The organism is Deltaproteobacteria bacterium (assembly GCA_016709225.1).
Lineage (GTDB): Bacteria > Myxococcota_A > Polyangia > Nannocystales > Nannocystaceae > Xiheibacterium > Xiheibacterium phototrophicum.
This window is the reverse complement of sequence record JADJEE010000001.1, coordinates 2018503-2076173: the sequence shown is the minus strand read 5'-3', so window position 1 is coordinate 2076173 and position 57671 is coordinate 2018503. Positions and strand designations below refer to the sequence as shown.

Sequence of the window (57671 nt, the reverse complement as noted above, 5' to 3'; positions counted from 1 at the left end):
GCGATGGGCTGCAGCTGTGCCGCGAGCTGCGGGCCACGGGGCGCCCGATCGGCATCCTCGTGCTGAGCGCGGCCGGGGCCGTGACCGCGCGCGTCGACGGCCTCGATGCCGGCGCCGACGACTACCTCGTGAAGCCCTTCGCGGTCGCGGAGCTGCGCGCACGGGTGCGCGCGCTGTCACGCCGAGCGGTGCGAAGCGCGGCCGCACCACCATGTCGGCGTGCCGACGTCGAACTCGACTTCGCCAGCCGTCGGGCGCGACGTGCCGGCCTCGAGATCGCACTGACGGCGCGGGAGTGGTCGATCCTCGAGGCCATCGCTGCCGGGGAGGGTCGCGTGGTGGCGCGCGACGTGTTGCTGCGTCAGGTCTGGGGCGAGGTCAGCGACGCCGCGGCTGCGTCCTTCGGCGTGCTGCTGGTGCGGATCCGGCACAAACTCGGCCGCGACTTGATTCGCACCGTGCGGGGGCAGGGGCATGCGCTCGGCTGAGCCCACGCTGGCGCGGCGGCTGATGTGGACGCTCGCGCTGTCGGCCAGTGCGGCCGCTGCGATCGCTCTGATCGCGGTGTCGCTGTTGGCCGACGGACTCATCCGCCATCGCGTCGAGCAGGGCGTGGTGGCCGCGGCGGCGGTCCTGGTCGCGGAACTCGACGAGGAGCCGCAGTTGGCGGCAGAGATCGAGGAGGAGGCGCGCGAGCTGGGCATCGATGGCCGCGTCGCCCTCGCGCGGCAGGGGCAGCTCGAGTACGGCGACGCGAGCGTCGTCGCGCCGCCCCAGCGACCCTGCGGCGCAGCCGAGCAGATGCTGATCTGTGTGCAGGCGTCGACCCACGATCCGATGCTCGAGGTGCGCGTGGCCGTGCCGGCGTCGCGGGCGTTCGGGCATCGGCGGCCGCTCGCACTGGCGGCCGCGGCGGTGCTGGTCGTCGTGGTGTCGGGCGCGATCGCGTTCGGGGTGCTGCAGGCCCGACGCGCGATCGCACCGCTGACGCGGCTGCGTGTGGCGGTCGAGCAGATCGCGGTCGCGCGGCCCGAGCGATTGCAGCTGCCAGCGCGCGTGGGGTTGCAGGAAGTCGATGCGCTGCGCGATACCTTGGCCGACCTGCTCGCGCGGTTGTCGTTCGAGCTCACGCGCGCGCGGCAGTTCTCGGCCGACGCGGCTCACGAGCTGCGCACGCCGCTGACGAAGCTGAAGGCCGAGCTCGAGCTGGCCGCGGAGACCGTGCCCGTCGACGCGGCGATCGCCGAGGTCATCGCACGGCTGCGACGCACGACCGAGCAGCTCTCGTTGCTCACCGAGCGCTTGCTGCTGCTCGCGACGCCGGGTGAGGCGCTGTCGAGCAACGCCGGCACGTCGATCGCCGCGCTGGTGCTCGCGCTCGGTGATGCCGGCGGTGACGTGCGCCGTCCCGCGGCGGAACGCGAGCGATTGGTGCCGCGGGTCGACGAGGTCGACGCGCTGGTGCGCGGCGACGCCGTGCTGCTCGCGGCGATGCTCGACAACGCGGTCGACAACGCGCTGAAGTTCTCGTCGTCGTCGGTCGAGGTCGGTGTCACGGCGGTGTCGGACCACGTGATCCTCACGATCGATGATCGAGGCCCGGGGGTGCCCGACCGTGAGCGCGTGGTGTTGTTCGAGCCATTTCGCCGCGGCGCCGACGCCCGTGCGAAGCCGGGCCACGGCCTGGGTCTGGCGTTGGTTGCCCACATCGCCAGGGCCCACGGCGGCGACGCGGCCTTCTGCGATCGCGACGGTGGCGGCACGCGCCTGCGGATCACGCTGCCGCGCCATCGCGGCGCCTCCGCAATGGACGCCTGACGGACACCGCGGTCGGACTCAGCCGTCGAGCTGCACGCCGGTCAGCCGCGTGAACTCGCCGCTGCGGACCCACTCGTCGATGTGCTTGGCTCGCATGATCGGGAACGGGTGGGTGCGAAATGCGGTCAGCAGCACCTTGTACATCTTGTTCAGTGTCGACTCGTCGGCGTCTTCGTAGGCGCGGATCTGTCGCAGGAACTCCTGCTGGTTCATCTGCTCGTACATCGTGGTGCTGCCGCCGGCGAGCTTCATCAGCACGCGCATGGGCACGTCGGCATCCTGCACGCACAGCATGCCCGCGCGGTCGGCCGACAGCTCGGCCTTGCGGTACCAATCGAACAACGGCAGGGCGAGCCCGAAACCCAGCAGCTGGCCGAGCCCGAGCGTGGCCTTGCCGATGATCTCGAGGATGGTGACGATGTTGCGCGCCAGCACCGTGTAGAGCACGTGGCCGAAGCGAACGTGGCCGAGCTCGTGCCCGATCACGAACAACAGCTCCTCGTCGTCGAGCATGTCGACCAGCCCCGAGGTCAACACCACGAACGGCCGCGTGTGGCCGTAGGTGTACGCGTTGGGCACGGGGTCGGTATTGACGTAGAGCTCGGGCTCGGCGACCCCGAGGATCTTGCACGCCCACAGCAGCAGGCGATGCAGTCGCGGGAACATGTGCTCACCGACGCGGACGTTGTCGGCGACGTTCTCGAGGTAGAACACGCGCTCGAAGCCGTACTCCATCACCTTCTTCGTCAAGGTCTCGAGCCCGGGTACCTTCTGCAGCGTGCGCGTGGCCTGCACGTCCCACGGGTGCATCACGGTCGCGACGTCGAGCTCGGGGAAGGTCTTCAGCTTGCGGCGGGCCTTGGCGCCGCTGGCGGGTTCTCGATCGTTCATGGTGTCGCTCCGTCGGGCCCGGCGCGTCGGCTACGGGCGTGGTTTGGCCTTCGCGATCGCACGCACGCCGTCGTCGAGCGCGTCGTCGAGGTCGCGGTGGATCTCGGGGGTGATGACATGGCCGACGCCGGGGTAGGCGTGCAGCTCGATGGGCCAGCCGTGCTTGCGCAGCTCGTCGACCGCCCGCTCGGTGGGCTCGAACTTCACCGCGCCATCGTCGGTGCCGTGGAACGCGACGATGCGTGGCGCCTTCGCGGCGGCCGCGGTGGTGGGCCACAACGGCGGCGGCAGCCAGCCACCGATGGGCAGCGCGAGCGAGATCGACTCGGGGTGCCGTACCGCGATCGCGAAGCTCAGCATGCCGCCCTGGGAGAAGCCTGTGACGATCGGCTTGCCCGCGGTCGGGCGCGTGCGCGCGAGCGTGTCGATGGCGACCGCGAGGCGGTCGGCGGCCTGCGCGATGCCCTGCGCGAGCGCGGCAACGTCGGGATCGCGGGCCCGCAGCGGGAACCACGAGTAGCCGCCGGCCTCGCGCGACTCGAGGCCGCGGGGCAGGATCAGCCGCACCGGCGACGAGAACGACTCGAACAGGTGGCCGAAGTTGCGCGGGTCGTCGCCGAGGCCGTGGATCGCCACCACCATCGGCAGCGTGGCGTCGGCCGCTGCACCGCCGAGCACGAGCTCGACGTAGTGGACGTCGCCAGCCTTGGGATCGTCGACGACGGGCGCCGGCGGCTCGGCGGTGGGTGGCTCCGCGGCGGGATCGGGTGCCTGCGTCGAGGCCGGCGCCGGCGGGGGCCCACCGCTGCCACCGCGGGCGGCATACGGCTCACTGCACGCGAGCCCAAGCGAGATCCCGACCAGCGCGAGCAGGGCACGCATCGACGCGGAGAAGCTTGCATGCTGCGCGGCCGCGCTTCAAGCCCGCCGCGCGCTTCCGTGGCCGGCGCACGCGATCGTCGGGGTACGCGAAGGCGTGATCGAAGGCCGGGGCGTACACCGCCGACAGCACGCCGAGCAGGGCCAGGTAGCGCTTGTAGAGCGCGAAACCCTCGCTGACGCACAGGTTGTGGGCGACCTGCTGCGCGAAGCCTGGCCGTGGTGCCCACTGCCGCGGCAGCGCGGCGAAGCAGCGCCGCCAGATCGCCAGCGCGCGACGGCCCCGCGGGCTGTCGCGGCGCGCGTCGAGGTACACGATCACCGTCGGGAACGATGGTGGGCGGCTCATCGCGCGATCGATGCGCGCCAGCTCGATGCGATCGACGGCGCCGTCGGGGTCGTCGACGATGCGCGCGGCGGCCTCGGCGAAGCGCCCGAGCTGGCTCGGTGGCAGGTAGCCGTTGCAACGCAACACGCGTTGCAGCGGTCGCGGCAGCGCGACGAAGGGCGTGATGGCACCGGGCGCCACGCTGCGCAGCGCGGTCAGCATACCGCCGGCGAGGCGGTGCTCCGCGCAGGCGAACAGCGCGGTCGCATGCTCGATGCCGCGGAGGTTGACGCGTCGCGCGATGCAGTCGCGCCACGCCGTCAGGCACGCCTGCAACCGTTCGTCGTCGGGGGCCCGCGTCGCGACGATCTCGCTGCACGCCGCGAGCAGCCCGGCGTCGGCGCGGTTGAGCGGTGCCGTCGCCTCGGCGATCGCACGCACGCGGTCGGCCACCTCGTGTCGCCGCGGGATCAGCAGCTCGACGTAGTTGTTCGGGACCGGTGGATGGAACCCGGCCGCGAGCATGTCGGCCAGCCCGTCGGCCGCGAGACGCTGCCACGGCGACGACATGGCTTCAGGCCGCCAGCACCGCGCGGGCGCAGGGCTCGACCAGCTGCGCGAGCCCATCGCGCAGGATCGCGGCGACGCGGTGGTGCGGCAGCAGGCCGTGGGCGACGACGCCGACCCGTGGGCCGCGCGCGCCGTCGGCACGCGCGCGGGCGAAGGCCGAGCGGACCGCGTGCTCGACGGGGGCGCCGCCCGCCGCGAGCGCCCAACGCAGCGTCGCCCACGCCAGCTCCGCGTGGGCGGTCTCGTCGGCGGCGATCTTCGCCATCGCGTCGCGCACCTGCGGATCGCGGGCGTCGTGGTGGATCTCGTGGGCCAGCCACGCGGCCAGCGTCTCGCCGATGCAGCCCTCGACGACGGTGTTCACGGCCAGCTCCGCGAGGGTGCGGGCCACCGGCGCGGCGTCGGGGATCGGCAGGCCCGTGGGTCCCAGCGGCTCGCCGGCGTAGCGCGACGCGAGCGCGAAGCAGGCCTGGGCGTGCTCGAGCTCCTGCTGCGCAGCGCGGCCGGCCGCCGCAATCAGCGACGCGGGCGCGCCGTGTCGCAGCAGGTCGAGTGCGAAGCGGTGGAAGCCGGCGATCGAGGAGTGCTCCGAGAGCGCGGCCTCCGACCAGAACGCCACCAGCGCGGCGCGGTCGTCCGCGAGCAACTCGTCCAAGGCCGCCGATGCGCCGCGCGTGATCGACCAGCCGTCGGCCGGCGTGGCCGTGGCCAGGCAGACCTCGGCGTTCGCGACGAACGGCCGGCCATAGCAGCCGCCGCAGTCGAACTGCGAGTGGTCGATGCCACTCTCGGACCCGGCCTCGCCGCTGCTGCCGGACGACGTGTCGCCGGCGGAGCCGGTGCCCGTCGAGGTGCCGGAGTCGTCGAGGCCGCCGCCGCCGCTGCTGCCCGTGTCACCCGTCGCGCCACTCGAGCCACTCGAGCTGCCCGCGTAGCTCGAGCTGCCCGCGTCGCTCGAGCTGCCCGAGTCGGTGGCGGCGTGGGCCCGCGAGATCACGCGGCCGGAGGTGAAGGCGACGCCGGCGGCGACGAGCAGCCGCAGACGAACACGTTGGATGCGTCGATGGGTCATGGACGCGACGTTGGTGCCCCGCACCCGCCCGACGATCACCGCGCTCGTGAAATTGTGCAGCGGCGCGCGGCCGCGGGCGCCGCCTGCTGGGCCTCACACCGCGACGCGGCGGGTGCCGAGCGAGATGCGGCGCGAGAACAGATCGAGCAGCAGCAGCGGCAACAGCAGCGCGATGAGCACGTGGGGCCACAGCGGCAGCACCCGCAGTCGTCCATCGGGGTCGCCCTCGCGCTGCACGATGTCGTCGATCGCACCGTCGTGGGAGCCGACCGGCAGCTGCGCGAGCCACTGCGGCTGCCACTGCAGCTGCTCGGGCTGCAGCTCGGCGGGGTAGGGCACCGAGACCTGCGCGACCGCCTCGGCGACCAGGCGCGGTGGGTCGTCGCGATCGTCGAGCTTGGCGCGGATGACCCGCTGACCCGAGCGTACGTCGTGCAGCTCGGCCTCGTAGCGCCCTGGTGCGGTGAGCTCGAGGGCGATCGTGCGGGTGCGCGCAGGGTCGTCTTCGGGCAGCTCCGGATCGAGCACCTCGATCACGCCGTCGAGATCGTTGGCGAAGCCCTCCGGCGCGTCGACGTCGACCACCACGTCCCAGCGGCTCGGATCCTCCCCGGGGCTGATCGCGATCGTGGCGCCGCCGAGCAGGGTCGCGCCCTGGCGCATGCTGTCGCGCGCGATCTGGGCCCACAGCTTGGGGAAGCCGCTCCAGCCCAGCCACGACGCGGCCCAGCGGTTCTTGGCGTCGCTCGCGAACGCGACGGTCTGACCCAGCCCACGGCGGCCACGGACCAGCAGCGGCTCGCCATCTTGCGTGCGCAACAACAGCTCCGACAGCGGCTTGGGCTTGATCGGCACCAATCCGCGCAGGCCGGGCGCGCGACCGAAGTCGATGCCACGCAGGGCCTGCACGCTCTTGGCGACCTTCGCGAAGTGCAGCCGCTCGTCGACGGCGTTCTTGGTCGCCTCGCGGGTGTCGCGGCTGAAGATCCGCGGCACGTCGGTGCCGTCCTGGCTGAAGTAGAAGCGCCCGCGGCCGCGGCTCGCGACCCGCCGCAGGAAGTCCTTGCCCGCACCGGCGCCCACGCCGACCGCCGACACCGTGATGTCGGCGTCGCGCATGTCGCCGAGCAGCGCGTCGACCCCGGACTCCGGCGACTGCCCATCGGACAGCAGGATCACGTGCTTGACCAGGGCGTTGCTGCCCGACAGCTGCAGGTAGGCCTCGCGCAGCGCCGGCAGGGCATTGGTGCCACCGCCGGCGGCCAGTCGGCGGATGTCACCGGCGATGCGGATGCGGTTGCTCGACTTCTGCAGGCGCACGAGCACATGCGGCCGCGAGTCGAATGCGATCACGCCGAGCTGATCGGACGGCTCGAGGGTCGAGGCGGTCGCACGCGCGGCCTCCTTCACCAGGTCGAGCCGGTCCTCGGTGCTCATCGAGCCGCTCTTGTCGATCACGAGTACCAGTGCCAGCTTGGCCTGCTCGCGCTGTCGCTGGCCCTCGAATCGCACCGGCAACACCCGCTCGATCGGCGTGCCCGACCAGCCGCCGACGCCGAACGAGTTCTCGCCGCCGACCATGATGAAGCCGCCGCCCTGCTTCTCGACGTAGCCCTCGATCGCGAGCTGCGCCGCGGTCGGCACGGTGCGGCCGCCGACGTCCGAGACGATCACGAGGTCGTACGGCCGCAGCGCATCGACGGTCTGCGGCATGGCGCCGGGGCCGATGGTCTCGACGTCCAGGTGATCGGCCCGCAGGGCGCTGGCCAGCGCGCCACCGCCGTCGCTGGAGGCGAGCAGCACGCGCGGGCGCCCTTGGACGTCGCCGGCGACGGCGGCGCGGTCGTTGCCGTCGGTGCGGTTCTCACCGGCCGCGAGCGCGGCGGTGTCGAGCGTCGCCGCGAAGACCACCGCGCCCGGCTTCGACACCCGCGCGGGCATCTTCACCTGCGTGCGACCGACCCGCACCGTCACCACCTGCTCGGCGGCGAGTCCGTTGGGCGCGCCGTTCTGGTCGAGGCGCAGCGTGAGCTCGTGCTCGCGCGTCGACCACAGGTCGATCGCAACATCGAAGCTCTGTCCGACGCGCAGCTCCTTGGGCAGGTGCACCGCCTCGACCGCGACATCCTCGCGGGCGTCGGGCGCGAAGCTCCGCGTGTGGACCCCGAGGCCGGAGGCGGAGAGCTCGGTCAGCGCGCGGGCGAGGTCCTCGCGCTCGAGTGCGCTGCCGGTGGCATCGGTCACGAGCACGAGGCGCCCCTCGGTGCGCGGGTCGACCAGCGCCGCGCCCAGGCGCATCGCGCCGGCGTGATCGCTGCCGAGCGCGAGCTCGCCCTGCGCCGGCTGGAGCAGCGCGCCCACGTCGGTGTCGGCGTCGATGGGATGCACGTCGGCCCGCACCGCGTAGGTCACCAGGCCCAGGCGCGTGCGGTCCTCGCGATCGAGGTCGGCGGCGGCCTCGGCGACCAGCTGCGCCTGTGCCTGCTCGACCAGCGCGCGGGCCTTCGCGAGCTGCCCGGCGTCGACGCTGGCCGAGGTGTCCACGACGAACACGACGGTCTTGCCCGCGATCGGACTCTGGAGGCTCGGCATCGTCAGCGCCAACGCCACCGCACCGAGGGCACCCAGCCGCAGCAGCAGCTGGAGCGCCAGCTGCCAGCGCGGCGCGTCGACCAGCGAGCGACGCACCACCACCACCAGGAAGGGCAGCACGGCGATCGGGAACAGCCACAGCGCGGCGGGTCGCGCCAGGGTCACCAGATCCTCACCACCGCTCGAGAGGCGCTGCGCCAAACCGGCCGGAATCCGCACCGTCCACGCAGGGGTCGGCGGCCCCAGCATCGCGAGCGCGGCCGCGGCACCGACACCCACCGCCAGCGCGAGCGCACCGACGAGCCAAGGGCGTTCGCGGGCGGGCGTGTTCATGCGCACAGGGTCACGGGGGGTCGGCCAAGCCTAGCACTGGTCCTCGCAGAACTCGGGCGACGCGACCCGGGGCGGGGCCCCTCGCGCGACATCCCGCCCGCTGCTCACGCACGAGGCGTCAGCCGGGTTCCCCGGCGCGTCGCGTGCCGCCCGACCGAGCATCGCGCCGCGGGTTCGGGCGCGGGCCGCCGCGATGCCGCGTCGCGGCGGTCGGTGGCGGGCGAAGGGACCCGCGACGATCGACCTGGCGAAAAGATTCTGGGTCGTCGAAAAAAAATTGAAGTCCACGGCGAATCGGGTCGTAGGAGCTGGCGTAGCGCGGGCTTCGAGAGGTCGCGACGATCGTCGACGCGATCCCGTGGCGCGTGCGACGAGGTCACCACCTCACGGTTGGGCAAGCTGCTCAGCTTGGGCGGATTGCGTTGCCCAAGATGGGAAGTCGCGTCGGTGGGTTGGGATCGGCGATCGCAGGGGTGTGGGACAAGCCTCCGCGATCGCGAGAATTAATCGTCAGGCCCGTGTGTTGCGATGACCGACATCGACCATGGACCTCCAGCCCTGTGTGACTCCAGAGACCGTCGACGCCCCGGTTGTGACACTCGACATCACGTCGCTGTATCGCGATTGCCACCGCCGGGCCTATGCGATCGCTTGGGCCTACCTCAAGGACGAAGAGGAGGCGCACGACGCGGTGCAAGAGGCCTTCATCAAGGTCTACCGCGCGCAGGACACCTTCAACGGTCGCTCGAGCGCGCAGACATGGCTGTCGCGCATCGTCGTGAACGTGTGCCTCGACATGCGCCGGCACAAGAGCCGTCGCCCCGAGCTCCAGCTCGACGACGTCGAGGTCTGCGATCCGACGCCGCGCGCCAGTGACTGCCCCGAGCGCGGGCTCGAGCATCGCGAGCTGCGCGAGGTGATCACCGCCGGGCTCGATCGTCTCAACGCCGCGCACCGCGAGATCATCATCCTGCGCGAGATGACCGGCTTGAACTACGAGCAGATCGCCGAGCGCGAGGGCTGCCCCAAGGGCACCGTGATGAGCCGGCTGTTCCACGCCCGTCGCCTGCTCCGCAACGTGCTGGGGCGCAAGCTCGGCGGCTCGTACAAGGCCCTCGCCGCGTGTCCGCAGGGCCGCAATCGGAGCACCCGTGCGGTCACGCCGACTCCAGTCGTGCGAGCGCCCGCTCGACCTCGCGCGCCTCGGAGAAACGCCGGCACCGCGCCAGCAGCTGGCACAGCTCGGCGATGACGTCGCGCGCCCGCGTGCCACGGAGCTCGGCGGGGTCCATGGGTTGGCTGAGGATGAACGCGTCGCCGAGCAGCGCGACTGCGTCGTAGATGAGCTCGAGTCGCAGTGCGATCCGACCGGCCTCCCAGTAGGCGCGGAACAACAGATCGAGCTCTCGGCCGTGGGTGGCCGCGGCGATGGCGTGGCGATGGGATGCGAGCGCTGCCGGGGCGGCGTCGGTGCGATCGTGGGTCGCTGCTGCGGCGAGGTGAGCGAGCGCCGCGAGCCGCCACAGCTCTGCCGTCGACGCCCGCGCGGCGGCGCGGTCGAAGGCCTCGATGGCCAGCGCGGCCTGCCCGAACTCGACCAGGTACGCGCCGAGGACGAGCTCCATGTCGATCGCCTCGCGCACGCGATCGTGGGCAATGCAGAGATCGCGTGCGGCGGCTTGCTCGCTCACCGCGGTGGGGCCGTCCTCGCGTCGTTGCGCCAGCACGGCGCGCTTGAGGTGCAGTCGCAGCCGCGCGTCGACGCTCGCGGTCGGGGCATCGTTGGCGGCGGGCTCGACCGCTGCGGCCGCGGTGGGTCGCGGCTCGAGCTCGGCTGCGGCCACGGCCGGTGGTGCGTCGGTGGGCGCCGGCGCGGGCGATCGCAGCCACGGACGCGCGGGGGGACGCGCGGCCGCTGGCCAGGCGCCGGCCTTGCCCACGCCCATGCGCGACTCGGCGTCGATCTCGGCCGCGAGCTCGGCGATCGCGACGGCGCGCTCCACCGCGCAGACGTGATGCATGACGCCCGCCGCGATCTCGGGCGCGAGCGCGCCGTGCCACGCAGCCACGCCGGGGTCGCGCGGCAGCAGGACGATGGACTTCGCGGCCGCCAGGCGCGGACTGCCGAGCATGTCGCCCACCCGCCCCAGCCACGCCAGGTCGAACGCGGTCGGTGTCGGCAGCCACAGGTACAGCAGGCCTTGCGCCGGCGCGCGCACGGTGCCGAGGCACTGCAGCAGCTGCGCGGCCAGGCTCGCCGAGCCCTGCGATCGCAGCGGCCGCTCGGCGAGCGGTGCGAGCGGGGCACCGGCCTCGCGCAGCTGCTCGTGGGTCTGGCGCAGCATGTCGGTGGCCTGCTCCCAGTCGCCATCGAGATCTCGGCAGCCGGGCAGTCGCACCGGCACGAGCGGGCTGCGGTTGTCGGCGAGGTGTTCGGCCGCCATCGCGATCATCACGGCGCCTTCGCGCACGGCGGCGTCGACCTCCACGCACAGCAGGCGCAGCCCATCGCTGCGTACGAACCGCTGCGTCGCGTCGCCGAGCCGCTCGAGCGGCTGCGTCATCGAGGTCGGCGGCATGGCCAGCTCAGCCGTTCCCGTCCGGCGGATCGATGTCGAGCGTGCCGGTGCGGATCTGCGTGCGCGCGCCCTGCAGCACCAGCTGCTGACCGTTGACGAACAGCCCCTGCGGCGTGAGGCGCAGCTCGGTGGTGCCGCAGCGCAGCACCACGCCCTGCGGCACGTCGACCACGTAGCTGCCGCCGGCGAGGGTCGCGGAGCCGCCTGCCTGATCGCGCATCTGTGCCCGCGGCCCGCGGAGGCTGACGCCGTCGGCGTCGGCGCCCACGCTGCTCGGCCCCGAGCTCACCGCCGCGCCGCCGAGGCACTCGAGCAGCGCAGTCTTGCCCAGCGAGAGCGCACCGCCAGCGGCCGGCCCCGAGCCGCCACCGATGCCACCGACGCCGATGCTCACGCTGCTGGCGACCACCGTGAACGCGCCGCCGACTGCATACCGGCACGAGCCGCCGGTGACGCGCGTGCTGCGATCGCCGCTCATCACGTTCTCGCTCTTGCCGCCCTCGATCACGCTGGTGCTGCCGCCGTGGCAGGTCGTGCTGAGCCCGCCGGCGTAGCTGAGGCTGCTGCGGCCGCCGACGTCGAGCGCGAGGTTGCCCTTGACCGACAGCGAGTGGTTGCCGGTGACCTTCTCGTTGCGATCACGGCCGACCGACTGCGTGTAGTTGCCCGCGACCGTCTCGTCGAAGTCGTTGTCGACCTTGCGGCGCTCGTCGTGGACGATGTGGGTCTGGGAGTCATGGCCGATGTCTGCGCGCCAGTCGTAGGGCGCGTTGAAGAACATCATCTCCGCGCCGGCGGTGACGTCCATGCACAGCATGCTCTGGCGCGACTTGTCGCCGATGCTGGCGTGGTTCCAACCCAACCACGAGGCCGCGGTCGGCAAGGTCTGTGCACGCTCGGGCGGGCCCATGGTCGGCGGCGTGTTCTGCTTGTCGTAGAGCGAGCCCAAGATGATCGGCCGCTCGAGGTTGCCGCCGATGAACGACACCAGCACGCGGTCGCCGGCGCGCGGGATGTACTGCGTCCCGCCGTGGGTGCCAGCCATCGACTGCAGCACGCTCACGTAGGTGGTCGGGACCTCCTTCTGCTGCTGATCCCAAGCGAAGCGCAGGCGACAGCGCAGCAGCCCGTCGACGTCGACCGGGTCGTTCTCGATCGCCACGACGGTTGCGCGCACGATCGCGGGCACCTTCTCGTCGGGGGGCGCCGGCGCCCGGATCTGCACGGTCTCGCCGTTGTCGCCCTTGGTGGGCACCAGGGTGAGCGAGTTGCTGTAGTCGGCACCGGGCGCCGCGAACGAACGGCCACCCGCGCTGACCCCCATCACGATGAACTCGCGGCTGTCCCCGCGTTCGAGCTCGATGCGATAGCGTCGACCGGCGAGCGCGCCGGTGATGGTGGTGTTCACCTCCGAGCGGTTCTCTGCGGTGCCGGCGACCTCGCCGTGCAGCTGCGCGACGCGGGCGTGCTGCGCGTCGGGGTCCTCGCGCTCGTTGACGCGAAAGCCGTCGCTGACCTGGCGCTTGGCGGTGTGTCCACCGTTCTGCTTGGCGAGGCCTTTGACGGGCTCCATCGGCGTGCCGGCGACATCGAAGCCGAGGAACTCGACCTCGCTCGAGTCGAGCTGGGCGGCGCGCCGCGCCGAGAGGATCTGTTCTTCGCCGTCGGTTGCGTGCTCGAGCCAAACCGGGCGAAACGGCAGGTCCCGACGCTGGCGCTGGTTGCCGTCGAGGAAGCCCTCGTTGGTGTCGCACAGCACCAACGTCTCGACGTTGCCGTCGTGGCGGAAGTAGAAGTTGATGCCGGTGCGCGCGGCCAGCTTCTGCACGAACGCCAGCAGCGTCTCATCGGGTCGACGCACGATGAGATCGATCTCCGGGTAGTCGCGCGTGATGCGATCCTCGATCGTGCGGCCGTAGGTGGAGAGGCCCTTGCGCAGGACCTCGCGCATCACGTCGGCATAGCTGCGGTTGTGCCAGGTGCCGCCCTCGACGTGATGGGCCAGCAGCGCCATCGCGGGGACCAGCGTGAGCGCGAAGCTGTCGTCGGACTCCTCGGCGGTCGCGCGCTCGAGCGAGAGCAGCACGCCGACGATGCGGTTCTCCAGCACGAAGCCGTCGGGGAAGCGCCGGCGCATGAACAGCTCGACGTCCTTGAGTCGGCGGCTGGTGCACGCTGCACGACCGGACTCCTCGCGCGCAGCGGGGATGTTGCAGCGCACGCGCACGCTGTAGCACTGGTTCAGCGCGTCGGTGATCGCGACGTCCTGGACCAGGAACTCGCGCGGGTCTCCGCCGGCCATCGCGACCTGGTACTCGACGAGATAGTTGGTCTTGGTTCCTGCGTCGGCCATCGATCATCCTCGCTGGTTCAGCGCGTCCAGCCGGTCATCGCCCGTGGATCGAGCAGCACCAGCTCGTCGAGCAGGCGCTCGTCAGGGCCGAGGCCGAGCCCGAGACCCTGCTTGCACGCGAGGTATCCCCGCAGACACCCGGCCACCAGGCTGGGATCCCACTGCTCCACGGTCCACTTGCGCAGCTGACCTTCGAGCGCGCGGAACATCGGCAGCGCGAGCTTGGGCTCCGAGCTCGACAGGCACGCCTGCGCGAGCGCGAGGTTGCGCGCGAAGCGGTCGCGGCCGCTGCCGGCGGCTGCGATCCACGTCGATGCGCGGGTCATGGCGTCGTCGAACTTCTTGCCGCGCAGGGCGTCGACGATCTCGGTCGGCAGGGTCGTCTCTTGCTGGCCCGTGCTCGCGCCGACCTCGGCGGGGGCCGCAGCGGTCGCGGCGACGGGCGGTGGGGCGGCCGGTGTCGGCGCGGGCTCGGCCGCCGCCGCGGACGCGGTCGCGAGCTCGGGCGGGCGCGGCGTCAGCTCGCGCGCGAACCAGTCGCGGACGTCCTTGCTGGCCAGCCACTGACCCTTGCGATCGAACGACGACATCAGCGTCGGATGGCGCAGCGCCAGCGCGCAGAGCTCGGCGCGCAGTGCCCGAGCCGCGTCCTTGTCGATCACGTGCTCGGCGGCCATTGCCGAAAAGTAGGTGAGGTCGATCCACCACGGGAACTGCAACACCAACAGCTCGCAGTTGTGCAGCAGCTCCGACCAGCTCTCGCTGGCGGCCAGTGCCGCCAGCTCGCCTCGCTGCGCCGCCGTGCCGACCTCGCAGTCGAGCTTCTTGGCCGCGCCCGCCGCAGGCGGGACCATCCACAGCGCGAGCCGGCGCAGGCGCAGCGCGCTGCCGTCGGCGTGTCCGGCAGCCGAGCGACGGGTGGCCTCGTCGAGCAGGGTGCGCGCGAGGTCGTCGAGCCCCTCGGTGGCCGCGACAGCGCCGGCCGGGGCGCTCATGGGGGTCGCGGGCTTCGGCGCCGCGGTCGGGGTGGGCGCCCGCGCGACGGCCGGCTTGGCGCTCGGCTTGGTCTTGAGCCGCGACAGCGCCTCGTCGGCGATCGTGAGGCCGGAGGTGCCGTCGCACAGCGGATCGAACGCGGCCTTGCACGCCACGATCGACGCCCGCACGGCGGCCAGCTCATCGGCCGTGATGGCGGGTGGCTGCCGCACCAGCTCGGCCTGCAGCCGCTCGCCCAGCCACGTGAACGCGCCGGCGCGGGCCTTGGCGCGCCGCGGGTGCAGCTGTTCACCGAGGCCGGCGGCGTGCTGCAGCAGCGCAAAGCCATCGACCAGCCCCGCCGCGCCGTCTTGGTGGGTGCGCGCGAGCAACCAGTAGGTGATGCAGCGCAGGTCCTTGGCGCGCTCGGTGAGGATCTTCTGCGCGAGCGTGATGACCTTCGGCCACGCGGGCGGCTCGCCGGTGACGGCGCCGAGCTTCGCGATCTCGGCGCGCAGGCCCTCGAACTCGTCGCACAGCCACGGGTCGGCGCCGGTCGGATCGGCGCCCGCGATCGGGGCCAGCAGCGGATGCACGGGTGCCGTGCCGGTGTCGGCGACCGCCGCGGCGCCAGCGTTCGGAGCGACGTCGGCCGACGCAGGGTTCGCGGCCGCCGACGTCGCGGGATCGCTGCTCGTGGTGGGTTCGGACAGCACCGCCGCGAGCTCGGCCGGCAGCGCTGCGAAGGCGTGCTCGATGTGGCCCAGCGCCGGTCCGCGCTCGGGGAATCGACTGCGCGTCAGGTCGCGCAGCCGAAGGAATGCCCGCCACACCTCGCGGACGTCGTCGGCGCGGGTGCGCTGGAGCACCGCGACGAGGTCGCTGCGGAGGCGCTCGGCGAGCCACGACAACACCTCGGCCCGTGCGGCGAGCTTGTCGACCGGCGGGAACAGCTCGTCCCAGCGCCACGCGAGCAGGCCCGCCAGCAGATCGAAGCCGCGCTGCAGGCCGGCGGTGCCGTCTTGGCGGTACCACGCCAGCGCCAGCCAGGCGGCGACCTGCAGGTCCTTCGACTCGTCGACCAGCAGCAGCTCGGCGCGCGTGGTGACGAGCTTCCAGTCGATCTCCTCGGCGCCGCTGGGGCGCGCGAGCTTGACGATCTCGGCGTGGATGCGATCGAAGTGATCGCCCAGTCGGACCTCGCTGCCGCTGCGCGGCGCACCGGTGCTGCCGGTGGCCGCGGGCAGCGGCATGATCAATCGCGTGACGCGATCAGCGGGGGTGACGGCCGCGTTGTCCATGGTCGGAGCCCCGCTCTAGGTGTCGCGCGATCAACCCTTGTCGAGCTTGCCGACCAGCGACAGCGTGAAGTCGGCGCCCATGTACTTGAAGTGTGGCGTGACCTCGAGCTTGCAGCGGTACCAGCCGACCTCACCCGGGACCTCCTCGACCTCGAGGTTGGTCGCGCGGAACGGGCGCTGCGACATCGTGTGTTGGTCGAGCTTCGGGCCACTCGAGGTGTACTGCAGCAGCCACTTCTTGATCTCGTGCTTGAGATCCTGGGCGGTCTTCCACGAGCCGAGGTTCTCGCGCTGGATGACCTTGATGTAGTGGGCCAGCCGCGTGATGATGAAGATGTATGGTAGCTGGGTGCCGAGGCGGTAGTTGACCTCGTCCGCGTGGCCCTCGGGGGTGTCGGGGAACGACTTGGCGCGCTGCGCCGAGTTGGCCGAGAAGAACGCCGCGTTGTCGGAGCCCTTGCGGAACACCAGCCCGATGAAGCCCTCTTCGGCCATCTCGAACTCGCGCCGCTCGGTCAGCTGCACCTCGACCGGGAGCTTGGTCTGCAGCTCGCCCATCGCCTTGTACTGGTGGAGCGGAAGGTCCTCGACCGCGCCGCCGGCCTTGGGGCCGATGATGTTGGGGCTCCAGCGGTAGCGCGCGAACGAGTCGGCGGCGCGGGCGGCCAGCGCGAAGCTGGCGGGGCCCCAGAGGTAGTTCTCGTGCTTGTCGACCACGTCCTCGGCGAAGTCGAACTCCTTCACCGGCTTGTGATCGGCGTCGTACGGGACGCGCAGCATGAAGCGTGGCGCGCACAGGCCGATGTAGCGCGAGTCCTCGCTGTCACGGAACGAGCGCCAGCGGGCGTACTGCGGCGACTCGAACATCGCCTTCAGGTCGCGCAGACCCGGCAGCGCCTCGAAGGTGTCCTCGCCGAAGAACTTCGGCGACGCGTTCGCCAGCAGCGGCGCGTGGGCCATCGCGCTGACCGACGCCAGCTGCTGCAGCAGGCGGACGTCCTCGTGGCCGGCGTCGAACTGGAAGTCGGTGACCAGCGCGCCGTAGGGATGGCCGCCGAAGGTGCCGTACTCCGCGGCATAGACCACGCGGTAGAAGCCGGACTTCGGGATCTCGGGCGAGTCCTCGAAATCTGCGGCGAGGTCGTCCTTGGTGACGTCGAACAGCTCGACCTTGACGTTCTCGCGGAAGTCGCAGTGATCGACCAGGTACTTGATCGAGCGCCAGGTCGACTCGAGCTGCTGGAACTGCTGCTGGTGGAGGATGTCGTTGATCTGCGCCGTGATGCGGCTGTCGATCTCGGCGATCATCGAGTCCACGGCGCCGCGATCGATCTTGCCGTACTTGTCGCGCGAGCTCAGCAGCTCGCCCATGAACGCCTCGACGCCCTGGCGTGCGATGCGGTAGGCGTCGGCGTCGGAGCGCTCGACGCGGGCGTCGGTGAGCAGCTCGTCGAGCAGGGTGACGGGCGCGGTCTCGGCGGCTTTGGCGGTGTCGCTTTGGGTCTGCATGGTCACTTCTCCTCGACGCTCGGGGTCATGCCCAGCTCGGCCGACATGCGCTCGCGCGCGGTGTCATCGGTGAGGATCGCCTGGATGCGCTTGCGGAACTCGGGGCGGTTGCCGAGCGGCGACTTGAGGGCCGACAGCGCGTCGCGCAGCTCGAGCAGCTTGCGCAGCTCCGGCACCTGGTTGGCGATGCCTTGCGGCGTGAAGTCGGCCAGCGACTTGATGCGCAGCGACACCGGCAGCTCGTCCTGGCCCTCCTGCAGGCGGTTCGGCACGCCGAACTCGAGCGACAGATCGAGGCTCGCGAGCACGTCGGCGAAGTTGTCCTTGTCGACGTTGATGGGCTTGCGCTTCTCGACGTCGAGTGGGTTCTGTCGACCGGTCAGGTTGGACATCACCAGCATCTTGAACGGCAGCTCGATCTCTTCCTGACCGACGGTCTTGCTGCGGTAGACGATGTTGATGCGCTCTTTGGGAGCTACGGAACCTCGGGATTGCATGGGCTGGATCTCCTCGCGCTCGCGGCTGCGCTTGCAGTTCTGCGTTAATGGACGCCGTCCACCCACAGCCCATACAAGGAAAATGCAGGCCCACCGGGGGGCTACGCGGCGGGGCCGGCCGCAGACCCGCCGATCGCCTCGATCACGGCGCTGGCGGCCCGATCCGCGGGGTCTGCGAGCAGCTCGGCGAGCCCGGCGGGCAGCCGCTCGCGGGCGCCGCGACGGCTGTCGTCGTTGGCGGTGGTGGTGGCCCAGAGCCGCTGATAGTGCGCCTGCGCGCCCCACTGGCAGTGCAGCGCGTTGGCCTCGGGGGTCCCCAAGACCACGAGCACGCGCGCGGCCGAGACGTCCCACAGCACCGAGGGCACCCCGATCACGCCGGCGGTCGCGACCTCCACGCACGCCAGCCACAGCATCAGCTCGACGTCGCTGCCCACCGCGCGATCCAGCACCAATGGCGCCGTGACGGCGCGAGAGCGCCGCGCCGACTCGCAGGCCCGCAGCAGCAGGTCGATCGCGTAGCAGCGCGCGTCGACGTCGCCGAACAGGCCCTCGAGCACGGCAGCCGCGGGCGCGGCGTGCAGTCGCGCGCGCTCGGACGCGCACGCCTGCACGAGCGCGGCCGGGGCGGGCAACGCCACCGCGTCGAGCTTCGTGACGAGCTCGGCCTGGGTGTCGCGCCGGGCCCGATGCGCGATGCCGCCGAGCTGCTCGAGCACGGGTGCCAGCGCGACCGGCAGCGCCGGTGCCCACAGGCCGTCGCAGCGGCCCAGCTCGCAGAAGAGCGCCAGCGGGAATCGGCGCCCGACCTTGTCGACGCTGCCCGACAGCGTACCGACCAGCAGCGAGCTCGCTGCGTCGTCGCGGAACACGAAGCCGACCGGACCGGTGGGCGCGGTGCAGCTGGCCTCGGCGAGGCGATCGTTGGCAAGCTGCAGCCAGCGTTCGAACGCGCGACCGCAGGGGCTGCCGGTGCCGCGCGCCACGAAGTCACCGAAGCTGGGGATCTTGCCGAAGCAGCCCAGCGACAGCGTCGGCAGCGTCGCACTCACGGCTCACCGCGGGTGGCGCACGAGGCCCCCGACGCCACGATCGAGCGCGGCGCGAGCAGCTCCTTGCTGCGGAACATGTCCATGAAGCGACCGCCGCGGCGGTGGAAGAACGGCGCATCGGCACGCTTGGGGCGGAACTTCATCTGCACGAGCCCCGCCTTCTCGTCGCGGAAGTCCCACTGCACGGTGAAGCTGCGGCCATCTTCGCTGGCCCGCACGGTGCCCCGCTCCATCACGCGGAAGAGGCCCCAGTCGCCCTCCTGCTCGAGGTCGGCGTGCACGCCGAAGCCCTTGGCTTCGATGCGCATGCCCTTGTTGCCGTCACCGGGCCAGACCATGCTGGTCCACACCTCGGGGCCGTTGCGATAGCTGAGCGTCTGCCCGTCGATGGTCAGGATGATCTCCTTCACGGTCGGCGCGCCCTCGATCAGCACGTCGAACTCCACCAGCGGCTCGTCGCTGCCGGGGGGGAACAGCGCGTTGGTCAGCTCCATCGCGGCGTCGAGGTACGTGACGAGGCCCTGGCGGTAGGTCGTGGTCGAGGCCGCGCCGCGCTCGGTGGTCTGGAAGCGGACCCCACGCTGGGGCACGTCGTTCTTGAGCACCGACTCGTAGAACTTCCACAGGTCGCCGTTTTGCGGGTGGAAGAAGTCTGCGACCTCGCTGAGCGGCACGTCGCCGCCCTTGGGGTTGAAGGGGTAGCCGCGGGCGAGGCTGCGCTCGGACTGATCGACGACCTCGTTGCACCACTTGCCCGCGATGTCGTTGGCGACGCCCTTGCTCGCCAGCGACGACACCAGATCGATCGGCGGCCACAGCAGCTTCTCGAGCGTGGGCTGCCAGCCCGAGGTGTCCTGCGCGGCGAGCAGCGACTTGACCTTCGAGCGGGCGGCCTTCAGTCGGCTGATGAGCTTGTCCGACTCGGCGGGATCGTCGAGGCGCTCCTGCAGCGCGTCGCGCACGAACGCGACCTGCTCTTGGTAGTCGTCGAGCGGCACCGCCTCGGGTGGGGGCGGCGGCGCGGTCGGATCGGCTGGGGCGGGCTTGGGCTTTCGCGCGCCGAACTCGGCCAGGCCGAGGAACGCGTAGGTGACGTCGAGGTCGGTCAGCACGATGGTGCCGTTGGCGTCGTCGAGCACGCGCGCGGCGGCCGAGCGGGCGGCCATGCGACCCACGCGCTGGTTGACGCCGAGCCGGCCGAGTCGCGACTTCTGCCACGCCTTGCGGCCCGCGATGCGACCGACCTCGGAGACCAGCGCGTCGTCCGGATCCTCCTCTTCGACCGCGTCGAGATCGACCAGCTGGGTGTGGTACGCGACATGGCTGAAGAAGTCGCGGTAGGGCTCCGTGCGGGTGAGGTCACCGAGCAGCCCCAGCGCGTCGACGTAGTCGTCGGGGGCCTCGATGTAGGTCGAGTCGATGAACGCGCGCCACTCCGCGATGTAGCGGCGGAAGTACTCGGTCTGGATGGCCTCGACCTCCTCTGCGCGCAGGCTGTCGCCGTCCTCACCGCCACGTCCGAGCACCCACTGCTCGTCGAGTAGATCGTCGAGGTTGCCCTGCAGCCGCGGCTTGACCTGTTCCTCGTAGCCACGACGCGTGAAGGCCGGCCGGATGATGCGGTCCTGGTTGCGGATGGAGCTGACACCGACCATGTCGCGCAGGCGCAGGCTGGGCCCGTCGACCGCGTCGATGAGGGCCTGCGCCACCGCCTTGCTGCGATCCGAGCGCTTGAGGATCCGCTGTACGCGGTCGACCAGCTTGGTGTCGCGCTCGAACGCGAGATCGGGCTGCCGCGCCAGCAGATCGACGTAGGCGACCGCGACCGATTCGATCGCCGTGAGCGTCGCGGTATCGCCGGCCTCGCGCAGCGGCGTGGCCCAGAGGTCCACGACGTGGGCCGCGAGCCAGGCCCGCTCCTCGTCGTCGAGCCCGGGCTCGCCCGCGCCCGACGGTGAGCTGCACAGCATGTAGAACCGCAGGCGGTCGAAGGTCGTGCGGTACTCCTCCGCGGTGGCCTCGCGATCGGCCGCGGCATGCCGCCCGGTAAACCGCTCGAGCTCGGCGAGCTCGCGCTCGACGATCGGGAGCATCATTTCCTTGCGCACCGTGGCGGCGTAGAGATCGCGAAGCCGTGGGTAGATCACCCGGCCTTGGTACATGCCCATCCGCATGCCGATGGGCGGGCCCTCGTCCTCGTACGACGCGAGCGTCGCGACCACCGCGCGCAGCGGCTCGATGCGGTCGACGGCGATGACGTCGACCGAGTTCTGGGCGACGTGGGCCTCGACGTTGGCGACCGCACCGTCGGCCTCGCGGATGAAGCGGCGGTTCTGGTCGAACGAGCGCGCCGGTAGCCACATGATGGCGGTCGAGGCCAGCAACAGCGCCGCACCTGCGATGCCCGAGAGGATCTTGTGCTTGCGGACGCGCGTGCGGTTGGGCCGCGTCAGCTTGTAGTCGGGGAAGATGACACGCCGGAACAGCTCGCCGAGGAAGTAGCTCTTGGCCTCGACCGCGGGTGCGGCGGTGCGACCCAGCGCGGGCTGGATGCCGAAGGCCTCCGCCATCGCGTTCATGATGCGCCCGACCGGACGGCCCTCTTGCGTACCCGACGACAGGTACACGCCGCGGAGGATCGGCGTCTCGTGGTAGATGTTCTCGGCCATCATGCCGTGGATGAAGCGGCCGAGCGGCTCCCGCAGCGCTGCGAGGTACTGCGGCAGCTCGTAGATGCGCTCGCGGCCCTCGCCGCGTCGCTCCTCGGCCACACGCCGCAGCACTCGCTTCTCGAGCACGCCGGTGAGCTCGTCGTAATGATCGAAGAAGCGTCCGACCAGGTCCTGCTGGTCGAATGCCGGCAGCGTGAAGCCCCAGATCTGGTGGCGCTCGCTCTCCTTGAGGTCGGCGAACATCTCCACGAAGCCCGGCAACAGGTCGCACTTGGTGAACACCAGGTAGACCGGCACGACCACCCCGAGGCGGTCCTGCAGCTCGTCGGTGCGGGCACGGATCTCGCGGGCCAGCGCGGTGACCTCGTCGGGGTGGGCCTCGATCAGGTCGGCGACGCTGACCGCTGCGAGCACGCCGTTGATCGGCCGACGCACGCGGTACTTCTTCAGCAGGTCGAGGAACGCGAACCACTCGTCGCGATCGGAGTCCTCGGTGGTGTAGCGGCCGGCGGTGTCGAGGATGACGGCCTCGCTGGTCATCCACCACTCGCAGTTGCGGGTGCCGCCCACGCCCTTGACGCTGGCGCCGCCGCGAGCGGACTGGAACGGGAACTGCAGCCCCGAGTTGCGCAGCGCGGTGCTCTTGCCGACGCCGGGCGGCCCGACGATGACGTACCACGGCAGGGAGTACAGCGCCGAGGCGGCGCCGCGCGAGCCCAGTCGCGACGACTTGAGCGCACCGATCGCACGGTTGAACTCGCCCTGCAGGGCGCGGATGTCGGCCTCGAGGTCGGGGCGCGCGGCGCTGGCCTGCTTGTCGGCCTGGGCCTTGAGCGCGCGCTCGATCTCGCGGGAGGCCCGACGGGCGCGCACGCGCTTGACCACGATGATCGTGACGATGAGCGCGAGCGCCGCGACGCTGACGGCGATCGCGATCCACAGCGGCAGCTCGAACCACCACACCACCGCCCACACCGCGGCGACCAGCAGCACCGTGAAGATGTACTTCAGCATCAGCCTCGCTCCGCTTGGTCGGACTTGGCAAAGCTCTCGAGCACCTCGGTGCTGCGGTCGGTCAGGTCGTCACGCATGCGGTCCAGCGCGATGCGCAGCGCGACGATGAAGCACAGCGCGAACAACAACGCGAACAGGCCCAGCCACAGCGCGATGAAGTCCATCGAGCGCGAGTGCAGGCGTTCCTTCTTGGGGAGGTGCCGCCGCGAGACCGCCTCCGGCCGCAGCAGCGGGCCCAGGCCCTCGCGCACCCGTCGCTTCACGACCTCGAGCTCCGACTCGCCGCCGCGCACGGCGAAGCGTCCGAGGAAGCCCAGCTCCAGGCACAGGTGATACACCACCAGCGCCTCGATGCGCCGCGGATCCCGGACGATGCGCTCGAGTCGCTCGAAGAAGCCGTCGCCCGCGACGTTCTCGGCGAAGTAGTGCAGCTGCAGCGGGCGCTGGTGCCAGTGCGCTCGCACGGCGCCGGGCTTGCGCTGGGCGATCTCGTCGCCGAGGGCGACCAGCGCGTAGACCACGTCGCTGATGTCGGTCTCGGTCATGCCGGTCTGCTTGCCGCGCGCGATGACCTCGTCGACGTAGCCGCGCAGACGCTGGTAGAGGTGCTCCGGCCGGACGCTCGCGTCCTTGGGCAGGTTCCGCAGCTGGATCAGCGCGTTGAAGGCGTCCTTGGTGACTTCGTTGACGCGGTTCATGCTCGCTCACCTCGTCGCCGGCGGGACCGCCATCAGCTTGATCTTCGCGTGGCTGGGGTCGAACGGGGGCGGCAGGTAGATCGCGATGGTCTTCTCGTCGGTGATCTGCTCCCAGTACTCGTGGCGGGTGTCGATCTCGAAGTAGACCGAGCGCGGTCGGATTGGGATCTGCGGCGGCGGGCGGTGGGTCGCGACCAGCGGCGCGCCGGGGATCGCGGAGCGCACGATGCGGCTGATCTGCTTCCACGAGGCGATCTTCGACAGGCCCGGGAGGCGGTTGGCGACGTCCTGCTGGGTCGCGTCGGCCTCGACCGCGAGCACGAAGGTCGGGCACTCGAGCAGGCGGGCGTCCTTGAGCACGCCGATCCACATGCCGTCGCGGCGGGCCTCGAGCGGCACCTCGATGAAGTTCTCCTTCATCGCGAGCTCGAGCAGGGCGCGCAGCTTGGTGAACAGCTCGCCGAAGGTCGCGCGGAGGTCGGCGTGCGTGTACGTCGGCAGCTCCTCGGGCAGGATGTCGACCGAGAAGCTCGTGAGCTGGCCGGCCAGCTGCGAGAGGCTGGCGTAGAGTGAGAACGGCGTCGACTCGGGGCTCTCGCTCAGCTGCCGCACCATCGGCAGGTGCGAGTTGATCGCGCCCAGCTGCAGGTAGCGGGTCACGTCCTGGGCGGTGAACTCCACCCGCGAGGCGTCGACCTGGCGCAGCGACTCGACCAGCGCGCGGCGCTTGGTCAGCATGAGACCCAGCAGCTCCGACGACCACCGCCGCAGCACGCTCGCGCCCGACAGCCGCAGCACCGGCGGCACGTAGTCCGACGACAGCTCGAAGCCGCCGCCGTTGTCGCGGCGCAGCTCGGCGATCTTGATGGTCTCGAAGTCCGCGCGCGACTCGTTGCCGAACAGCAGCACCGGCCGCGGTCGCGCGAACACCACCTGGGCCTCGCTGCTGGCACGCACGAGGTCGACCACGTCGCGCGACCAGGTGTCGTAGCGGGGCAGGGCAGCACCGCCGCCGCCGTCGGTGCGGGCGTAGTTCTCGATGCCCTCTCGGGTGGTGCTGATGCCGAGGTGGACCTCGGCGACCGCTGCGGTGGCGGGAAAGTGATCGGCGATGCGCCGCAGCGCCGGCAGGCCCGGGTCGCCGTCGGCGAAGTCGAGCGGCACGCCGCTCGGCAGCAGCCCCTGGACCCCGCGCAGGCGGAAGTTGCCGGTCTTGATCTCGCCCGCGTCGATCTCGAGGCGCGTGAGGCCCCAGGCGTACGGGTTCGGCCACTGCGCGTGGGTCTGGACCAGCTGCTCGAAGTAGAGGTCCTGCTGCTGCAGATGCTGCGGGCACACCAGCATGCCCTCGCCCCACATGACCTTGTCGACGCGTCTCATGTCTGCCTCACGCTCCCGCGGCTGCCCGCTCGAGGTCGAACTTCCGCGACTGCACGCGGCCCTGCGGCCGCCGTGCCGTCAACATCACACCGTCGCCCAGGCGACCGCGACCGACGGTGCCGATCACGAACGGGGGATAGGCATCCTCGGTGACCAGCAGCTCGAGCTCGAAGCCGATGGGCTCGCCGCTCAGGCGCTCGGCCAGCTGTCGCACGCGGTCGAACTGCGCTCCGCCGGGCGAGAACTCGCGCGCGAGCGTGGGCGAAATGGGGCCGATCACGACCTTGGCGCGGTGGGCCGGGTGCAGCGCGCGGGTCCCGAGCACGAACGAGTCGCCGAGCTCGGAGTTGGCCTGACCGAGGGAGATGCGCTGGCTGGGCTCGAACGTGACCCAGCCGCCGGTGAATTGCTCGAGCCGCAGCGGCGCGCCCTCGAGGCGGTCCGACAGCATGTCGCCGAGCGCGTTCTCGAAGCTGCGCGCCGAGCCGCCGCCGAACGCCAGCAGGCTCGACAGCCGCAGGAGGTCGTCACGCCCGAGCGCGTCGGACTGCTCGGCCTGGGCGTCGACGCCCGCGAACGCGAGCGCACGGCGCGACATGATGTCCTGCGCGCCGGTCAGGAACTCCTGCGCCCAGTCGTACTTGTTGCGCGCGCGGTACATCAGCGCGGTGATGCGGTTGTGGAACAGATCGAGGAACAGCCGCATCGCCTGGCTGGCCTCGGAGTCGTGGATGAGGTCGGCCGCGTGGTACAGCGGCATCGGGCTGTCGGCGCCCGAGAGCCCCAGCAGGCAGGTGGTGATCTCGAAGCGCGAGTGCTTGCCGCGCAGTCGCTGCTCGGGCGCGCGCTCGCGCTCGACGTGGCGGATCGCGGTCAGCTCACCGGGGCGGAACGCGAACGAGGGGTCGTGGCGGAAGAACATCGCCTCCTCGTCGAAGGGGCCGTCCTCACCCAGTCGCGGGCGGTCGGCGAGCATGCGCTCGATCAGGCGGACCGCCGTGAAGAGATCGGTCCGCGGCGGGTGCTGGGTGAGCAGCTCGCCGAGTGCCGTCAGAGAATGGTCTTGTCCCCGTATCTCGGCACCCATGAGTACTCCGTGCGCGAGGGCGCGAGCTGGACGGTGAGCTGGTTGAACGAGTTGATGTGGACGCGTCGCGCGAACACCTCGTTGAGGATGTCGCCGAAGATCACGGCCTCGCCGGTGGCGGAGAAGTTGGCCTCGTCGAGCACGACGATGGTCTTGGTGCCGGTCACCGGCGCACCGCGCACGAGCCGCACGGCCTTGCGGGTCTGGACCTCGCGGATGGCGTCGATCCACTGGCCGTTGGCACGGCCCAGTGAAGGGTTCTGCCGCTCCGCGAAGTTGTACACCTCCAGTAGACGCCGAAGGTTCGCCGGATCTTGAAGCCCCGCACGAGAAAGCCCGAGGTGGGCCCCGAGCCGCCACAACAGCTCGACGTTGTCGTTCGGGTACAACGGGGTCGAGACCGCCGTGATGTTCGTGAACGGCGCCATCGTCGGGGCCCCGCGGACCGGCCGCGAGATGTCGCCGAGCTTGAGCGCGGGCGCCAGCAGGCGGTTGGTGCACAGCAGCTCGGCCGAGAGGATCTCGGACTCCGCGATGGGGTGGGCATCGCGCGGTGACGCCAGCGAGAGGTACACGTCGGTGCCGGCGTCGGTCACCGACGGCACTCGCCGGCTCACGTAGTAGCGGGCGTTGGCGTCGTGACCGCTGCGGAACGCGGTGAAGCTCTGGTAGGGCGTGCGTTGGGCACCGTTCACGCCCATCACGCTGCGGATCTCGTAGACCTCGGCGTCGGTCGGGCCGTGCTCGGCCGGGCGCACGATGGCCTCGGGCTGCAGCGGTCGGAAACGTACCGGGTCCGCCGAGCAGGGGAACAGGTTGATCACCGGCACGCAGTGCAGGCGCAGATCCTGGCTGCCGGGCGCCCGCGGCAGCTTCGGCGGGCGATCGAAGGTGAGGTGCAGCTCGCAGCTGGGCGTCATCAGACTGCCGAGCGGGGGCAGATCGACGAACGCGAACTTCTGTGGGCACGCGAACAGCTCGGCGGCGTGTGTGAAGGCGTCGTGCTCGAGCGCGCGCTCGGGCAGCAGCCGGGTCTCGGCGTCGAAGCCGACCGCGGCGATGTCGGGCCGGACGGTGCCCCGCACGACGCCGTTCTCGACCACCGCGATCTCGGTGCAGTGGCGCAGGAACCACGCCCGCAGCGTCATCGCCGTGGGCGTCTCGCCGTGGCAGTGCAGGCGGATGCGGTGGGCTCCGACCACGGCGGCGGCGTGGTCGGGCGCGGCCAGGCGCAGGATCAGCTTCTCGGTGCGGCTGCTCGGTCGCTCGCTGCGGACCTCGAGCAGCGACAGCGGCAGCAGCTCGAGCGCGGCCGTGGTCTGGAACAGGCACCGCACGTCGCGCGCGCCGTTGCCGGCCACCTGCGAGCCCCGCGGCACCACCGCAGCGGTACGCAGCGCCCGGGTGTCGGGGTTGAACTGCAGGATCGCAACCGGCGGGATGAACCGCGTCAGCTGCGGGACCAGCACGCCGGCGAGCTGATGCGCGAGCTCGGGGATGCTGTCGTCGATGCGCTCGCGCACGCGCGAGCTGAGGAACGCGAAGCCCTCGAGCAGCCGCTCCACGTCGGGATCGTCGCTACGCTCGGCCAGCAGACCCGCGGTGGCGGGGTAGGCCCGGGCGAACTCGCGGCCCTGCTCGCGCAGGTAGGCCAGCTCGGCTTCGTAGTAGCGCGACTTCATGGTGGACCCCTCGAGTGGTGCCCACGGTCGCGCGGGCGTGACGGATGGCAGCGGCGGCGAGCTGGATCAGCGCACGCGCACGCCACCGCCACGCGAGAGCTCGGTCAGGAAGCGGATCTTCTCGTGCCCGGCCAGCTCGGCGACGATCTCCATCGAGACGCAAGAGACGATCGCGGTCGGGTTCAACGTTCGAACCCGGACGTTGCGAAGGCGCGGCTCGAAGCGCTCGATGGTGGCCGCCACCGCGCGCAGGACGTCGGATTCGGACGACGGCCAGCGCGCGAGTACGTCGAGGAAGTCGACGCCCATCTCGGGGCACGTGTGACCGTCCCCCTCGTGGGTGTTCAGGATGGCCTGGAGGTTGGCGATGATCGACTCGAGCACGCCGGTGCCCTTGTTCGGGTCTTCCGATGCAATTCGATGCAGGAGACCACGCATGGATCGATCATCGCCGCGTCGCAGCCCGCGTCACTCACGCGGACAGCGGCTCGCCCCAGTTGCCAGCCTCGGGGGTGCCCGGAGGGGGCAGGTGCTCGGGCTGCCGCGAGCCCAGGCTGCCACCCTTGATGGTGGACGAACCGGTCACGCAGTCGATCGAGTAGTCGCGCGTGCCGAGCGAGTCGTTCACGCTGGTGTTGCGGAACACGTGCACCTCGACCGTGATCGAGGACGCGCCGCGCGCGAGACGGGCGGTGGAGATGTAGCCCCAGACCGTGACCGTCTTCTTGTTTTCCCACACGCCCGCGCCGTTCTCGAGCTTCCACTCGCGGTAGACCGCGACGATCTCGATCCGACCTTGACGCCACTCGTCGATGAGGGCCTTGCCCGCCTCATCGCCGCCGTCCTCGATCTGGAACGTGACGAAGCCACGACCCATGCCGGCCTGGACGTTGCTGTCGTCCATGTCCTGGGACCCCAGGTAGGCGTTGGTGAAGTAGCCGCCCTGGTGATCCTTGAGGATCATGTACTCGCCGTCCGGTTGCCAGACTCGCGTCTGGTCGTTGTCGTTCGACGGGGTTGCCGTGTAGATGTGCAAAGACCGCTTCTTGTTGTCGTCTGCCACGAAGCCGTTTACGCCGCGCTCCGGGTGCGTATTCACGCGACTTCGTGCCGCGCCCACCTACCCGTGGCGGCGCCTTTGGGTCATGATTGCCGGCACCGATGCAGATCCGCGTGGCCATCACGAGCCCCGATGGCGAGGCCGAGCGCGCCCCCGAGTTCAGCAAGGCCGAGCTCTCGATCGGGCGCCTGCCGTCCAACGACGTGGTCCTGCCGGAAGCTGGGGTCTCGAGCAACCACGCGCGGGTGCTGGTGACAGGCGCGACCCTGACGATCCTCGATCTCGACTCCACCAACGGCACCTTCGTGAACGGCGAGGCGGTGCAGGGGCCGCGGGTGCTGGTCGACGACGACGAGGTGCAGATCGGTGACTTCGTGCTCCGATTCGCGCTGCTGGGACGCGCGCGCGAGGTCGATCTCGCGGGGCGGCCGGCCGCCTCGAACGGTCGCGCAAGTGCCCCCGCCGGCGGTGGTTGGGGTGGTGGCGCCGACGCGGGCGGGCTGCCTCCGCCGCCGCCGATGATGGACGAGCTCGACGAGCTACCCGAGCCGCACTTCGGACTCGGTGCCCGCGACGGCATCGGTGGCGACGATCTCGATGCCCCCGAGCTCGCGGTCCGCCGCGCGCCGACGGCCATGGTCGGTGGTGCGCGGCGGGCCGAGGTGCCGCGCTCGGAGCCGCCGCGACCGGCTGCGTTCCCACGCTTCGAGGCCGTCGTCGCGGCCCGCAGCGCCGGGCCGGTGGGCTTCGAGTTCACGCCCGCGAGCGCGCCGGAACTCATCGAGCAGGTCTTCACGGCGGTGTGGCAGCGCATCGCCGACGAGGTGCTCTTGGCCGTCGGCGGCGTGGCACAGACCGCCGCCGCGCTGCTCGACGAGGCGCTGCAGCGCGCGGGCGAGCCGCTGCGCGCCCAGGCGGCGGCGTTGCGGGCACGCATGCTCGACGAGATGGTCGGGCCCGGTCCGCTGCGGGCCGTGCTCGACGGCGAGCCCAACGAAGTCCTCGTGCATGGCATCGAGCGGGTGCGGGTGCAGCGGGCGGGGCAGGTCAGCGAGGGGCCGTCGGGCTTCACGTGCGCGGCCGCGCTGCGCTGCTTCGCATCGCGCTGCCTCGGGCTCCACTACGATCCGTCGGTGCCGCACGTGCGGGGGCAGTGGGGCCCGTGGGCCGTCGAGGCGATGTGGGGCGCCGGTGTGCCGTTGGTGATCTCGCTGCGCCGCAGCGTGCTGCAGGGCACCGCCACGCTCGAGGGCCTGCAGCACGCGGGCGTGATGTCGCCGGGCATGGCGGCGTTGCTGTCGACCTGCGCCGTGGCGCGCTACGGCATGCTGGTGGTGGCGGCCCCGGGCGCGAGCGCGCGACACGTGCTGGCGGCGGCGTTGGCCGCCGGCTCACCGCAGGAGCTGCAGGTGGTGGTGACCCATCGCGGCACCGAGCTCTCTGGCTTTCGCCCCGGGACGGTCGCGGTCGCGCGCAGTGGTCAGCACGACGCCATCGATGCCGCGCTGGCGCTGGCGCCCGACCGGCTCGCGATCGACGACCTGCAGTGGTCGGAGGCCCGCGGCGCGCTGGCGGTGATCGGGCGCGCCATCGGCGTGGTGGTGGGGATGCGCGGGCACTCGCCGGCCGCCGGGCTCGCGCGGCTGGGGCAGCTGCTGGGCGGCGAGCTTCCGGGGGTCGTGCTCGAGCCGCTGGTGGCACAGGCCTTCGATCTCGTGATCGGCGTACAGCTGTTCGCGGACGGTATCTCGCGCGTCACGCAGATCGCCGAGGCCTATGCGCACGAGGGTCGCGCAGTCGTGCAAGACATCTTCACGCTGGTCCCCGGCACCCGATCCTGGCAGGTTTCCGCCACTGCACCGCGCTGCCACGAGGAACTCGCGCGTCGCGGGTTCCGCCTCGATCCTGCGATCTTCACATGACGACTGCGCTGCCACCGATGTCGATCCGACGCGCGCTGCCCGGGCTGCTCGCGCTGCCCGGCCTGCTCGCGCTGGCCGCCTGCCGACCCAAGGAGCCCACGTGCGAGCCGGGCCAGGTCGAGTGGGGCGTGCAGCTGCTGGTCGAGGCCACCAGCAGCATCAACCCCGATCGCAGCGGGAACTCGCTGCCGACCGTGGTGCGGGTGTTCCAGGTCCGCGGCGAGCTGGTGATCGACGATCTCGACTTCGAGCGGCTGTGGGCGGCGCCCGACGCCAAGGCGCTCGGCGAGGGCTTCGCCAGCGTGCAGGAGCTGACCATCTATCCGGGTCAGCGCGATCGCCGGGTGCTGCCCGTCGAGCCCGATGCGACCCACGTGGTCGCGGCGGCGTGGTTTCGCGAGCCGGTCGGCAACACGTGGTTCGCCACCTACGAGATCCCGCGACGCCACCCCGAGGTCGTCTGCGATCGCGCGCCGGACAGCCACCTGTATCCGAATCCCTGCCTCTACGTGCTGCTCGATCGCAGCGCCACCAGCGGTGGTGCCACGCCGCCGCCGGGATTCCAGATCGTGCCGGGGGTGCAGTGCGCCCCGCTGGGCGTGCTGCCGGGCACCGCGAAGGCCGACGGCAAGAAGAAGAAAAAGAAGAAGAAGACCAAGCGCCCGCAGCTGCAGCTGCCCGACGGCGGTGGCGACCCCTCGGGCCTGCCGCAGCTGCCCGGCACGCCCGAGGCCCCGAGCGCGCCGTCGCTGCCGAGCGCGCCGTCGCTGCCGAGCGCACCGTCGCTGCCGAGCGCGCCGCAGCCCGCCGCACCGTCGCCGCGCGCGGCGCTGTCGGTGCTCGCGGGCGCGCGGCTCGGGGCCTGACGGCCGCCCCCGACGTCGGGCCTGCGTTATGCTGCGCACACCCTTGCGACCGGTTCGCATCCGTCTCGAGCATCGAGAAGCGGGCACCGTCACCGAGTACGAGTTCCACAGCTCGCCGGTTCGGATCGGTCGCAACCCGCTCAACGATCTCGCGCTCCCGTACTCGTTCGTTTCGGGCTGGCACGCAGTGATCCGTTTCGACGAGGCGGCGGCGCGCTTCTACGATCTCGGCTCGACCAACGGCACGCTGTTCGACGGCCGTCGCATCAGCGCCGGCGAGTCGGCATCGATCGACGCGCCGATCCGGCTGCAGATCGGCGATCTCGATCTCGTGCTCAGTCGCGATGGTGCCGCGACGATCGACGCGCCGGTCGCCAGCGCGCCCTCGCCGAGCGCCGGCGCGGCGCCGAAGCGGCGCTACATGAAGGCGTCGGGCACGGCGCCGGTGCGGGTCGGCTCGATCGATCCGGACGCCGGTGGCTCACCCGCGACCCCGCGGCCGAACCAGACCTCGCATGCGCCGATGAGCCTCGTGCACGGTGTGCTGTCGTCGCTGCGGCCCGCGTTCGAGGAGGCCAAGGGTGCCCGGGCCCGCTACGAACGCGAGCTGCGCGAGCGGCTGGCCGCGCTGCCGTCCCACCTGCGCGAGCAGGCCGAGGCGTTCATCCGCCGCGAGTTCGGTGACGTGGGTCCGTCCGGCGGCGGGGTCGCGGGTGCCGAGGAGGCGCTCGGCCGCTTCTGCGCCGAGCTGGTGCCCGAGCTACCGCCGCCCGCGATGGCCGACGAGGCCGAGGCCTTCCTCGCGCGCGTGCGCGACGTGCTGGAGGCGTGCGCCAAGGGCATCATCGAGCTGCAGAACGGGCAGGAGCAGTTCGGCAGCGAGATGGGCGTGCGCGCCGTCAAGGAGTTCACGGCGCTGCACACCGCGTCGTCGGCCAACAACGTGCTCGAGTACCTCCTCGACTGGCGGCACGGTGGGCCGCAGCGGGTGCAGGAGCTGGTCGGGATGTTCGCCGACATGATGATCCACCAGGTCGCGCTCATCGGTGGGGTGGTCGAGGGCGGCCGCGCGCTGCTCGGGCGGCTCGCGCCCGAGGAGATCGAGCGCGCCGCCGGCGGTCGCAGTGGCTTCGGTCGGCGCGCGCTGTGGGACGCCTTCGTCGCGCGGCACCGCGAGCTCGGTGACGACCGCACGCTGCTCGAGCTGTTGTTCGGCCCCGAGTTCGCGCGGGCCTACGCCGAGGTCGGCGGCGAGCAATCCCGAGGTCTCGATGCGCCGTGAGCTGCTGCTCGTGGGCGTCCTCGCGGCGCTGTCCAGCTGCCACCCCAAGCAGGACCGCACGGGGGTGTTGTGCAGCTTCGATGTCGCCACCGACGGCGAGCTCGCGCAGCAGACCCTGCCGCTGTCGACGTGGATGACGCTGGTGTCGCCCTCGGTCGATCGCCAGTCGCTGGTGCGCCAGGGACCATGGCGCGACAGCTGCAACCAGGTGTTGCAGCCCGCCGATCACGCGCAGTGCCCCGCGGCGATCACCACCGACACCGTCGTGCCCGGCGATCGCATCGAGCTGTCCGACCTCTTGCTCACGCCGGTCAGCGGCGATCGCTGGCTCGGCTGGGCCGCCACCGATGAACTCACCGATGGTCAGGCCCGCGGCACGCTCTCGCTGGTGCGCTGGCGCGAGGACGGCATCGCCGTCGTCGGCACCGGCATGGTCACGGGCTGGCGGCAGTCGGCGCGGGCGCGCATGCACCACGCCAGCGGCACCGAGGTGCTCGTGCTCGAGGGCGATCGCTGCGAGCGGGCCCGCAGCGCCGGCGCGACGCGGCCGTGCACGCGGGTGGGGCAGTTCGTGCCGCTGGTCGGCGGTCGCTTCCGTGACTTCGAGCTGCACGAGGCCGGTCGCGGCTGCGTCGGTCGGCCGCAGTTCGATCTCGATCGCTCGACCGAGATCCGCATCGACGACCGCACGCTGCGCAGCTTCCGGCTCACGCGCAGCATCGAGCTCGACGACGCCGGCGTGGTGCTGACCGACCTCGTGATCGTGGAGGACCGCGATCCGCGAGACGCCGCCGCTGCGCCGCGGCCGTTCCGCCGCGCGACCACACGGCGACCGCTGGTGGTGGTCGACGGCCACTTCGAGCTGCGCGACGAGGACCTGTGGGAGCGCGTGCTGCGGGACTTCGGCGGCGTGCAGCAGTGAACCCGGACGGCGGCTGCGCACGCCTCACGGCTTGACGTGGATCGACCAACGCACGTCGCGGCGGCCCAGGCGGGTCTTGGCGAACACGGCCTTGTCGCGGATGACCCCCGCCACGCACTGACCGAGGGGCGTGCTGCCGAACGGCGGCCGCGCGTCGCTCTGCTCGACGCGCCCCGAACTCTCGATGCTGAAGTCCACGTTCACCACCGTGCCTTCGACAGCGCCGTGGGTGCGGGCACAGGCGTCGAAGGCGGATTGCAGGCGCGCGAGCATGCGGCGCAGGTCGTTGTCCCCGATGGTCTCGGCGAGCTTCGCGACCTGGCGTGGCTTCTCGACCACGGCAACCTTCTCGGGCTCGAACGGCTCGAGCGGCGGGTGCTCCTCCACGATCTCGGGCGGCTTGGGCTTGTCGATCGTGGCGGTGCGCGGGCCCTCGTCGTCGAGCAGGAGCCACGCCGCGAAGATGCCACCCAGGATCGCCAGCAACGCGAACGCGACCACGAGCAGACCGAAGCGGCGACGCGCGCGGCGGTCGGCCTCGAGATCGAAGTGTCGCGCCTCGCGGACGTCCGCGGCGCTTGCCGTGCTCACCTGCGGATCTACGCCGCCTCGTCGCGGGCGATTCACGACGACCGACCCACGCCCCGGTCGCGGTCGCGGCGGCCCTTGGTGCGCTTGCGGATGTCCTTGCGGACCTCGAGGAACACGGTCTTGGGTCCGCGGCGGCGGACGTATCGGTAGACTTGGTTGGCCTCCGCGAGCGCGTGGAGGTTGCCGCGGCTCATGCGATGACGCCGCAGGGTGCAGCCGCGGAAGACCTTGGGTGCCTGGAAGCCCTCGCGCTCGGGCACGTGGAGCAGGCGGTAGCGACCGTCCTCGGTGCGCACGAAGCCATAGGCGCACGCTGCCTCCAGGCAGCCGCGATCGAAGGTGACCCACAGCAGCGGCACGCCGTTGAGCTCGGCCTCCTCGACGATCGCGCCATCGATCTGCGTCGACAGCACCCGCTCGTACTTCAGGCGATTGGTGCGCTGCCGGATCTCGCTGGAGACGGTGACCGTGCGGCTGGCGTCCTCGTCGTACACACTGACGAGGCGGTTGCTGGGGTACACGCGCAGGCGCCCCAGCGAGTCCTGCTCGCGGGCTTCCCGTAGCTCGGCGTCGCGGAGCTGATATCGTGCGGCGCAGGCCGATGATCCGACCAGCAGCGAGAGCCCGAGGCACGCCCGTGCGAGTGCGCGGTGCATGTTGCTGCGATACTCGACCGATCCCGGGCGGTCAATCGAGCGGCTGGCGCAAACCCCCGAGCGCGCCGTGGGGAGGCCGATGATCCGCATCGCGATCGCGGCGAGCGAGCACGCGCCGGCCCACGTCCGCACGAGCGCGGCCGCGGTGGTCGTCATCGGCCGTGACCCGCGCTGCGAGCTCGCGCTGTCGACCCCCGGCATCTCGGCGACGCACTGTCGGCTGTCGCCGATGTCCGGCGTCGCGGGTGCGTATGTGCTCGAGGATCTCGGCAGCTCGTACGGCACGTACGTGAACGGTACCAAGGTCGGGCGCCCGGTGGTCGTGTCGAGCCGCGACACCATCGTGCTCGGCACCCAGGCGCTGTGCATCGTCGAGGGCGACGACGAGGCCGCGGCCCTGGCTCGGCTGCAGCCCGCGCCCGCCGCGAGCACGCCGCCAGCGGCCACGGTCGCGCCCGCGCCGGCCCAGCGCTGGCAGGATCTCCATGCGCACTACGACGCGCTCGCACTGCGTTGGCACGAGGCCGGTCGCGGTCGCGTGGGATTGCTGCGGGGCCGCGCGCTGGCGCAGGCCGACGCGTGGCTGATCGCGGGCCGCGATCAGTCGCCGGCACCGCAGCCGCTGCACCGCGATTTCGTCGAGGCCTGCCACCGCGCAGGCCGGCGCCGCGGCGCGGTGTTCGGTGGCGTCGCGGCGGTCGCGGTCGCGGGCGCGACCGCGGGCCTGTGGTGGCACCAACGCGAGGACGCCCCCGTCGATGCGCCGGTGCAGGTCGATGCGCCGGTGGTGGACCCGAGCGCAGGACCCGAGCCGGACCCGCCGCGGCGCGACGAAGATCGTGCGGCCCTACTGGCGGCGGCGTCGGCCATCGACGAGCCCGAGTCGCGGCTCGCGGTGCTGGCCGAGCTCGCGCGACTACCGGGTCCGCTGCTCGGCGATGGCCGCTTCGGTGTGCTCGCCGCGGTGGTGCACGAGCTCGACGGCCGGCAGGTCGCGGCGCTGCCGACTGGCGACGCGACCGTGACTGCGTTGGCGTGGGGCCGAAGCGGCCGGTGGTTGGTGAGCGGTGACGACGGTGATGCGATCGCACTTTGGCACCTCGATGCGCCCGCACCCACGCTGCCGACCCGTCTGCTCGGCCACGTCGACACCATCACCGCGCTGGCGGTCGCCGCCGACGGGCGCTGGCTGCTGAGCGCGAGCGGTGACCGCACGTTGCGGCGGTGGGACCTCCGCGCCGCCGATCCGGGCGCGACCGCGGCGGTGTTGCGGGGACACGAGGCCGCGCCGCGCGTGCTGGCGATCGCACCCGATGGCCGCTTCGCCGTCAGCGGCGACGAGCTCGGAGCGCTGCGGGCGTGGGACCTCGAGGCCTCGCCGCCGGCATCGATCGCCGTGCGCACCGATGCCCATGCCGGCCCGCTCACCGATCTCCGCTTCGAAGGCGACGGCACGCTGCTGTCGGCCGGCGACGATCGACTCCTGCGCCGCTGGCAGCTCGACGCCGCGGGCGGCCTGCGGCCTTCGACGCGCTTCGAGGGGGCCAACAGCGGGCTCACGCGCATCGCGATCGACCGGGTTGGTCACCGCCTGCTGGCCGGTGCCGCCGACGGGTCGATCGCGCTGTGGGATCCGGCGCAGGGCCCGAGCAAGCCGCTCATCTTGCTGGGCCACGACGCGCGCGTGAACGATCTGGTCGTCACCGCCGACGGACGCACGCTGGTCAGCGCGAGCGACGACGACACCCTGCGCGTATGGGACCTCGGCGCCGTCGATCCCAGCCTCGCGAGCATCGTGTTCGCGGGCCACGAGGGTGACGTCACCGCCGTGCAGCTCGCGGCCAGTGACACGCGCGTGGTCAGTGCGTCGCGAGATGCCACCGTGCGCGTGTGGGATCTGACCAAGAAGGAGCGCGTGGTCGATCGCTTCGAGCTGGCCCGACACGGCGGCGCGGTCGCGGCGCTGGCGGTGTCGGGCGATGGCTGGCGGGGCGCCAGCGCCGGGCCACGGGGGCAGCTGTGGCTCTGGGATCCGCTGACGCGCGGCGGGGCCGTGCTCGGCAAGGTGCTGCGGGTCGGCGCCGGCGTGCTCACCGATGGCGCGCTCGCGCAGGACGGACGCGCGCTGCTGGTCGGTGGCGCCGGTGGCCAGCTGCAGCTGTGGCCGCTCGACGACGGCCTGCGTGTGCCGGGCGGTCGTGCGCTGCTCGGCGTGAGCTCGACGGTCACCGCGGTCGCGCTCGATCGCACCGGCCTGCGGGCGGCCGCCGCGAACGATCGCGGCAACGTCACGCTGTGGTCGCTCGCCGATCCGGCCGCACCGCCGCGGGCGCTCGGCGCCCACGACAGCAGCGTGACGCGGCTGGGCTTCGTGGGGGACGGCACGCGGTTGCTGTCCGCGGGCAGCGACGGCACCGTGCGGCTGTGGGCCAGCGACGGCGATGCGCAGGCCCAGGTGTTGCGCGTGCATGTCGACGAGATCGGTGCGATGGCGATCGCCCCGGACGGGCACTTCGCCGCCACCGGCAGTCTCGATGGACGCCTGGTGCGATGGGATCTGCGGGCCGACGCGATCGCGCAGGGGGCGGTGCTGCTGGCCGGGCACGAGGGCGAGATCCGCACGCTCGCCATCTCCGCCGATGGCCGCTGGCTCGCGTCGGGTGGTGCCGATCGGCGCGCGCGGCTGTGGTCGCTCGACGACGGCAAGCTGCTGCACCAGCTACGCGGCCACGAGGATGCGATCACCGCGACCGCGTTCGCCGGCGACGGCCTGCGCCTGGCGACCGGCGCCGCCGATGGCAGCGTGCGCGTGTGGCAGCTCGACGCGGCGCATCCCGACGAGGCGTCGACCGTGCTGCGCGGGCACACGCAGACGGTCACCGCGCTGGCATTCGTCGAAGACGCGGTGTTGGCCTCGGCCAGCAACGACGGCACCGTGCGCCTGTGGCAGCTGACCAGCGGTGAGCAGCTGGTGCTGGGCAGCCACGACGCACCGGTGCAGCGCCTGCTGCGGCGCGCGGGCGGACCGCTCGTCTCGGTGAGCTACGACGGCAGCGCGCGGGTGTGGCCGACCACCGGCGACGAGCTGGCCCGGCGCATCTGCGAGGTCGTGCACCACGGCGCGGAGCCGGCGCGGCTGGCTGCGCTGTTCCAGGGCCGCCCGCCCGCGCCGGGCTGCGTGCCGCAGAAACCGTGAAGAAACCAGCGCACCGCGACGTAGGTGCAAGCAGAGCCCGGACGCATCCGAAGCGGACCGCTTGGTTGCCACGCGAGGCCCGTCCGGGCGCGGGTTCGGATGCGAGGCCATGTCACCGTCGTCGGGCACACCATCGACTCCGCCGCCCAAGGTCGCGACCCAGGGCGGCATGGTCGCGGGGTTGGCCGAGACCGATCCGCCGACCGCATTCGTCGCAGAGCTCGGCGATCCCGCGCGGGCAGCCGCGAGCTCGGTGACCGACCCGCTGATGATGGCGGCGGGGCGGGCCCAGCCCACGCCGCCGCGCGTGCGCATCGGTGGCACCGAGCTCGCCACGCGGAGCACGCCCGCGACGGCGCTCGGCTCGGTGCCCGCGCAGGCGCAGACCATCGGCGGCTCGAGCGTGATGCGGATCGCGGGCGATGCCGTCGCGTGCGAGGGCGACGCGGCCGCGCTCGGCGGCGCCCGCATGGTGCTCGGCGCCGGCCCGCAGCAGTCGCTGCGCCTGGGTGGCGGCAGCGGGGCGATCGAGCCCCCGACCGCGCCGACCGCCGCGCCCGGGGCTGACTCGCTGGCGGCGCTGCGCAAGCAGATCCCGGTGCGCACGCAGTGGGGCGAGCCGCCGCCGCAGCTGCAGATGCTGTCGCGGTGCTCGCCCGCGCGTCGGCGCGACCTCGTGCCGTCGCAGCTCGCGGTGCTGGTCGGCGACCCGGTCGACGTCGCGACCGGCGCGGTGGTGAGCGAGGCGGTCGAGCTGCACACCGTGAGCCCGCCGCTGCGGCTCTCGCGGCGCTACGCCTCGAACCACAGCGATCGCCTCGGTGCGCTCGGCTGGGGTTGGTCGCACGGGTTCGAGGCCGCGTTGTGGCTCGAGCCAGGTCGCGTGGTGCTGCGCGAGGCCGATGGCCGCGAGCTCGAGTTCGACACCATGACGCTGCCCGGTCAGGTCGCGCGGGCTGGCGACGTGCTGCACGACAGCACCGGTCGACTGCGCCTGCGCGCGCTGGGGCGACTGCACTGGGAGCTGACGTCCCACGACGACGACGGGCCGCTCGTGCGGCACTTCCGCCCCGAGACCGGCGAGTCGGCGGCCGAGCGCGACCGCGGGATGTCACGCCTGGCGCGGGTCGTGCGGCCGCGCGCGGTGGTCATCGAGTGCGTCTACGACGATCGTGCGCGCCTGCACGAGCTGCGCATCGATACGCGGAGGGTGCTGGCGTTCGAGTACGACGATGCCGGCCGCCTCGAGAGCTTGTGGACGCCGCAGGAGGGCCGCCTGCAACGACACGCGCGCTTCGAGTACGGCGCCGACGGCGACCTCGTGGCGGCATTCGACGAGCACGGTCTCGCGCGGCGCTACGAGTACGTCGGGCACCTGCTGGTGGCCGAGACCGATCGCGACGGCGCGCGCTTCTTCTACGGCTACGATGGCCACGGCGCTCGCGCTCGCTGCATCCGCAGCTGGGGCGGCGGCGGCGAGCTCGACCGTTGCCTGGCGTACGATCGCGGTCGTACCGAGGTCACCGACAGCCTCGGCAACGTCAGCACCTACGGCGTCGACGCCTGCGGTGCGGTCGCGGAGATCATCGACCCCCACGGCGACGCGATCCGCTACCGGCACGACGCGCAGCTGCGGCTGGTCGAGGTCGCGTTCGCCGACGGCAACCGCATCGTCGACGCCTACGACGATGCCGGCCGGCTGGTGAAGCGGCGCCTGCAAGACGGCGCCAGCTGGCGCATGGCCTACGATGAGGCTGGTCGACTGGTGCAGGGCTGGGACCCCACGGGCGCGCGGTGGAGCTTCGGCTATGACGCCGTCGATGCGCTCGTGAGCGTGGAGGATCCGCTCGGGCACCGCGTGCGACTCGAGTACGACGCCGGTCGGCTGGCGCGCATCGTCGATCCGTTGGGGCAGTGCACCGAGGTCGTCGTCGACGCGCTGGGCAACGTCGTCGAGCTGGTGCCGCCCGCGGGCACTGGTCCAGGCGGGCTGCGCTTCGAGTACGACGCCTGCGGACGGCTGGCGGCGATGCGATCCGCCGGCGACGTGCGGGTCGCGTGCATCAGCGACGCCCACGGGCGCGTGATCTCGCAGGACACCGCGGTCGGCCCGGTCCGACTCGCCCGCAGTGCCGAGGGGGAGCTCGTCGGCATCGACGCGCCGACCGGGCGCTGGGGCATCGCCCGCGACGCGCTGGGGAACGTCCGCGCGGTCCACGGCCCCGACCTCGCGGTTGCCTACGATCACGACAGCGAGGGTCGACTGGTGGCGGTGCGTCGCGAGGGCCTACCGGCGTTGTCGCTGTTGCGCGACGCTCGCGGCCTGGTGACCGCCTTCACCCGCGACGCCGATGCGCCGACGCTGATCCAACACGGTGCGAATGGCCGCCGCATCGAGCGCATCGTTGGGCCCGATCACGCGCCGCTGCAGCTTTCGTGGGACCCGGTCGGCCGCCTGCTCGAGGTCGAGCGCAGCGGTGCCGGCGAGACCACGCGCGCGCGCTTCGACCACCGCGCCGATGGGCTGCTGGTGGCCGCCACCAACCACCACGCGCGGCTGGTGATCGAACGCGACGCCCGCGGCGCGGTGCTGCGGCAGCGACTCACGACCGCCACCGGCGAGGCCGTGGTCGAGAGCGCCGCGCTCGACTTCCGCGGGCGGCGGCAGGGGCTCGACGTCGATCCGCTGCGGGTCTCGTACCTGCGCAGCGCCGAGGGTGAGGTCGAGCGCATCGCGATCGTGCACGATCGCGTGTGGGACATCGCGGTCACACGCAGCGAGGACCGCCGCACCGAGTGGCTGCGCGCGGAGTTCGGCGTGCTCGAGCTCGCGTTCGACGACTTCGGTGCGCTGCGGGCCGTGGTGCGGATCGGCGCCGACGGGCGCATCCGCAGCTGGCAGCCGGGGCAGGGGCCGACACGGCGTGACGGCGCCTCGCCCCACGACGCCCTCGGGCGTGCGCTCGGCGACGGTGCCGAGACCTCGGCCGTGTTCGACGAGGACCGCTGCGTGCGGCAGGGCCCGACGTGGTGGCTGCACCATCCCGATCGCGGGCTGCCGATCGCGGCGATCATCCGTGGACGCATGGAGTTCGTGCTGCCCGGAGACCTCGACGCCGACGGCGGAGCGATCCGCGACGGCGCGGCCGCACGCCACGCCGCGTGCTTCCCGTTGCTCGGCTTGCCGGCGCTGCAGCCGAGCCTCACTGCTCCGGCGCAGTGGCTGGCGCGGTGGTTCCGGCACCGCACGTGGGCGCCGACCTCGGCGCCCGGCGGCGATCCGCACTGGTGCCCCGACGACTGGACCGCGGAGCCCACCGATGCACGCGCCGCCGACGGCCGCGTCGACGCGCCGCGGCTGCGGGCGATCCTCGCGGTCGCCTTCCCGACCACCTGCCTGCGCCCGATCTCGTTTGACCAGGAGAGCCGCCCATGACCCGCGCACTCGCACGTTCACTACGCCCCCTGTCGCATCGGGTCGGACGGCTGCATCGCGTGGCCGCACTGCTGGTCGGCCTCGCGTCGGTGCCGATGGCGGTCCCGGTCGCCGCGGCCGCGCCGGTCGACAACCCCACCGCGCGGCGGGCTCGTGCGCTGCAGATCGACGGGCAGGCCCGCTTCGAGCAGCAGCTCTTCGAGCAGGCCGGCGACGTGTGGAGCCGGATCTTCGAGGTCCTGCCGGAGAACCCCGTCAATCGCGAGGAGCGCGGGACGACGCTGCTCATCTGTCTCGAGGCCTACCGCGAGGCCTATCGCGTGCATCGCGAGAGCAAGGCGAACGACGGCCTCGAGCGCGGCATCGCGATGTTGCGCAAGGGCGTCGGCCTGCTCGATCGCTACCTCGCCGCGTTCGCGCGGCAGTACGGTGACACGGCGCAGCCGAGCCCGACCGTCGAGGAGAAGGGCCGGGAGCTCCGCGAGCTGCTCGCCGCCGCCGAGCGCGAGCTGACACCGGTGACCGCGCCGCCACCGAACCTGGTCGGCCCGCCCCAGACGGGCCTGCAGCCCGACACCGGACCGGGTGGTGGGCCCAACGGCAAGGGCCTCATCGCCGGCGGCTCCGTGGTCATGGCACTCGGCCTCGGGGCCAGCGCGATGATCATCGTCGGCGCGTTGCGGGCCAAGGACGCCAAGTCCGAGCAGCAGCGCGCGAAGGCCGATGGAGACACCGACGCGCTCCGTGCCGCCGATCGCAAGGGTACTGGCGCGAACGGTTTGATCATCGGCGGCGCGGTGGCCACCGGCGTGTTGCTCGCGGCCGGCGCGACCATGCTGGGCATCGGCCTGCGTCGACATGCGCGCTACCAGGCCTTCGTGCCGGTGGTCGGGCCGCAGTACGTCGGCATCGGGCTGTCCGGTCGCTTCTAGACCCGTCCGCGGCTCCGCCGCGACCGGCCGCGGGGCAGATTCCCTGAATCCCACCCGCGGCCCCGGCGTAGGTCTTGGTGCAGGGCATGGGTGCAAGCGATGCAGATCTGATCGGCACCGTGCTGTCCGATCGCTACCGCATCGCCGGGATCATCGGCGACGGCGGCATGGGGCGGGTGTTCGCCGCCGACCACGTCACGCTGCTGCGCAAGCTCGCGATCAAGGTGCTGAGGCCCGAGCTCGCGCGCCACGAGGCCAACGTCGAGCGCTTCCTGCAGGAGGCCCGCGCGGCCTCGATGATCGCCCACCCGAACGTCGTCGACATCCTCGACTTCGGTCGCATCCACGACGGGCCGGTCTACTTCGTGATGGAGTACCTCGAGGGCGAGGACCTCTCGGTGTTGCTGCGGCGCCTGGTCCGGCTGCCGTGGCCGCGGGTGCAGCACATCCTGCTGCAGGTCGTGCGGGGCCTCGCGGCCGCGCACAAGTGCGGCATCGTGCACCGCGACATGAAGCCGGCGAACATCTTCCTGGTCCAGCGCCCCGACGCGATGGATCAGGTCAAGCTGCTCGACTTCGGCATCGCGAAGGTCGTGCACCGCGATCGCCCCGGCAACCTCACCGGCGAGGGCTCGGTGTTCGGCACGGCCCGCTACATGTCCCCCGAGCAGGCCGCGGGCCTGCCGGTCGACGGCCGCTCCGACGTCTACGCGGTCGGCGTGCTGGCCTACGAGATGCTGAGCGGTCGGGTGCCGTTCGACAGCGACAACTTCCTGCGCGTCGCGACCCAGCACGCCAACGATCCGATCCCGCCGCTGCGGCAGGTCGCGCCCGACGTCGCGCCGATCGTGGAGGCGTTGGTGATGCGCGCGCTGGCCAAGCGGCCCGACGAGCGCTACCCGAGCATGGCCGAGTTCGAGGCCGCGATCCTCGGTGCGTCGTTCGAGTCGACGGTGGCGATGGCCAATCCCCTGGGGCCCGACGCGGTCGACCGCACGACGATCTACGATCAACGTCGCGCCTCGCGGCCACCGCCGGTGGTCGCGGCCGAGGCCGTCGACGCGGTCGACGCGACGGTGGTGCGGCCCCATACGCGGCGCCACGCGGTCGTGCCCGCGCGCCGTGCGACCGCCGCTGCGCCGTCGTTCTCGCCGCGGGCCGAGCCCGTGCGATCGGTGCGCGTGTCGGGCCAGGCGGCGGTCGGGTCGTCACCGATCCTCGCGGTGCCACCGATGGCCGCGCCGCCGCTGGTCGGGGAGCGTGATCGCCACGACGTCGATGACGAGCCCGCCCACGGCCACCCCCCGTCGACCGGCGAGTTCCTCGCGCCGTTGCTGCCGACCGGCATGTCCGCGCCGACCAGCACCGCGGTCGAGCATCACACGTTGCCGCCGGTGAACTGGCATGGCGGCAACCCGTCGACCTTCGAGCATGCCCGTGGCGACGGCGCCGAGACCCACGAGTTCGCGCTGCACGTGCCGGTGCGCGAGGTCTCGCGCAACTGGCTCGTCATCACCATCAGCGTGATCGCGCTGCTGTTGGTGTGGGGTGGCGGCGCGGTGTGGTTCCTGTTCCTGCGCGACGACAGCGACGCGACCCCCGAGCTGCATCCGACGGTCGCGGCCGACGAGCCCCGTCCGAGCACGACTCCGGCGGCGCCACCCAAGCCCGCGCCCGAGCCGGCACCGATCGCTGCGACGCCCGCGACCCCGCCCGAGCCCCCGGTCGCGCGGCCGCCGGCCGAAGACCCGCCGGCGCCGATCCGCGAGGCCACGCGACCACCGACGCCGCGCGGTGGCAACGACGTCGAGCGCGGCTACGCCAAGGTGAAGGGCGCGCTCGTGGCCTGCGGACGCACCCACGGGGCCGTGAGCGGCACGACCGTCACGCTACGCTTCGAGGTCGAGGACGGTCGCGCGACTGCGGTCGAGGTCAGCCGTCCGTGGAACGTCACACCGCTCGGCCGCTGCGTCGCCGATGCGATGCGCAGTCGCGGCAAGTTCCCCGGCGTGCGCGGACACGTCGCGGTCACCGAACGCACGATCCGTTTCTAACCGGGGAGCCGAGCCCGCGATGCTGCGCCTGCGTATCACCGACACCCACGGGCGCGCGTGGACGCGGCCGCTGGGCAGCGGCGCGCTGTCGATCGGTCGCGGCGATCACAACGACGTGGTGCTGCCCCATGACGCGGTCTCGCACGAGCACTGTCGGATCGAGGGCGACGACGGCCGCTTCATCGTGAAGGACCGCGGCTCCGTCAACGGCACGTTCCTCGACAACCAGCGCCTCGACGAGCCCGCCGAGCTGCGCGAGGGGAATCGGCTGTACGTGGGCCCGTTCCTGCTCGAGCTGGTCAGCGTGGCGGCGACCGTGCAGCGGCGGATGCGGGCGCCGCTGCGGGGAGGGCCGGTGCTGCGCACGACCACGCCGGCCGAGCTGCGCGCGCGCGAGCTCTCGCGTCTGGCGCGGTGGAGCCTCGAGTGGGACCACGCCGGCCGTGCGCCCCGGCTGCTGCTGCGGGGCGCCGCGCGCCGTCGCGCCGAAGAACTCCTGCGCGCCGGCAGCACCGACGCGACGCCGCTGCTGCTCACCTTCGTCGCGGCGAGCCGACGCCGCGTGTGGCGGACGCGATGGCGGCTGCTGCTGCTGCCGATGCTGTCGCTCGCGGCCGCGGGGATGATCGCGTGGCGGCTGTGGCCGCAGCCCCCGCCCGCAGCGCCGGTCGAGGAGGTCGAGTCCGAGGTCGCGGTCGCAGCGGCCGCGGTGCCGGTGGCCGTCGCGAGCGCGCCAGCACCAGCCGCGGTCTTCATCGAGCACCGCGTGATTCCGGCCGAGACCCTCGCGGAGATCGCCGCGCGCTACGACGTCGCGGTCGAGAGCCTGGCGCGCTGGAATCAGCTCAACCCCGACGCGCCACCGCCGGCGGCCGGCACCGTGCTGCGGGTCGAGGCCCGACGCACGCCGCTGCCGCAGCAGCAGATCAGCTACGAGCTCGAGCGCGACTACGACTGGCGCGGCCTCTCGGAGCGCTTCGGCGTGTCGGTACCCAAGCTCCGCGCGTACAATCCCACGCTCGGCCTCGAGCTGCGCGCGGGCACGTTGATCGACGTGTGGATCGATCCCAAGCCCTACGAGAGACGGCGTACCACGCTGCAGATCCCTCGCTTCGAGGTCCGCCCCGACGCGCACTCGGTGGGGCGCCCGAACGACGGACGGCTCGCGCAGGGCATCCAGATGCCGGAGTCGCCGCTCTACGTGCGGCGCGCGCCCAACCTCATGTGGGGCTCGAGCGCGACCGTGCAGGCGCTGCTCAACGCCGTCGCGAAGTTCCGCCAGGACGTCGAGTTCGACGGCGAGCTGGTGCTGGCCGACATCAGCAAGCGCGGCGGCGGCAAGCTGCCGCCGCACAAGTCACACCAGGCCGGCCGGGACATCGACATCTGGATGCCGACCCTGCGCGGGGTCTACAAGAAGAGCTATCTCGGCCGCGAGCGGCGGCCGCTGCCCAGCGAGATCGACTGGTTCGCCACCTGGGGCCTCATCCGCGCGCTGGTGGAGGGCGGCAACGTCGCCCACATCTTCCTCGAGTACGATCTGCAGGAGAAGGTGTACCGTGCAGCCCAGCTCATGGGTGCCACCGAGGAAGAACTGGCGGCCGCGATCCAGTGGCCCCGCGGTCGCTTTGCGAGCGGCGTGGTCGCGCACTCGGACGGCCACATCGGTCACATCCACGTCCGCTTCCGCTGCGGCCCCCACGACACCGACTGCGTCGAGGGCATTCGGCGCGAGGACGCCGACGAGCATGGCGACTGACGCCCGCTGGGTCGCGCCAGCGCTCGTGGCCCTCGGGATCGCCGGCAGCGGCTGCGCCGCCCGCGAGCACCTCACGCCCGGTCTGCTCGACGAGGTCATGCACCGCGAGCATGGCCTCGAGCAGCTCCGCGTGTACCCGACCATCAAGTTCGTGGCCTACGCCGATCGCAAGCTCGGCGAGGACTTCGCGGTCGACGGCAGTCAGGGCGCGGTGCAGACCGGCTACCGCGGCCAGCGGGTCGAGCTGAGGTTCCCGCGCGCCCTGCCCGGGGCCATCGTCGCGGTCGAGGTGATCGACAAGACCGCGTGGCTGTGGGTCACCTTCGACGGCAGCTGCCGCGACAAGGGCTGCGCGCTGGTGTTCCTCGGCTCCCAGGACGGTCGCTTCCGCCTGCACCAGGTGCCGCCGATCATCGGCTTCGCGCCCGCGCGGGTGTACCGACGCCGTGTGGCCGAGCGCAACCTGATGGAGCCCAGCCGCATCTACGCCAAGTCCACCGCCGCGCCGGTGTACATGAGCACGCGCGGGATGACGGTCTCGGTGTCGCTCGAGATCAAGAAGCGCGACCGCGTCGACATCCACACCGTCGTCGTGCCGCAGTCCGGCGTCCGATCGCGCTGACGGCCGCGGCGGTTCCGTCGCTTCCGCGCATCCTGCCGCGGCCCACGGCGTCTGCACTCGCACATGGCAGGCGATGTGCTCTTGTGGGCGTACGGCTACGGTCGCAAGTCGGCGGCCGCGATCGCCGAGACCGAGCGCGTGGCCGGCATCGACATCACGCGGCCGAGCGAGGAAATCCCGGACTACGCCGGCGAGACCATCGCCAGGCTGCGCGCCCGCTGGGCCAGCGCGCCGATGCCGAGCATGATCTTCGCCGCGCACAGCGTGCGCGAGGCCACCGGTGGGGTCGCGGTCCGCTGTCGCGAGCGCGATCGCCTCGCGCGCAAGATCGTGCTCGAGGACCACGGCCTGCCGGGGGTGGCATTCATGGGGCGCGACGTCATGACCCTCGCGACGATGCCCGACCACGCGCGGTGGTTCGCCCACGTGCGTCCGTATCTGGCGCCTGGCGCCGAGCTGGTGCTGCTGCACTGTCAGGTCATGGCCGACGGCGGCGCGCTGGGGCGCGCGATCAGCCGTGCGATCGGTTGCCCCGTCATCGGCATGGACGTGGACCAGATCATCGGCAACCGCGCCTACGAGGGCATCGCCTACCGCTGCACGCCCGACTCGACCGTCGCGATCGGTTCGATCGACCGCGCCGTCATGCACTTCGACTAGCCGTGCGACCAGGGTCATGACCGACGAGTTTCGCGATGTCGCTCGAGTGCCGCCGGGGCGAGGAACCCCCTAGTCCCAAGACGATGCTGCATGGCATGCGTCGGTTTCGCTTCGACCGATGCCATCGCGTGCAGTGCCAAACGGAGTCGTTGCCGAAGCGAGAAGACGAGTCGAGAACACCATGGGTACTGCACTGATCCTCCACGCCGGCGCCGAGTTCCTCGACTCTGCCCAGACCGCGAAGCGTCACCTCGCCGCCAAGGGCTTCACCTCGACGGTGCACTCGTTCGAGTACCAGAGCGTCGACTCGCTGCCGCACATGGCGACCAAGGTCGACATCACCGCGTGGTACTCCCACGGCGGCTGGGACGGCCCGCTGTTCTTCTTCTCGTCGGGGCAGATCAGCCGCGGGGGCGAGAACGCCGGCGAGTGGGCCACGCTGCAGGCGTGGTTCCGTGCGTGGGTCGTCGAGGGCGGCCTGTTCGTGAGCCACGCCTGTCACTCGGCCGGATCGAATCGCTACGAGAGCACCGATGGCTACGCCGCGCGACGCTGGGTCGGCGACGTCGCCTCCGACATGGGCGTGTACGCGGTGGGCGTCGAGGGCTCGACCTCGTCGGCCGATCGCCATCACGCGGTCGCGTTGCTGGACTTCGCGCTCAGCGCCTCGCGTGCGCGGCAGGCCGCGCGGGCCTACCAGCCGGGCGGCGTGCTCGCGCAGCCGTGGCACGGCTGGTTGACGGCGCGCCGGCAGGCCCGCGGCGCGGCCGGCACCCGCTGACGCGGTCGGCGAGCGTGCGCACGCGGGCGCACGCGCCATCGCCTGCGACTACACCGTGATGCGGCGGTGGTAGGTCGCCCACTCGACGACCACGATCGCCGCGGCGAGCAGGAGGATCGCCGTCCACAGCGGCCCCTGGGACACCGGTGCGGGCGTCGGTGGCTCGCCGGCAAATGCCTCGGCCGGCAGGTCGTCGAGCGCGGCGTGCAGGTCGCTGGCAGCGGTGCCGGTCTGGTTGACCGCGAGCTCCGCGACGAGGTCGGCGGCGTCGCCATCGAGTGCGCGGACGCGGTAGAAGCCGGGCGTGCGCGCACGCAGGCGGATGCGCCCGCGCTCGACCGGCTGCTCGGTCTGCGCGCCGCTCGGATCCTCCAGCGAGACCCGCGTGACGCCCTCGGTCGGGAGCCCGAGATCCGCCAGCGAGAGCTCGCGCGTGCCGCCCAGCGCGACCTGGGCCACGAAGCCCGGCTCGCGCTGCTCGAAGTAGCGCAGCACGTTGTCGATGAGCAGGGGGAACGCCTCGCGCAGCGGCAAGTCGCTCTGCCGCGGGTCGAAGCCGATCGCGACCAGACCATGGTCGCCGCGCTCGCGCAGGACCACGATGGGCTCCCCCAACGTGCGCACCAACGCCTGATCGCCCGGCTCGAGCGCGAAGGTCGTGCCGCGGGTGATGTTGACGTCCTTGAGCACGATGTTGGCCAGGATCGGGTGCTGGCGCAGCTGCTCGGTGAGGAACGGTCGCGCGAGGTCGGCCTTCTTGGCGATGGGGAACGCACCACCGGCGTTGCGCCACGGATCGAAGACCAGCACGTGGGCGTCGGGTAGCTCGGTCGGCAGCGCGCCGGTGGCGACGTCGAAGACCACGACGTCGGCCTCGCGCAGCTCGTTGCTGCCCGCGACGGCCTGCTCGGGCGACACACCGATCAGCTCGATGTGCTCGGCCTGGGTGAGCAGCGCAGCCTCGAGGAAGAGGTCGGTGCCGTCGGTGACGACCGCGACCGCGAGCGGCGACAGCGGCGGCACGACGGCGTAGGCGACGTCGTCGAACGACGGCCCGAGTGCGCTCGTCAGGCCGGCGGGCGGCGACCGGGCCGCGTGCAGCGTCGCGACGAAGCGCGCGCGGGCGGCCTCGACGTCGGCCAGCGACTCGCGCTTGGCCTGGCCCGGCAGCAGCTCGATGGTGCGGCGGCCGAGCGACACGCCGTCGGCGCTCACCTCGAGCTCGACGATCGCCGGCCGGTCGCCGAGGTTGCGCACCTCGGCGAGCACCTCGACCTTGTCGCGGGCGTTGGGGTAGCGCCGTGCGGCGAAGGCCGTGATCGCGAGGTTGTCGTGGTCGCCGGCGGGCGCCACCACGGTGCAGGGGATCGCGGTGCCGGCGGTGCAGCGGCGCAGCGCCGAGTCGGCAGCCTCGTCGAGCGCGCCGTCGGTGAGCACGAGGATGCGCGGCGAGCTGCCGTGCGCCACCGCGTGCTCCGCCAACGCCAGCGCGCGCGGCAGGTCGGCCTCGCCGAAATCGGGCTCGACGGTGGCGATCGCGGCCGATGCCGGCGCAGGGTCGTCGGACAGCGGCGCGAGCACGGTGACGTCCTCGCCCGCGGCGATGATCACCGCCCGGTCGGCGGGGCCCAGCGCGGCGACCTCTTGCTGGGCGCGCAGCTTGGCCAGGTCGAGTCGGGTGGTGTCCGCGTCACCGTCGTCGTCCTCGTCGTCGGCGCGCGCCGGACCCGACATGCTGGCAGAGCGGTCGATCACGATCGCGACGGTCGCGGGATCCCGCAGCCAGGTGTCGGGCCGCGGATCGCCCAGCGCCGCCAGCACCAACAGCAGCACGCCCAGCTGCAGCAGCCACGACAGCAGTCGCCGCAGCCGTCGCCACAGCTTGCGACTCTCCGACTCGCGCGTGACCTGCTCCCACAGCGCAGCAAACGGCACCACGATCTGCCGCCGCCGCATCCGCAGCAGGTACAGGCCCGTGATGGCCGCGGCGCCGGCGGCCGCGAGCGGCCACAGCTGCGCGATCGTCAGGCCGGCGAACGTCACAGCAGCACGCCCCCCTCGCGGAACATCCGCAGCACGAGGTCATCGAAGGCGACGTCGATGTTGGCGCGCACGTAGTGCACGCCGCGGGAGCGACAGTTGCTCGCGAGCGCCTGACAGAAGCGCTCGTGGGCCTGGGCGAAGGCCTCGAGGGTGCGTGCCGAGACCGTCACGTCGCGACGCTCGTTGCGTTCGCAGTCGAGCACGCTGAGATCGCCACGCAGGCCGGTGCCGCGGGGATCGGCCTCGATCGGATCGAGCACCTGGATCGCGACCGGGTCGTGCTTGCGGAAGCGCAGCAGGTTCAGGCCTTCGAACGCGTGCATGTCGTAGAAGTCGCTGATCACGATCGACAGGCCCGGCTGGCTGCTCTGCGCCGCGAAACGCGACAGGCCCGCGCGGAGGTCGGTCACGCCCTCGGGCCGCATCCCCTTGAGGAACTCGAAGACGTTGAAGATGCGGCCCTTGCCCCGCACCGCCGGCAGGGTCTCGATGGTGCTGCCGCGAATGCACGACAGGCCCACACGGTCGAGGTTGGCCAGCCCGACGTAGGCCAACGCCGCCGCCACGCGCTGCGCGTAGCGGAGCTTGCCACCGCCGCGGGTGGCCATCGATGCGCTGGCGTCGACGATGATCCGCACCGGCAGGTCCTCGTCCTCCTCGAACAGGCGGATGAGCCGGTGACGCAGTCGGATCCATGCGGTCCAGTCGAGGTAGCGGATGTCGTCACCCGGCGAGTACTCGCGGTGATCGGCGAACTCCAGCCCCTGCCCGAGCTTGCGGGTCTTGCGTTCGGCCCGCTGACGCCCGCGGAACAGCCGGCGCGCGATCACCTGCAGCAGCTCGAGCTTGGCCATGAAGGCCTCGTCGAACAGCGCCGCGTCGGCGGCCTTCTGCGTCGCACTCGCCCGCGCGGCCACGCGTCACTTGTCCGCCGGCACCGCCGCCAGCGCCTTCGCGATGCAGTCGTCGATCGCGATGCCCTCGGCCTCGCCCTCGAAGTTGAGGATCACGCGGTGACGCAGCGCCTCGGGGGCGACCGCACGGACGTCGTCGATCGACGGCGTCATGCGGCCGTCGAAGGTGCAGCGGATGCGCGCCGCCAGCAGCATCGCCTGGGCGCCGCGGGGGCTGCCACCGAAGCGGACGTAGCGCTTGACCAGCTCGGGCGCGCGCGGATCGTCGGGGTGGGTGGCCCGCAGCACCCGCACGACGTAGCGGGTGACGCTGTCGGTCACCGGGATCGCGCGCACCAGCTGTCGCATCTCACCGATGCGCCGCGCATCGAGCACGGGCTTCACCGTGGCGCTGCCCTGGCCGGTGGTGCGATCGAGGATCGCGATGAGCTCGTCCTCGCCGGGGAACTCGACGTGGACCTTGAAGAGAAAGCGATCGAGCTGGGCCTCGGGCAGGGGATAGGTGCCCTCCATCTCGAGCGGGTTCTGGGTCGCGAGCACCAGGAACGGGTCGGGCAGCCTGCGGGTCTCGCCACCGGCCGTCACGGTGCCCTCCGCCATCGCTTCGAGCAGCGCCGACTGGGTCTTGGGGGTGGCGCGGTTGATCTCGTCGGCGAGCACGATGTTCGAGAAGATCGGACCGGGCTGGTACTGCAGCGCCGCGCGACCGCTCTGATCACCCTCGGCCTGCAACAGCACCGAGGTGCCGACGATGTCGGCGGGCATGAGGTCGGGCGTGAACTGGATGCGCGCGAAGTCGAGGTGCAGCGCCTGCGCGAGCGTGCGGATGAGCAGGGTCTTGCCGAGGCCAGGCACGCCCTCGAGCAGGCCGTGGCCGCCGGCGAGCAGGCACGTGACGACCGAGCGGATCACCCGGTCCTGCCCGACGATGACGCGTTGCACCTGCGCCGCGAGTTCGGCGAGGTCGGTGTGCATCGCCTGCAGTTCCTGATGGGTCTCGGCGGTCGTGATCGCAGTCGACATGGAGCAGCCTTCGTGCGCGTCAGCGCGCTTGGATCATTTGATAGTAGCGCTTGACGAGGCGACGCTGCGCCGCCGGAAACGCGGTGGAGTCGAGCGAGCTCTGCGCGAAGTCGCGGTACTCCTGGTACATCTTGCGGTAGGGCTCGGTCGCAAAGCCGTGCTGGCTGGCGTCCTTGAGCACCTCGGCCTTGCTCACACCGCGGCCGCGCTTGGCGTTGACGCGGACGTCCTTCGTGTGCGCCGCGATCGCGGTGGGGTCACCCTGGGGATCCTGCGAGCCGTCGCCGATGCCGTCGCCACCGGCCGATTGCCCCTGGCTCTGGCCCTGACCCTGTTGACCCTGGCCCTCGCCTTGGCCGTCGCCTTCGCCCTGACCGTCGCCGTCGGAGTCGCTCTCGCCCTCGCCCTGGCCTTGGCCTTGGCCCTCGCCTTGGCCTTGGCCTTCGCCTTCACCTTCGCCTTCGCCCTGGCCTTCGCCCGGCATGCGCATGGTGCCGCCGGGCTTGCCTTCGCCGACCTGGCCCTCGACCAGCAACGTCGACTTGCCCTTGCCCTTGCCATCCTTGCCCTTGCCGTCCTGACCGTCCTTGTCGCCCTCGCCCTTGGCGGCCTGATCGAAGCGTCGGACCTGCTGGCGACGGCGCTGCTCGCCGGCGCCCTGCTGGCCGGCGCGGCGCACGAAGGTCTTCGCCTCCTCGACGGCATCGCGGGCGCCTTGCATGCGCTGCGATCCGCTCGCGCTGCGGCTGGCGTCCTTCATGCCGCGGCCGAGCTGCTCGAGCTTGCGCTTGCGCTCGGCGCTGCCGGCCTTGCTCTGTGCGGCCTGCTGCGCGGCGCGGCGCAGCTCCTCGACCTTCTTCTGCGCCGCGAGCTCGCGCTCGTGTTGGCGACGCAGCTGCTCGACCTGGTCGCGCTGCTTCTTCAGGCGACGCTCGTGCTCCTGCGCCTCCTCGGGTGTCTCGGGCTGCTTCTTCTCCTCGCGTCGCAGGCGGCGCTCGGCCTCGTCGAGCTGCTTGGCGGTCTCGCTGGCGTCGCGCTGGTCGGCGCGCTTGCCCAGGCGGCGTTCGGCCTCCTTCAGCGATCGCTCGAGCTGCTCGTTGGCGTCGGCGTTCGCCTCGGCCTCGGCGCCAGCCTCGGCCAGCGCGCTCTCGGCTTGCTCGCCGTCGCCGCGGTCGAGCGCCTTGCCGACGTCGGCGGTGAGCGCCTCGGTCTCGAACGCGTCGGCCAGGTCGCGGGTGGCGTCGGCGAGCGCCGCCGGGTCCTCGCGTAGCTCCTCTTGCAGACGATCGTCGGCGGCGGCGAGCTCGGCCTCGAGCTGCTCGAGCCGCTCGAGCGCGAGCGCGCGATCGATCTCGCCGCGCTCCAGGGCGTCGAGGATCTCGAGCATCTCATGGGCGGCTGCGGCGACCTCGTCGTCGGTCTTGGCCAGCTCGCGCAGGCTCTGACGCAGCGGGCTCGCGAGCGCGAGATCGAGGCCGGCGCGGGCGTCGACCTGCTCGGCGGGCGCGATGATCACCTCGCCGATGAGCGGCGAGAGCAGCTGGGCGGTCGCGACCGGCACCAGCAACGCGAGCCCGAGCAACCCGAGCGGCACGGCGTCGCGCAGCTGCGGCGCCGGCACGGCGACGGGGATCGCCGGTCGCGGGTCGACCTGCGACGCGAGGCGCTCGGCGTCCTCGCGCACCAGCGCGACGATGGCGGCGGCGCGGGGATCGGTCGGCGGCTTGCCGGCCGAGAATTCGAGCGCGCTGCCGAGGCGATCGTCGAGGCGATGGTGCGCGTCGATGCGGCGCAGCAGCGCCCGCAGCGGCAGCGGACGCAGCCACGCCCACGCCACCGCGACCGGCACCGGCACCGTCGCGACCCACAGCGCCACCGGCGGGAGCCCGAAGCGGCGCACGAGCACGAGGCCGACCGCGACCAGCGTCACCGCGGCGGGCAAGGCCACCCGCGACAGGGCCCACAGCGCGTCGGCCGTGCGTTGTCGTCTGCGCGCCCGCAGCACCAGCTGCGAGAGCGCGCCGTCACGGGCATGCGTCGGGTCGGGCGAGCGGGCGGAGGTCATGGGTCGAGCGATCACTTCCCCACGTGGGTGCCGCGCCACAGCGCCTTGCGTAGCGCCACGGGATCGATGCCGTCGGGGATGCCCACGGCGAACACGACCTTGTGGGCCCGCCTCTCGATCACGTGGGCGCCGGGCGTGTGTTCCGCGAGGTACTGCGAGAAGGCGCGCTCGAACTCCTCGGCGTCGCGGGGGCTGTCCCACGCGGTGGCGGCCGCGAGCATGGTCGCGCCGGGTTTGCCGGCCTCGCGCTCGAACGCCAGGAAGTGGTCGCCGCCCCAGCCGGCCGCGGCGGCGCGGGCCTCGCGGGTGTCGCGTCGCTCGGCGAGCATCGCCAACAGCGTGGCCTCGCCGATGTCGTCGTGCCACACCATGCGCAGACCGGCGGGGCCCATCAGCGGTGCGAGGGCTTCGGCGTCCACCTCGACGGGGAGCGGTCGCTCGCGCGCGAGCAACTTGTCGATGTGCAGCATCTGCTCGGTCGACTCGGGCAGCTTCTCGTACAGCTTGTCGATCGCGCCCCAGCCATCGCGCTGCACCAGGCGCGCGACCGTGGCGGCGCCGTCGGCGTAGGGCATCTGCAGCGAGCGCGCGAGGATGGGGTAGGCCGACGCGACGCCCGCCAGCTCGAGCGCCTGGTCGCTCATCGCTTGCAGCACGGGCTCGGCCAGCGCCGCGACCCCGGCATCGCCCGAGACCCACGCGAGGTACGCCGCCTGGGCCTCGCCCTCGATGAGGAAGCGTCGTGCCGACTCGGCGTCGCTGGCGTGGCGCATGGGCTCCTGCAGCTTGTGCAGGTCGAAGTACATGTCCTGGAGCCCATGCGCGATCTCGTGGCCGACGACCATGCTGAGCATCGACTTGGGAACGAAGTCGCCGATGAAAAGGGTCTTGCGCTTGGGATCGTAGAGGCCGAGCACGCCCTGCTCGAGCAGCTCGAGGATGACGGCCTCGGGGTCGCTGCCCGGCGGCACGACCCCCAGCGCGGACTCGATGCGACCCAACATGCGCATCTCGTCGGGGGTCGTGAACTCGTACATCGAGTCCTTCGCAAAGGCTCGGATGCCGGGCTTGTCGATCACGTCCACCGCGACCTCGCTGCGCACCGCGAGGTTGCGCGCCTTGGCGACGGCATGGAGGATGCGATCGGTCTCCTCCCGCGCGCTGGCCTCGTCGATGCGATCGGGATCGGCGGCCGCGTGGGGCTCGGTGGCGGCCGGCGGGGCCTCGGTGTCCGCCGCGATCGGCCGCGCTTCGGGCCTGGCCGCGGGCGCGACGCTGGGCGGGCGGTCACAGGCCAGCGCCGCGAGGGTGAAGCTCAACAGGGATGCGCGCGGGCGCAGGAGTCGCCGCCTTGGGGACCTCACGGTCGCGCAATCGTAGCAGCTTTGGCCCCGCGGCCGCGGGGCGGTGGTGGCCGCCCCCCCGCGCGCGGTGGCTACGAGCCCAGCAACGCGGCGCCGGCCACCGCGATCACCTGTGCGGGGTCGAGGCCGAGCGCGGCGATCTCGGCGTGCTGCTCGTCGGTCAGCGGATGCGGCGTGCCGCCCAGGCCGAGGTGGTGGACGATGATGTCCGCGACCGCGATCACGTGCCCGATCTGCGAGTACGCGCCCGGCTCGTAGTCGCGGTAGCGGTGGTGCCGGCGGATGCCTTCGATGACCTGCGGATGCAGCTTCCAGCCGGCGGCCATGCGGGCGCCCAGGGTCGTGTGCACGATCTCTTCGACCTTCTGGATGTCGTCCGGGTCGAGGTGGGCGGTGGCGGGGAGCTTGCGCAGCGCCTGCAGGGCCAGCATGCCGATGTCGTGGAGCAGGCCGGTGACGAAGGCCTGGCCGTCGTCGATGCCGGCGACCTTGCAGATCGCCTTCGACAGGCGCGCGACCGCGACGGCGTGCTCGCGCTGCGCCCGCGCCACGCGCTCGTCGTCGCCGCGGAACATGTGGCACTCCATCACGCTCTGGTAGAGCACGTCGCGGATGGCCCCGCTGCCGAGGCGTTGCAGCGCCGCGCCGAGGCTGCGCAGCGGCACGCCGCCGTAGGCCGGGGAGCTGGCGACGGTCAGCATCCGTGCGGTGAGCACGGTGTCGGACACGATGACGCGCTCGAGCCGTCGCATCGCGATGTTGGGATCGGCGGCGAGCGACATCGCCTCGTTGGCGGTCTCGGGCAGCATCGGGAGCTTGAAGCCGGGCGCCTCGGCGGCTTGCACGAGCGCTGCCGCGGCCTCGCGGACGCAGCGCTCGCCACAGTTGCCGCGGCGGACCGCGGTCGGCTCGTCGATGTGGATGGGTTGGATGTCGGCGTCCGGGATCCGGGCGCGTCGGCTGGGGTCGAGCATGCTACGGGACCCATCGGGGCTTTGCTGGCCGCGCTTGACCCCGGCGCCGTCCCAGCTCGGGCCACTCGAGTGGACCCCCGCCACATGGCTCGCTCACGGCGCGCGCGGGAGCGTCACGCGGACCGTGGTACCGCGGCCGGGCGCACTGTCGATCTGCAGCGTGCCGCCGGCCCTGCGCACCAGGTCGAGCACCAACACCAGGCCCATGCCGTTGCCCTCGGACTTGGTCGTGAAGTAGGGCTCGAAGAGGTGCTGCTTGACGGCGTCGTCCATGCCGACGCCGTCGTCGCGGATCTCCAGCTCGAGCGCGGTGCCGCCGCGCGCGTGCAGGGACACCTGGCCCTGGGTGGAGATCGCGTCGCGGGCGTTGACGCAGAGGTTGAGCACGACCTGCTCGAGCTCGAGCGGCGCCAGCCCGATCGCGAGGTCGTCGCCCGCCACGTCGATCACGAGCTGCGCGCGCGGTCGCAACAGGAGCGACAGCACCGGACCGAGCGCGCGGATGCCCGCCAGCGCGCCCTGGGTGCCCGCCGGCGTGGCGCCCTCGCGCGGGCCCGCGAAACGCAGCAGCTCGGCGGCGAGCTTGCGGCCGATCTCGAGCACCTCGGACAGCTCGCGCTGCGCGGTCGCGAGATCGCCGGGCTCGAGCGAGGCCGTCAGCATCATCGCGGAGGTCATCACGTTGTTGAAGTCGTGGGCGACGTTGCGCGCGAGCCGGCGGACCTCGAGCAGTCGCTCGAGATCGCGGGCGCGGTTGCTCTGCTCGCGCAGCTCGGCCTCGGCACGGGCGCGCTCGGCCTGTGCGAACACCAGCGCGACCACCTCGGCCGCCGCCGACGCGAACTCGGCCTCGGCGTGGGTCCAGCGACGCGCGCCGCCGACGTGTTCGTGGCACAGCACGCCGTAGAGGTGCCCGTCGCGGAACACCGGCGCGTCGAGCAGCGCACCGATGCCGTGGGGCTCGAGGTAGCCCGCGGTGAGCTCGGCGGTCGCCGGGTGCAGGCGGGCGTCGTCGGCCACCAGCACGCGGCAGGTGTCGAGCGCGGCGCGGTAGCGGGGCAGGGTCGCGGGGGCCAGGGCCGTGCCGCCGCCCTGGGGGCCCTGCTCGCGATCGTGCAGCGCGACGCAACGCAGCGTGCCGTCGTCGTCGAACACCCAGATCCCGACGCGGGCCACCTGCAGGGCCTCGGCGCAGATGCGGGTGGCACGGGCGGCAACGGCCGCGAGGTCACCCGCGGTGTCGAGGTGCACGCGCGCCAGCGCGAGG

Annotated in this window: 42 protein-coding genes (2 of these 42 only partly in view); 15 read left to right on the top strand and 27 right to left on the bottom strand. The window is 72.1% G+C overall.

Translation table 11 applies throughout. The features are described 5' to 3' along the window. Both IPH07_08500 and IPH07_08495 read left to right on the top strand, forming a co-directional pair. A protein-coding gene (locus IPH07_08500) for a response regulator transcription factor (GenBank protein MBK6917424.1) crosses the window boundary here: on the top strand, positions 1-488 show its 3' portion. It extends 169 nt beyond the left edge of the window; only the last 488 of its 657 coding nucleotides appear in the window; its start codon lies beyond the left edge, outside the window; the stop codon is at positions 486-488. After that, positions 475-1818, top strand: a complete 1344-nt coding sequence (locus IPH07_08495; GenBank protein ID MBK6917423.1) for a HAMP domain-containing histidine kinase — start codon at positions 475-477, stop codon at positions 1816-1818. The genes IPH07_08500 and IPH07_08495 overlap by 14 nt, the downstream gene beginning before the upstream one ends. A gap of 18 nt (positions 1819-1836) precedes the next feature. On the opposite strand, the gene IPH07_08490 is transcribed toward IPH07_08495, so the two are convergent. The 5 genes from IPH07_08490 to IPH07_08470 all read right to left on the bottom strand — a co-directional run bounded on the left by IPH07_08490 (position 1837) and on the right by IPH07_08470 (position 8483). After that, the gene (locus IPH07_08490; GenBank protein ID MBK6917422.1) at positions 1837-2709 is read right to left on the bottom strand and encodes a M48 family metallopeptidase; all 873 of its coding nucleotides are present in this window, start codon (positions 2707-2709) and stop codon (positions 1837-1839) included. A gap of 30 nt (positions 2710-2739) precedes the next feature. Next, positions 2740-3591 carry a prolyl oligopeptidase family serine peptidase gene (locus IPH07_08485; GenBank protein ID MBK6917421.1) on the bottom strand — a complete coding sequence of 284 codons (852 nt, stop codon included), beginning with the start codon at positions 3589-3591 and terminating at the stop codon, positions 2740-2742. Beyond that, positions 3539-4486, bottom strand: a complete 948-nt coding sequence (locus IPH07_08480) for a hypothetical protein (protein MBK6917420.1) — start codon at positions 4484-4486, stop codon at positions 3539-3541. The genes IPH07_08485 and IPH07_08480 overlap by 53 nt, the downstream gene beginning before the upstream one ends. Positions 4487-4490: 4 nt before the next feature. Beyond that, the gene (locus tag IPH07_08475; GenBank protein MBK6917419.1) at positions 4491-5558 is read right to left on the bottom strand and encodes a ferritin-like domain-containing protein; all 1068 of its coding nucleotides are present in this window, start codon (positions 5556-5558) and stop codon (positions 4491-4493) included. Positions 5559-5651: 93 nt separating this feature from the next. Beyond that, positions 5652-8483, bottom strand: coding sequence for a VWA domain-containing protein (locus tag IPH07_08470; GenBank protein ID MBK6917418.1), 2832 nt, complete (start codon positions 8481-8483; stop codon positions 5652-5654). 544 nt (positions 8484-9027) lie between these two features. Between IPH07_08470 and IPH07_08465 the strand changes: the two genes are divergently transcribed. Then, positions 9028-9735 carry a sigma-70 family RNA polymerase sigma factor gene (locus IPH07_08465; protein MBK6917417.1) on the top strand — a complete coding sequence of 236 codons (708 nt, stop codon included), beginning with the start codon at positions 9028-9030 and terminating at the stop codon, positions 9733-9735. Here the strand turns inward: IPH07_08465 and IPH07_08460 are convergent. The 13 genes from IPH07_08460 to IPH07_08400 form a co-directional block, all read right to left on the bottom strand. Further along, on the bottom strand, positions 9641-11062 hold the full coding sequence (locus tag IPH07_08460) for a hypothetical protein (GenBank protein MBK6917416.1): 1422 nt from the start codon (positions 11060-11062) through the stop codon (positions 9641-9643). The genes IPH07_08465 and IPH07_08460 overlap by 95 nt on opposite strands. Positions 11063-11069: 7 nt before the next feature. Next, the gene (locus IPH07_08455) at positions 11070-13415 is read right to left on the bottom strand and encodes a hypothetical protein (protein MBK6917415.1); all 2346 of its coding nucleotides are present in this window, start codon (positions 13413-13415) and stop codon (positions 11070-11072) included. Between the two features lie 17 nt (positions 13416-13432). After that, the gene (locus IPH07_08450) at positions 13433-15691 is read right to left on the bottom strand and encodes a type VI secretion system ImpA family N-terminal domain-containing protein (protein ID MBK6917414.1); all 2259 of its coding nucleotides are present in this window, start codon (positions 15689-15691) and stop codon (positions 13433-13435) included. Between the two features lie 30 nt (positions 15692-15721). Continuing rightward, entirely contained in the window at positions 15722-17200 is a 1479-nt protein-coding gene (gene tssC / locus IPH07_08445; GenBank protein MBK6917413.1) for a type VI secretion system contractile sheath large subunit, read from the bottom strand. Positions 17201-17202: 2 nt separating this feature from the next. Continuing rightward, the gene (tssB, locus tag IPH07_08440) at positions 17203-17697 is read right to left on the bottom strand and encodes a type VI secretion system contractile sheath small subunit (protein ID MBK6917412.1); all 495 of its coding nucleotides are present in this window, start codon (positions 17695-17697) and stop codon (positions 17203-17205) included. A 101-nt stretch (positions 17698-17798) separates the two neighbouring features. Further along, entirely contained in the window at positions 17799-18749 is a 951-nt protein-coding gene (tagF, locus tag IPH07_08435; GenBank protein MBK6917411.1) for a type VI secretion system-associated protein TagF, read from the bottom strand. After that, a complete protein-coding gene (gene tssM / locus IPH07_08430) occupies positions 18746-22435 on the bottom strand; it encodes a type VI secretion system membrane subunit TssM (protein MBK6917410.1) in 3690 nt (1229 codons plus the stop codon). The genes tagF and tssM overlap by 4 nt, the downstream gene beginning before the upstream one ends. After that, positions 22435-23133, bottom strand: coding sequence for a DotU family type IV/VI secretion system protein (locus tag IPH07_08425; GenBank protein MBK6917409.1), 699 nt, complete (start codon positions 23131-23133; stop codon positions 22435-22437). The genes tssM and IPH07_08425 overlap by 1 nt, the downstream gene beginning before the upstream one ends. 6 nt (positions 23134-23139) lie before the next feature. Beyond that, entirely contained in the window at positions 23140-24513 is a 1374-nt protein-coding gene (tssK, locus tag IPH07_08420; GenBank protein ID MBK6917408.1) for a type VI secretion system baseplate subunit TssK, read from the bottom strand. A gap of 7 nt (positions 24514-24520) precedes the next feature. Then, positions 24521-25600: a type VI secretion system baseplate subunit TssG gene (tssG, locus tag IPH07_08415; protein MBK6917407.1), complete on the bottom strand. Its 1080-nt coding sequence runs from the start codon at positions 25598-25600 to the stop codon at positions 24521-24523. Continuing rightward, positions 25564-27282 carry a type VI secretion system baseplate subunit TssF gene (gene tssF / locus IPH07_08410; protein ID MBK6917406.1) on the bottom strand — a complete coding sequence of 573 codons (1719 nt, stop codon included), beginning with the start codon at positions 27280-27282 and terminating at the stop codon, positions 25564-25566. Before tssF ends, tssG begins: the two co-directional genes overlap by 37 nt. A gap of 66 nt (positions 27283-27348) precedes the next feature. After that, positions 27349-27720, bottom strand: a complete 372-nt coding sequence (tssE, locus tag IPH07_08405; GenBank protein MBK6917405.1) for a type VI secretion system baseplate subunit TssE — start codon at positions 27718-27720, stop codon at positions 27349-27351. A gap of 34 nt (positions 27721-27754) precedes the next feature. Further along, the gene (locus tag IPH07_08400) at positions 27755-28402 is read right to left on the bottom strand and encodes a hypothetical protein (protein ID MBK6917404.1); all 648 of its coding nucleotides are present in this window, start codon (positions 28400-28402) and stop codon (positions 27755-27757) included. Between the two features lie 41 nt (positions 28403-28443). Here IPH07_08400 and IPH07_08395 point away from each other — a divergent pair, with 41 nt between their 5' ends. The 4 genes from IPH07_08395 to IPH07_08380 are packed head-to-tail and all read left to right on the top strand — an operon-like array spanning position 28444 to position 33334. Further along, positions 28444-30264 (top strand): FHA domain-containing protein, encoded by a 1821-nt coding sequence (locus IPH07_08395; protein MBK6917403.1) that lies wholly within the window; start codon positions 28444-28446, stop codon positions 30262-30264. Then, positions 30261-31130 carry a type VI secretion system lipoprotein TssJ gene (gene tssJ / locus IPH07_08390; GenBank protein ID MBK6917402.1) on the top strand — a complete coding sequence of 290 codons (870 nt, stop codon included), beginning with the start codon at positions 30261-30263 and terminating at the stop codon, positions 31128-31130. Before IPH07_08395 ends, tssJ begins: the two co-directional genes overlap by 4 nt. A 43-nt stretch (positions 31131-31173) precedes the next feature. Then, entirely contained in the window at positions 31174-32412 is a 1239-nt protein-coding gene (locus IPH07_08385; protein MBK6917401.1) for an FHA domain-containing protein, read from the top strand. Continuing rightward, positions 32402-33334 carry a hypothetical protein gene (locus tag IPH07_08380; GenBank protein MBK6917400.1) on the top strand — a complete coding sequence of 311 codons (933 nt, stop codon included), beginning with the start codon at positions 32402-32404 and terminating at the stop codon, positions 33332-33334. Before IPH07_08385 ends, IPH07_08380 begins: the two co-directional genes overlap by 11 nt. A gap of 24 nt (positions 33335-33358) precedes the next feature. Here the strand turns inward: IPH07_08380 and IPH07_08375 are convergent, their stop codons facing one another. Together IPH07_08375 and IPH07_08370 are read right to left on the bottom strand one after the other, a co-directional pair. Further along, the gene (locus IPH07_08375; GenBank protein MBK6917399.1) at positions 33359-33925 is read right to left on the bottom strand and encodes a hypothetical protein; all 567 of its coding nucleotides are present in this window, start codon (positions 33923-33925) and stop codon (positions 33359-33361) included. Between the two features lie 32 nt (positions 33926-33957). Beyond that, a complete protein-coding gene (locus IPH07_08370; GenBank protein MBK6917398.1) occupies positions 33958-34581 on the bottom strand; it encodes a hypothetical protein in 624 nt (207 codons plus the stop codon). A gap of 79 nt (positions 34582-34660) precedes the next feature. Between IPH07_08370 and IPH07_08365 the strand changes: the two genes are divergently transcribed. The 8 genes from IPH07_08365 to IPH07_08330 all read left to right on the top strand — a co-directional run bounded on the left by IPH07_08365 (position 34661) and on the right by IPH07_08330 (position 48021). Beyond that, positions 34661-37777, top strand: a complete 3117-nt coding sequence (locus IPH07_08365) for an FHA domain-containing protein (protein MBK6917397.1) — start codon at positions 34661-34663, stop codon at positions 37775-37777. Positions 37778-37886: 109 nt separating this feature from the next. Then, on the top strand, positions 37887-41213 hold the full coding sequence (locus IPH07_08360) for an RHS repeat protein (GenBank protein MBK6917396.1): 3327 nt from the start codon (positions 37887-37889) through the stop codon (positions 41211-41213). Next, a complete protein-coding gene (locus tag IPH07_08355) occupies positions 41210-42145 on the top strand; it encodes a hypothetical protein (GenBank protein MBK6917395.1) in 936 nt (311 codons plus the stop codon). Before IPH07_08360 ends, IPH07_08355 begins: the two co-directional genes overlap by 4 nt. An 86-nt stretch (positions 42146-42231) precedes the next feature. Next, positions 42232-44199, top strand: a complete 1968-nt coding sequence (locus IPH07_08350; GenBank protein ID MBK6917394.1) for a serine/threonine protein kinase — start codon at positions 42232-42234, stop codon at positions 44197-44199. Positions 44200-44218: 19 nt separating this feature from the next. Next, complete coding sequence (locus IPH07_08345; GenBank protein ID MBK6917393.1) at positions 44219-45958, top strand: penicillin-insensitive murein endopeptidase; 1740 nt, start codon at positions 44219-44221, stop codon at positions 45956-45958. Then, the gene (locus IPH07_08340; protein ID MBK6917392.1) at positions 45948-46580 is read left to right on the top strand and encodes a hypothetical protein; all 633 of its coding nucleotides are present in this window, start codon (positions 45948-45950) and stop codon (positions 46578-46580) included. Before IPH07_08345 ends, IPH07_08340 begins: the two co-directional genes overlap by 11 nt. Before the next feature lie 63 nt (positions 46581-46643). Beyond that, complete coding sequence (locus IPH07_08335) at positions 46644-47240, top strand: hypothetical protein (GenBank protein MBK6917391.1); 597 nt, start codon at positions 46644-46646, stop codon at positions 47238-47240. Positions 47241-47421: 181 nt separating this feature from the next. Further along, positions 47422-48021, top strand: a complete 600-nt coding sequence (locus tag IPH07_08330; GenBank protein MBK6917390.1) for a hypothetical protein — start codon at positions 47422-47424, stop codon at positions 48019-48021. Between the two features lie 48 nt (positions 48022-48069). Here the strand turns inward: IPH07_08330 and IPH07_08325 are convergent, their stop codons facing one another. The 7 genes from IPH07_08325 to IPH07_08295 all read right to left on the bottom strand — a co-directional run. After that, positions 48070-50064, bottom strand: a complete 1995-nt coding sequence (locus IPH07_08325; protein ID MBK6917389.1) for a VWA domain-containing protein — start codon at positions 50062-50064, stop codon at positions 48070-48072. After that, positions 50061-50918 carry a DUF58 domain-containing protein gene (locus tag IPH07_08320; GenBank protein MBK6917388.1) on the bottom strand — a complete coding sequence of 286 codons (858 nt, stop codon included), beginning with the start codon at positions 50916-50918 and terminating at the stop codon, positions 50061-50063. Before IPH07_08320 ends, IPH07_08325 begins: the two co-directional genes overlap by 4 nt. 66 nt (positions 50919-50984) lie before the next feature. Continuing rightward, complete coding sequence (locus IPH07_08315; protein MBK6917387.1) at positions 50985-52001, bottom strand: MoxR family ATPase; 1017 nt, start codon at positions 51999-52001, stop codon at positions 50985-50987. 19 nt (positions 52002-52020) lie between these two features. Next, positions 52021-54066 (bottom strand): hypothetical protein, encoded by a 2046-nt coding sequence (locus IPH07_08310; GenBank protein MBK6917386.1) that lies wholly within the window; start codon positions 54064-54066, stop codon positions 52021-52023. 11 nt (positions 54067-54077) lie between these two features. After that, positions 54078-55430: a hypothetical protein gene (locus tag IPH07_08305; GenBank protein MBK6917385.1), complete on the bottom strand. Its 1353-nt coding sequence runs from the start codon at positions 55428-55430 to the stop codon at positions 54078-54080. Positions 55431-55501: 71 nt separating this feature from the next. After that, the gene (locus IPH07_08300; GenBank protein MBK6917384.1) at positions 55502-56404 is read right to left on the bottom strand and encodes an HDOD domain-containing protein; all 903 of its coding nucleotides are present in this window, start codon (positions 56402-56404) and stop codon (positions 55502-55504) included. Positions 56405-56497: 93 nt separating this feature from the next. Next, positions 56498-57671, bottom strand: the 3' portion of a protein-coding gene (locus tag IPH07_08295) for a GAF domain-containing sensor histidine kinase (GenBank protein ID MBK6917383.1). 47 nt of this gene lie beyond the right edge of the window; the window shows 1174 of its 1221 coding nt (coding positions 48-1221); the start codon falls outside the window, past its right edge; its stop codon occupies positions 56498-56500.

Bases quoted from the DNA above. Each gene is read 5' to 3' on its own strand.
- IPH07_08345 (MBK6917393.1), top strand. From the start codon at position 44,219: ATGCTGCGCCTGCGTATCACCGACACCCACGGGCGCGCGTGGACGCGG.
- IPH07_08455 (MBK6917415.1), bottom strand. From the start codon at position 13,415: ATGGCCGACGCAGGAACCAAGACCAACTATCTCGTCGAGTACCAGGTC.
- IPH07_08340 (MBK6917392.1), top strand. From the start codon at position 45,948: ATGGCGACTGACGCCCGCTGGGTCGCGCCAGCGCTCGTGGCCCTCGGG.
- IPH07_08300 (MBK6917384.1), bottom strand. From the start codon at position 56,404: ATGCTCGACCCCAGCCGACGCGCCCGGATCCCGGACGCCGACATCCAA.
- tssB (MBK6917412.1), bottom strand. From the start codon at position 17,697: ATGCAATCCCGAGGTTCCGTAGCTCCCAAAGAGCGCATCAACATCGTC.
- IPH07_08395 (MBK6917403.1), top strand. From the start codon at position 28,444: ATGCAGATCCGCGTGGCCATCACGAGCCCCGATGGCGAGGCCGAGCGC.
- tssG (MBK6917407.1), bottom strand. From the start codon at position 25,600: ATGGGTGCCGAGATACGGGGACAAGACCATTCTCTGACGGCACTCGGC.
- IPH07_08310 (MBK6917386.1), bottom strand. From the start codon at position 54,066: ATGACCTCCGCCCGCTCGCCCGACCCGACGCATGCCCGTGACGGCGCG.
- IPH07_08465 (MBK6917417.1), top strand. From the start codon at position 9,028: ATGGACCTCCAGCCCTGTGTGACTCCAGAGACCGTCGACGCCCCGGTT.
- tssJ (MBK6917402.1), top strand. From the start codon at position 30,261: ATGACGACTGCGCTGCCACCGATGTCGATCCGACGCGCGCTGCCCGGG.
- IPH07_08355 (MBK6917395.1), top strand. From the start codon at position 41,210: ATGACCCGCGCACTCGCACGTTCACTACGCCCCCTGTCGCATCGGGTC.
- IPH07_08460 (MBK6917416.1), bottom strand. From the start codon at position 11,062: ATGCCGCCGACCTCGATGACGCAGCCGCTCGAGCGGCTCGGCGACGCG.
- IPH07_08360 (MBK6917396.1), top strand. From the start codon at position 37,887: ATGTCACCGTCGTCGGGCACACCATCGACTCCGCCGCCCAAGGTCGCG.
- tssF (MBK6917406.1), bottom strand. From the start codon at position 27,282: ATGAAGTCGCGCTACTACGAAGCCGAGCTGGCCTACCTGCGCGAGCAG.
- IPH07_08485 (MBK6917421.1), bottom strand. From the start codon at position 3,591: ATGCGTGCCCTGCTCGCGCTGGTCGGGATCTCGCTTGGGCTCGCGTGC.
- IPH07_08425 (MBK6917409.1), bottom strand. From the start codon at position 23,133: ATGAACCGCGTCAACGAAGTCACCAAGGACGCCTTCAACGCGCTGATC.
- tssK (MBK6917408.1), bottom strand. From the start codon at position 24,513: ATGAGACGCGTCGACAAGGTCATGTGGGGCGAGGGCATGCTGGTGTGC.
- tssE (MBK6917405.1), bottom strand. From the start codon at position 27,720: ATGCGTGGTCTCCTGCATCGAATTGCATCGGAAGACCCGAACAAGGGC.
- IPH07_08365 (MBK6917397.1), top strand. From the start codon at position 34,661: ATGATCCGCATCGCGATCGCGGCGAGCGAGCACGCGCCGGCCCACGTC.
- IPH07_08350 (MBK6917394.1), top strand. From the start codon at position 42,232: ATGGGTGCAAGCGATGCAGATCTGATCGGCACCGTGCTGTCCGATCGC.
- IPH07_08330 (MBK6917390.1), top strand. From the start codon at position 47,422: ATGGGTACTGCACTGATCCTCCACGCCGGCGCCGAGTTCCTCGACTCT.
- IPH07_08370 (MBK6917398.1), bottom strand. From the start codon at position 34,581: ATGCACCGCGCACTCGCACGGGCGTGCCTCGGGCTCTCGCTGCTGGTC.
- IPH07_08450 (MBK6917414.1), bottom strand. From the start codon at position 15,691: ATGGACAACGCGGCCGTCACCCCCGCTGATCGCGTCACGCGATTGATC.
- IPH07_08470 (MBK6917418.1), bottom strand. From the start codon at position 8,483: ATGAACACGCCCGCCCGCGAACGCCCTTGGCTCGTCGGTGCGCTCGCG.
- IPH07_08320 (MBK6917388.1), bottom strand. From the start codon at position 50,918: ATGGCCAAGCTCGAGCTGCTGCAGGTGATCGCGCGCCGGCTGTTCCGC.
- IPH07_08475 (MBK6917419.1), bottom strand. From the start codon at position 5,558: ATGACCCATCGACGCATCCAACGTGTTCGTCTGCGGCTGCTCGTCGCC.
- IPH07_08495 (MBK6917423.1), top strand. From the start codon at position 475: ATGCGCTCGGCTGAGCCCACGCTGGCGCGGCGGCTGATGTGGACGCTC.
- IPH07_08490 (MBK6917422.1), bottom strand. From the start codon at position 2,709: ATGAACGATCGAGAACCCGCCAGCGGCGCCAAGGCCCGCCGCAAGCTG.
- tssM (MBK6917410.1), bottom strand. From the start codon at position 22,435: ATGCTGAAGTACATCTTCACGGTGCTGCTGGTCGCCGCGGTGTGGGCG.
- IPH07_08315 (MBK6917387.1), bottom strand. From the start codon at position 52,001: ATGTCGACTGCGATCACGACCGCCGAGACCCATCAGGAACTGCAGGCG.
- IPH07_08335 (MBK6917391.1), top strand. From the start codon at position 46,644: ATGGCAGGCGATGTGCTCTTGTGGGCGTACGGCTACGGTCGCAAGTCG.
- IPH07_08480 (MBK6917420.1), bottom strand. From the start codon at position 4,486: ATGTCGTCGCCGTGGCAGCGTCTCGCGGCCGACGGGCTGGCCGACATG.
- tssC (MBK6917413.1), bottom strand. From the start codon at position 17,200: ATGCAGACCCAAAGCGACACCGCCAAAGCCGCCGAGACCGCGCCCGTC.
- IPH07_08380 (MBK6917400.1), top strand. From the start codon at position 32,402: ATGCGCCGTGAGCTGCTGCTCGTGGGCGTCCTCGCGGCGCTGTCCAGC.